The sequence below is a fragment of the Mycolicibacterium grossiae genome, from assembly GCF_008329645.1.
GTDB lineage: Bacteria > Actinomycetota > Actinomycetes > Mycobacteriales > Mycobacteriaceae > Mycobacterium > Mycobacterium grossiae.
Genome location: NZ_CP043474.1, coordinates 2,232,447 through 2,290,117 on the forward strand (window position 1 = coordinate 2,232,447; position 57,671 = coordinate 2,290,117).

Annotated in this window: 51 protein-coding genes and 2 pseudogenes (2 of these 53 cut by a window edge); 24 read left to right on the plus strand and 29 right to left on the minus strand. The window is 68.1% G+C overall.

Annotated features, from left to right (window positions below):
- Together FZ046_RS10650 and FZ046_RS10655 are read right to left on the minus strand one after the other, a co-directional pair.
- A protein-coding gene (locus FZ046_RS10650) for a protein NO VEIN domain-containing protein (protein WP_125939650.1) crosses the window boundary here: on the minus strand, positions 1-408 show its 5' portion. The gene continues 84 nt to the left of window position 1, outside the view; the window shows 408 of its 492 coding nt (coding positions 1-408); its start codon is at positions 406-408; the stop codon falls past the left edge of the window.
- 597 nt (positions 409-1,005) lie between these two features.
- A complete protein-coding gene (locus FZ046_RS10655; protein ID WP_149484245.1) occupies positions 1,006-3,348 on the minus strand; it encodes a helicase-related protein in 2,343 nt (780 codons plus the stop codon).
- A gap of 154 nt (positions 3,349-3,502) precedes the next feature.
- Here FZ046_RS10655 and FZ046_RS27390 point away from each other — a divergent pair, with 154 nt between their 5' ends.
- Positions 3,503-4,429: a hypothetical protein gene (locus FZ046_RS27390; protein WP_170292422.1), complete on the plus strand. Its 927-nt coding sequence runs from the start codon at positions 3,503-3,505 to the stop codon at positions 4,427-4,429.
- On the plus strand, positions 4,426-7,527 hold the full coding sequence (locus tag FZ046_RS10665; protein WP_083297955.1) for an ATP-binding protein: 3,102 nt from the start codon (positions 4,426-4,428) through the stop codon (positions 7,525-7,527). The genes FZ046_RS27390 and FZ046_RS10665 overlap by 4 nt, the downstream gene beginning before the upstream one ends.
- A 183-nt stretch (positions 7,528-7,710) precedes the next feature.
- On the opposite strand, the gene FZ046_RS10670 is transcribed toward FZ046_RS10665, so the two are convergent.
- The gene (locus FZ046_RS10670) at positions 7,711-7,944 is read right to left on the minus strand and encodes a hypothetical protein (protein WP_070351280.1); all 234 of its coding nucleotides are present in this window, start codon (positions 7,942-7,944) and stop codon (positions 7,711-7,713) included.
- A gap of 77 nt (positions 7,945-8,021) precedes the next feature.
- On the opposite strand from FZ046_RS10670, the pseudogene FZ046_RS10675 reads away from it, so the two are divergent.
- Positions 8,022-9,243 (plus strand): annotated as a pseudogene (locus FZ046_RS10675) (DUF222 domain-containing protein); the annotation flags it as partial.
- 51 nt (positions 9,244-9,294) lie between these two features.
- Here the strand turns inward: FZ046_RS10675 and FZ046_RS10680 are convergent.
- Positions 9,295-10,899 (minus strand): MFS transporter, encoded by a 1,605-nt coding sequence (locus FZ046_RS10680; protein WP_070351282.1) that lies wholly within the window; start codon positions 10,897-10,899, stop codon positions 9,295-9,297.
- Positions 10,900-11,165: 266 nt separating this feature from the next.
- Positions 11,166-12,527 carry an acetamidase/formamidase family protein gene (locus FZ046_RS10685; protein WP_070351283.1) on the minus strand — a complete coding sequence of 454 codons (1,362 nt, stop codon included), beginning with the start codon at positions 12,525-12,527 and terminating at the stop codon, positions 11,166-11,168.
- Between the two features lie 202 nt (positions 12,528-12,729).
- Here FZ046_RS10685 and FZ046_RS10690 point away from each other — a divergent pair, with 202 nt between their 5' ends.
- Complete coding sequence (locus FZ046_RS10690; RefSeq protein WP_070351284.1) at positions 12,730-13,341, plus strand: dihydrofolate reductase family protein; 612 nt, start codon at positions 12,730-12,732, stop codon at positions 13,339-13,341.
- Between the two features lie 8 nt (positions 13,342-13,349).
- On the opposite strand, the gene FZ046_RS10695 is transcribed toward FZ046_RS10690, so the two are convergent.
- From FZ046_RS10695 to FZ046_RS10705, 3 genes are all read right to left on the minus strand, one after another.
- Positions 13,350-14,060 carry a PH domain-containing protein gene (locus tag FZ046_RS10695; RefSeq protein WP_125939651.1) on the minus strand — a complete coding sequence of 237 codons (711 nt, stop codon included), beginning with the start codon at positions 14,058-14,060 and terminating at the stop codon, positions 13,350-13,352.
- A 59-nt stretch (positions 14,061-14,119) separates the two neighbouring features.
- A complete protein-coding gene (locus tag FZ046_RS10700) occupies positions 14,120-15,361 on the minus strand; it encodes a hypothetical protein (protein WP_083297956.1) in 1,242 nt (413 codons plus the stop codon).
- Positions 15,362-15,492: 131 nt separating this feature from the next.
- On the minus strand, positions 15,493-15,777 hold the full coding sequence (locus tag FZ046_RS10705; RefSeq protein WP_083297957.1) for a type VII secretion target: 285 nt from the start codon (positions 15,775-15,777) through the stop codon (positions 15,493-15,495).
- A 436-nt stretch (positions 15,778-16,213) separates the two neighbouring features.
- On the opposite strand from FZ046_RS10705, the gene FZ046_RS10710 reads away from it, so the two are divergent.
- The 3 genes from FZ046_RS10710 to FZ046_RS10720 all read left to right on the plus strand — a co-directional run bounded on the left by FZ046_RS10710 (position 16,214) and on the right by FZ046_RS10720 (position 17,591).
- Positions 16,214-16,720 (plus strand): Imm61 family immunity protein, encoded by a 507-nt coding sequence (locus FZ046_RS10710; RefSeq protein WP_170292423.1) that lies wholly within the window; start codon positions 16,214-16,216, stop codon positions 16,718-16,720.
- On the plus strand, positions 16,717-16,980 hold the full coding sequence (locus FZ046_RS10715; protein ID WP_083297959.1) for a hypothetical protein: 264 nt from the start codon (positions 16,717-16,719) through the stop codon (positions 16,978-16,980). Before FZ046_RS10710 ends, FZ046_RS10715 begins: the two co-directional genes overlap by 4 nt.
- A 122-nt stretch (positions 16,981-17,102) precedes the next feature.
- Complete coding sequence (locus FZ046_RS10720; RefSeq protein WP_125939652.1) at positions 17,103-17,591, plus strand: Imm61 family immunity protein; 489 nt, start codon at positions 17,103-17,105, stop codon at positions 17,589-17,591.
- Between the two features lie 16 nt (positions 17,592-17,607).
- Here the strand turns inward: FZ046_RS10720 and FZ046_RS10725 are convergent, their stop codons facing one another.
- The 6 genes from FZ046_RS10725 to FZ046_RS10750 are packed head-to-tail and all read right to left on the minus strand — an operon-like array spanning position 17,608 to position 22,411.
- Positions 17,608-18,192 carry a TetR/AcrR family transcriptional regulator gene (locus tag FZ046_RS10725; RefSeq protein WP_070351286.1) on the minus strand — a complete coding sequence of 195 codons (585 nt, stop codon included), beginning with the start codon at positions 18,190-18,192 and terminating at the stop codon, positions 17,608-17,610.
- 6 nt (positions 18,193-18,198) lie between these two features.
- Positions 18,199-19,152 (minus strand): C-terminal binding protein, encoded by a 954-nt coding sequence (locus FZ046_RS10730; protein WP_070351287.1) that lies wholly within the window; start codon positions 19,150-19,152, stop codon positions 18,199-18,201.
- Positions 19,149-19,901 carry an HpcH/HpaI aldolase family protein gene (locus tag FZ046_RS10735; RefSeq protein ID WP_070351288.1) on the minus strand — a complete coding sequence of 251 codons (753 nt, stop codon included), beginning with the start codon at positions 19,899-19,901 and terminating at the stop codon, positions 19,149-19,151. Before FZ046_RS10735 ends, FZ046_RS10730 begins: the two co-directional genes overlap by 4 nt.
- Positions 19,898-20,944 (minus strand): phosphotriesterase family protein, encoded by a 1,047-nt coding sequence (locus tag FZ046_RS10740; RefSeq protein WP_070351289.1) that lies wholly within the window; start codon positions 20,942-20,944, stop codon positions 19,898-19,900. Before FZ046_RS10740 ends, FZ046_RS10735 begins: the two co-directional genes overlap by 4 nt.
- Before the next feature lies 1 nt (position 20,945).
- Positions 20,946-21,137: a ferredoxin gene (locus tag FZ046_RS10745; protein WP_070351290.1), complete on the minus strand. Its 192-nt coding sequence runs from the start codon at positions 21,135-21,137 to the stop codon at positions 20,946-20,948.
- On the minus strand, positions 21,134-22,411 hold the full coding sequence (locus FZ046_RS10750; RefSeq protein ID WP_070351291.1) for a cytochrome P450: 1,278 nt from the start codon (positions 22,409-22,411) through the stop codon (positions 21,134-21,136). The genes FZ046_RS10745 and FZ046_RS10750 overlap by 4 nt, the downstream gene beginning before the upstream one ends.
- A gap of 183 nt (positions 22,412-22,594) precedes the next feature.
- Here FZ046_RS10750 and FZ046_RS10755 point away from each other — a divergent pair, with 183 nt between their 5' ends.
- Positions 22,595-24,244: an ATP-binding domain-containing protein gene (locus FZ046_RS10755; protein ID WP_070351292.1), complete on the plus strand. Its 1,650-nt coding sequence runs from the start codon at positions 22,595-22,597 to the stop codon at positions 24,242-24,244.
- Between the two features lie 18 nt (positions 24,245-24,262).
- On the opposite strand, the gene FZ046_RS10760 is transcribed toward FZ046_RS10755, so the two are convergent.
- Positions 24,263-24,685 carry a hypothetical protein gene (locus FZ046_RS10760; RefSeq protein WP_125939653.1) on the minus strand — a complete coding sequence of 141 codons (423 nt, stop codon included), beginning with the start codon at positions 24,683-24,685 and terminating at the stop codon, positions 24,263-24,265.
- Between the two features lie 277 nt (positions 24,686-24,962).
- On the opposite strand from FZ046_RS10760, the gene FZ046_RS10765 reads away from it, so the two are divergent.
- Positions 24,963-26,213, plus strand: a complete 1,251-nt coding sequence (locus FZ046_RS10765; protein WP_070351294.1) for a KasA/KasB family beta-ketoacyl-ACP synthase — start codon at positions 24,963-24,965, stop codon at positions 26,211-26,213.
- A 10-nt stretch (positions 26,214-26,223) separates the two neighbouring features.
- Here FZ046_RS10765 and FZ046_RS10770 read toward each other — a convergent pair whose 3' ends face one another.
- Both FZ046_RS10770 and FZ046_RS10775 read right to left on the minus strand, forming a co-directional pair.
- Positions 26,224-27,117, minus strand: coding sequence for a cyclopropane mycolic acid synthase family methyltransferase (locus FZ046_RS10770; protein ID WP_070351295.1), 894 nt, complete (start codon positions 27,115-27,117; stop codon positions 26,224-26,226).
- Between the two features lie 85 nt (positions 27,118-27,202).
- Positions 27,203-28,150 (minus strand): cyclopropane mycolic acid synthase family methyltransferase, encoded by a 948-nt coding sequence (locus FZ046_RS10775; protein ID WP_070351296.1) that lies wholly within the window; start codon positions 28,148-28,150, stop codon positions 27,203-27,205.
- Between the two features lie 199 nt (positions 28,151-28,349).
- Between FZ046_RS10775 and FZ046_RS10780 the strand changes: the two genes are divergently transcribed.
- Positions 28,350-29,129, plus strand: coding sequence for a glutaminyl-peptide cyclotransferase (locus FZ046_RS10780; protein WP_070351297.1), 780 nt, complete (start codon positions 28,350-28,352; stop codon positions 29,127-29,129).
- Here the strand turns inward: FZ046_RS10780 and FZ046_RS10785 are convergent.
- From FZ046_RS10785 to FZ046_RS10800, 4 genes are all read right to left on the minus strand, one after another.
- Complete coding sequence (locus tag FZ046_RS10785) at positions 29,126-30,583, minus strand: aldehyde dehydrogenase family protein (RefSeq protein WP_070351298.1); 1,458 nt, start codon at positions 30,581-30,583, stop codon at positions 29,126-29,128. The genes FZ046_RS10780 and FZ046_RS10785 overlap by 4 nt on opposite strands.
- On the minus strand, positions 30,580-31,488 hold the full coding sequence (locus FZ046_RS10790; protein WP_070351299.1) for a quinone oxidoreductase family protein: 909 nt from the start codon (positions 31,486-31,488) through the stop codon (positions 30,580-30,582). Before FZ046_RS10790 ends, FZ046_RS10785 begins: the two co-directional genes overlap by 4 nt.
- 61 nt (positions 31,489-31,549) lie before the next feature.
- Positions 31,550-32,686, minus strand: a complete 1,137-nt coding sequence (locus FZ046_RS10795; RefSeq protein ID WP_070351300.1) for a DNA cytosine methyltransferase — start codon at positions 32,684-32,686, stop codon at positions 31,550-31,552.
- Entirely contained in the window at positions 32,674-33,945 is a 1,272-nt protein-coding gene (locus FZ046_RS10800; protein ID WP_070351301.1) for a DNA cytosine methyltransferase, read from the minus strand. Before FZ046_RS10800 ends, FZ046_RS10795 begins: the two co-directional genes overlap by 13 nt.
- A gap of 116 nt (positions 33,946-34,061) precedes the next feature.
- Here FZ046_RS10800 and FZ046_RS10805 point away from each other — a divergent pair, with 116 nt between their 5' ends.
- Entirely contained in the window at positions 34,062-34,439 is a 378-nt protein-coding gene (locus tag FZ046_RS10805; RefSeq protein ID WP_070351302.1) for a very short patch repair endonuclease, read from the plus strand.
- Positions 34,440-34,465: 26 nt separating this feature from the next.
- A complete protein-coding gene (locus FZ046_RS10810) occupies positions 34,466-34,771 on the plus strand; it encodes a DUF732 domain-containing protein (protein ID WP_070351303.1) in 306 nt (101 codons plus the stop codon).
- Positions 34,772-34,786: 15 nt separating this feature from the next.
- On the opposite strand, the gene FZ046_RS10815 is transcribed toward FZ046_RS10810, so the two are convergent.
- Entirely contained in the window at positions 34,787-35,686 is a 900-nt protein-coding gene (locus FZ046_RS10815) for an NYN domain-containing protein (protein ID WP_070351304.1), read from the minus strand.
- Positions 35,687-35,785: 99 nt separating this feature from the next.
- On the minus strand, positions 35,786-36,031 hold the full coding sequence (locus FZ046_RS10820) for a hypothetical protein (RefSeq protein WP_070351305.1): 246 nt from the start codon (positions 36,029-36,031) through the stop codon (positions 35,786-35,788).
- A gap of 224 nt (positions 36,032-36,255) precedes the next feature.
- Here FZ046_RS10820 and FZ046_RS10825 point away from each other — a divergent pair, with 224 nt between their 5' ends.
- On the plus strand, positions 36,256-37,395 hold the full coding sequence (locus tag FZ046_RS10825; protein WP_070351306.1) for an FAD-dependent oxidoreductase: 1,140 nt from the start codon (positions 36,256-36,258) through the stop codon (positions 37,393-37,395).
- Here FZ046_RS10825 and FZ046_RS10830 read toward each other — a convergent pair.
- Entirely contained in the window at positions 37,392-39,026 is a 1,635-nt protein-coding gene (locus tag FZ046_RS10830; RefSeq protein ID WP_070351307.1) for a fatty acyl-AMP ligase, read from the minus strand. The genes FZ046_RS10825 and FZ046_RS10830 overlap by 4 nt on opposite strands.
- Positions 39,027-39,420: 394 nt before the next feature.
- Here FZ046_RS10830 and FZ046_RS27395 point away from each other — a divergent pair.
- From FZ046_RS27395 to usfY, 7 genes and pseudogenes are all read left to right on the plus strand, one after another.
- Positions 39,421-40,191, plus strand: a pseudogene (locus tag FZ046_RS27395) (GntR family transcriptional regulator); the annotation flags it as partial.
- Positions 40,192-40,199: 8 nt separating this feature from the next.
- Positions 40,200-40,427: a 4Fe-4S dicluster domain-containing protein gene (locus FZ046_RS10845; RefSeq protein ID WP_070351309.1), complete on the plus strand. Its 228-nt coding sequence runs from the start codon at positions 40,200-40,202 to the stop codon at positions 40,425-40,427.
- A gap of 13 nt (positions 40,428-40,440) precedes the next feature.
- Positions 40,441-41,862 (plus strand): ABC transporter substrate-binding protein, encoded by a 1,422-nt coding sequence (locus tag FZ046_RS10850; RefSeq protein WP_070351310.1) that lies wholly within the window; start codon positions 40,441-40,443, stop codon positions 41,860-41,862.
- Positions 41,863-41,954: 92 nt separating this feature from the next.
- On the plus strand, positions 41,955-42,713 hold the full coding sequence (locus FZ046_RS10855; protein WP_246183027.1) for an ABC transporter permease: 759 nt from the start codon (positions 41,955-41,957) through the stop codon (positions 42,711-42,713).
- Positions 42,710-43,453 (plus strand): ABC transporter ATP-binding protein, encoded by a 744-nt coding sequence (locus tag FZ046_RS10860; protein ID WP_070351311.1) that lies wholly within the window; start codon positions 42,710-42,712, stop codon positions 43,451-43,453. Before FZ046_RS10855 ends, FZ046_RS10860 begins: the two co-directional genes overlap by 4 nt.
- Entirely contained in the window at positions 43,453-46,125 is a 2,673-nt protein-coding gene (locus FZ046_RS10865) for a fumarate reductase/succinate dehydrogenase flavoprotein subunit (protein WP_070351312.1), read from the plus strand. The genes FZ046_RS10860 and FZ046_RS10865 overlap by 1 nt, the downstream gene beginning before the upstream one ends.
- A 73-nt stretch (positions 46,126-46,198) precedes the next feature.
- Entirely contained in the window at positions 46,199-46,495 is a 297-nt protein-coding gene (gene usfY / locus FZ046_RS10870) for a protein UsfY (RefSeq protein WP_070351374.1), read from the plus strand.
- Here usfY and FZ046_RS10875 read toward each other — a convergent pair.
- On the minus strand, positions 46,492-46,848 hold the full coding sequence (locus tag FZ046_RS10875) for a GNAT family N-acetyltransferase (protein ID WP_070351313.1): 357 nt from the start codon (positions 46,846-46,848) through the stop codon (positions 46,492-46,494). The two genes, usfY and FZ046_RS10875, sit on opposite strands and share 4 nt — an antisense overlap.
- 57 nt (positions 46,849-46,905) lie before the next feature.
- Between FZ046_RS10875 and FZ046_RS10880 the strand changes: the two genes are divergently transcribed.
- Positions 46,906-47,361: a carboxymuconolactone decarboxylase family protein gene (locus tag FZ046_RS10880; protein ID WP_070351314.1), complete on the plus strand. Its 456-nt coding sequence runs from the start codon at positions 46,906-46,908 to the stop codon at positions 47,359-47,361.
- Positions 47,362-47,366: 5 nt separating this feature from the next.
- On the opposite strand, the gene FZ046_RS10885 is transcribed toward FZ046_RS10880, so the two are convergent.
- Both FZ046_RS10885 and FZ046_RS10890 read right to left on the minus strand, forming a co-directional pair.
- On the minus strand, positions 47,367-48,062 hold the full coding sequence (locus FZ046_RS10885; protein ID WP_246182963.1) for a TetR/AcrR family transcriptional regulator: 696 nt from the start codon (positions 48,060-48,062) through the stop codon (positions 47,367-47,369).
- 103 nt (positions 48,063-48,165) lie between these two features.
- Complete coding sequence (locus FZ046_RS10890) at positions 48,166-53,703, minus strand: beta strand repeat-containing protein (protein ID WP_149484246.1); 5,538 nt, start codon at positions 53,701-53,703, stop codon at positions 48,166-48,168.
- A 100-nt stretch (positions 53,704-53,803) separates the two neighbouring features.
- Between FZ046_RS10890 and FZ046_RS10895 the strand changes: the two genes are divergently transcribed.
- Positions 53,804-54,253 carry a hypothetical protein gene (locus tag FZ046_RS10895; protein ID WP_125939655.1) on the plus strand — a complete coding sequence of 150 codons (450 nt, stop codon included), beginning with the start codon at positions 53,804-53,806 and terminating at the stop codon, positions 54,251-54,253.
- 587 nt (positions 54,254-54,840) lie between these two features.
- On the opposite strand, the gene FZ046_RS10900 is transcribed toward FZ046_RS10895, so the two are convergent.
- Entirely contained in the window at positions 54,841-55,500 is a 660-nt protein-coding gene (locus FZ046_RS10900; protein WP_070351318.1) for an SOUL family heme-binding protein, read from the minus strand.
- 152 nt (positions 55,501-55,652) lie between these two features.
- Here FZ046_RS10900 and FZ046_RS10910 point away from each other — a divergent pair, with 152 nt between their 5' ends.
- Both FZ046_RS10910 and FZ046_RS10915 read left to right on the plus strand, forming a co-directional pair.
- A complete protein-coding gene (locus tag FZ046_RS10910) occupies positions 55,653-56,642 on the plus strand; it encodes an NAD-dependent epimerase/dehydratase family protein (protein WP_070351319.1) in 990 nt (329 codons plus the stop codon).
- Positions 56,643-56,833: 191 nt separating this feature from the next.
- Entirely contained in the window at positions 56,834-57,559 is a 726-nt protein-coding gene (locus FZ046_RS10915; protein WP_070351320.1) for a Crp/Fnr family transcriptional regulator, read from the plus strand.
- Positions 57,560-57,572: 13 nt separating this feature from the next.
- On the opposite strand, the gene recD is transcribed toward FZ046_RS10915, so the two are convergent.
- Positions 57,573-57,671, minus strand: the 3' portion of a protein-coding gene (recD, locus tag FZ046_RS10920; protein ID WP_070351321.1) for an exodeoxyribonuclease V subunit alpha. It continues 1,635 nt past the right edge of the window; 99 of the gene's 1,734 nt are visible here — the last part of the coding sequence; its start codon lies off the right edge, out of view; the stop codon is at positions 57,573-57,575.

A 57,671-nucleotide genomic window follows, 5' to 3' on the forward strand; every position in this document is an offset into this window, starting at 1 on the left:
TTCTGCACCGGCGAAGACATCGCCGATGTAGCGCACCTCATCGAAGTGGGCTCCGTCGGGATGGACGGAAACAAGTGCAAGGCGGTGGTTGGGGGCGGCGTTCAATGCCAGCAGCACCTCAGTACGGGTGATGGTAAACGTATCTGAACCCGCGATCCTAGCCTTCACCTCGATCCGCAGATTTGTTTCGCCCTGGCGTTGGGACAGAATGTCGAATCCAGGGTTGTTGGAGGCCTGCTCTAGCGGGCTATGTCCCAGCGCTCGTTCCGCCGCCAGCACGGCATCAACGCCCCTGCGCTCGACAGCTTTTCGCGCATCAACGTCAACTGTGGGGGAGTGTTCTGAATCACCTCCCGATGCGGGTACGACGAGGGCGGCTGAGATAATTCGAGGTGGCAGCGGGCTCATGCGGAGCTGCTTCTGGATCAGTTGCTGCCGCAACTCTAGGCGTGCTACCAAGTCTTCAGCCCGCCGGCGTAGCGAGTCGCCCGATGTGCGAACGCTTCTTCCCGCCGCTGCTCGGGAATCGGTGTTGGATGCGACTGTGTGCAGGCGATCAATCTCGCCCCTGAGTCGTTCTCTTACCGCAGCGCCCAGTCGTTCATACTCGGCCGTCCTACGTGGTACGACTTGTTCGATGAACGTGGGCAATTGGTGCCTGATTACCCAGGCCGTTGCCGCATCCTCACTGTCAACAAGCCAAGGGAGTTCCTGGCGCTGCAATTGCTTGCTAGGGCTTCGGTAGTCGAGGTACGGCGCAGGACCGGCATCAACGACTGATCCGTGGGAGTTTGCAAGCGTGTAACCGAAGCGCTGCGCGATTGTGGCCCCAGTCGCGTCCTGCACCTCATTGAGCACCCCGACCAATAACAGCGTTTCCTGTAGACCGTCTGCCTCGAGAACCGTTCCGTGCTCGAGAACGTCGCGCAGTCGATCGACAGTGAGTCGCAGTACTGCATCGTGGAGTGCGTGGCCGGGTGCCAACAGCTCGGCGCGGTCGTCACCCTAACGGTCGAGCTTCGCTAAGTCGAACGTTACCCGGTGATATCGGCGTGCGATCGGGTTTCTGGTCGACTCTCGCACTCGTGGTGGGACATGGGTGATCTCGAAGCGGTCGTTCTCTCGGGGTTCGATTCGACCGCCGAGTTGACGAAAGGCCTCTGTGAACGCGTCGCGGATGAAGTGCGGCTGCAAGCGTCGTGCACGAGCATCTTCCATCTCTTCGCGCAGCTTCTCGAGGTCGTGTTGGGGCAACATGTCGTGAGCCAGTGCGTCGGTCATGAGTTCTTTAAGGCCATCGACCACTCCGGCATCGATGGTCTCTTGCATACGCAGACGGACGTCGTCCTGTTCGCCGTAACGAATGGCATCACGAAGCAAGTCGGCAAGCTTCACGTTGCCCATCGAAGTCCCAAGTACATCGAAGACTTTGCCGCCGTACGCGGCTCGTTGCTCCTGTACCTTGTCGAGGAGGCGTCGAAACACTTCGCCCTCGCGTGTATCGCGTGCGACCATGTTCCACAATTCGCAAACGTCCGTCTGGCCGATGCGGTGGATACGGCCGAAGCGCTGCTCGATGCGATTCGGGTTCCACGGCAAATCATAGTTGACCATCAGATGGGCAGCCTGCAGGTTAAGTCCCTCTCCTGCAGCGTCAGTGGCGACCAGTATCTTTGTCGCCGGGTTGTGCGTGAACTCCTCCGTCACGCGCCGGCGATCTTGGCGGTTGACACCTCCGTGGATGACCACAACTGCGTCCGGACGGCCGACCAAACTGGCTATACGTCCTTCGAGATAGTCGAGCGTGTCGCGGTGCTCGGTGAAGACGATGAGCTTGTGCCGGGTGTCGTCTCCCTTCGCAAGTATCTCACTCTCCAGAACCGCTCGGAGTTGTACCCATTTACTGTCCTGCTGACTGAGCAGCACGCCCTCGGCGATGCGAGCGAGGTCTCGCAAGTCGGCGACTTCAGTTTCGAGTTCGGCTGCCGTGCGCGCTGCGCTGGCGCCGTCGAGGACTGTTTCCTCCATACTTTCGAGTTCTTCGGCGTCGTAGTCGTCCGGATCGATCTCGTCGCCGACATCGCCGATGAGGGTGTCCACCGACGCCCGCGCCATGCGTCCTGCCAGGATGTCGTCGCGGGTCTGCTGAAGTCGGTCTGCGCGTCGTCGCAGCGACTGGAAGATAGCGGCTGGGCTGGAGGCGAGCCGTCGTTGCAGAACGGTCAACGCGAAACCCAGAGTGAGCTTGCGTTTGCCCTCCAGGCGGTCAGCGAGATTCATTCCCTCACGCACGTATTCGCTGACTCGGTCGTAAAGGTGCATCTCGGACGGGGACAGCGCAAAGTCGACCGTTGTTGCGTGGCGCTCCGGGAAGAGCTTCTTTCCCTCGAAGGTTAGGAGATCCTCCTTGACCATCCGGCGCATGAAACCCTCTGCCGTATCGGCTTGGGCATGGCGTGGTCCACGCCCCGCGAATCGATCCTCGTCAAGGAGCGAGAGAAACGTCTGGAAATCCTCTTCTTTTCCATTGTGCGGAGTCGCGGTCATCAAGAGGAAATGGCGTGCACGCTCAGAGAGCACTCGGCCGAGTTGAAAACGTTTCGATTCCTTGAGTTCGCCGTTGAACCACTGGGCGCTCATCCGGTGAGCCTCGTCGATAACCACAAGATCGAACTCTGCTTCGTCTAACCGCGCGACGAGGTGCCCATTCCGCGCGAGTTGATCCATCCGTGCGATCAGCAGCCGCTTCGAATCGAAGACGTTCGCGCCTAAAACGACCTCCGACGAGCCGGGGGCCAGGATCTCGAAGTCCATTCCGAACTTCAGCCGCAGCTCGTCTTGCCACTGTTCCACAAGGCTCCCCGGCGCGACAATCAGGCATCGCTTGACGTCTTCACGCAGGATCAGCTCCTTGATGTACAAGCCCGCCATGATCGTCTTCCCGGCACCCGGGTCATCGGCTAGCAGGAAACGCAATGGAGTGCGGGGAAGCAGCTCACCGTAGACAGCGCGGATTTGATGGGGGAGCGGTTCAACGTCGCTTGTGGACACCGCGAGCATCGGGTCTGAGCGTCCCGCTAACCGGATGCGCTGAGCCTCGGCAGCCAGCCGAAACTCCTGCGGATCGGCGTCGAACGGACGGCCGCTGGGATGGTACACGTCGAGACCGATGCTGTCGGAGCGATAGAACACTCGCTCCTGAATCGAACCGTCGGGTGTACGGTAGATGATCTGCTTCGCGTCCTGCTCCGACGGGATGACTGCGATTATTTCGACGGGCGTGCCAGGAATGATCCCTGAAATTTGCATGCCATCGGCGATTGCGTCGAAAACTTCCCCTGCAGACATACATAATTCCTAGCAGGGATTGAGTTGGTGTTTGCCCACTCACACGATTGGGGGGACCTGCGTGCCGTCGCTGCTTGCGCTAACGGGCTTGAATATTGACCGTCCATATCCAGAACTGGGGGCGGGTGCTGCAGACCGGAGACGCTCCGTAGCGATGACCCTCCTGCTGGGTGCGATCAGCCAAGCGAAAGCGACCAACGCCAATGCGCTGGTGATTGTGGGTGGGCTGTTCGATGAACATTGCGCCAGCCCGTTGTCGCTGGTTACCACTTCGCAGATCCTGGACGCCTACCTCGGAGCGGTTCTTATCGCCCCGGGTGCGGATGCGGAGGGAATGTATGCGTCGACAAGCTGGGGGTCGCGGACCTTCGTGTGGTCGGCTAGAGACTTCACGGGAGCGCCAGGCCCCTTCAGCGTCGTCCATGGACGTACCGCAGAACGTGGATGGCACACGCCGCTGCCAGCGCTTTCAGACAATGACGAAGTCAAAATCCTTTTGGACGTGAACCTCGACCTTGAGACGAGCGCGGACTGGACTGGCGGATCCGGCAAGCGTCATGTCATCACCACGGGCACGGTAGAAGCGGCCCTAGACGGCGTCACGGTCCTGACTCCGGTCAACCCCGACATCGGGGCGAGCTGGGGGCGCGCAGCGTTGTTGACCTACGACGAGTCCGAAGTGGTGGGTGTGGACTGGTTACCTCTATCGGACAAACCGCCTGCTGAAACGGTGGAGGTTGACGTGTCAGACCTCCGGACCACGGACCAACTCTTGGCAGCGGTCGACCGCGCCATTGCAGTGGCTCCCGAGTGGTCAGTGATCAGATTGGCGGGCGAATTGTCACAGGGCGTCATGCTGCCGACAACCGCGGAACATGTGCCCCCGCGGGCCGATGTCGCTATCCACACCGACGATGTGCATTTCGGCTTCGCGGCGCCGGACAAGAGCGACCACACCGCGCTCGCCGAGTTCGTGCGCTCTTTGAGTGACGCAGACGTGGCCCCACGGACACGCCACCAAGCGATCGCGCTCGGTATCGCTGCGCTCGACCCGACCTACGCGCTGGTGAACGAATCATGAGGCTCGAAAGTGTCAGCGGCACAGCCTTTGGTGCGTTGCGGGGACAGCGGCTCCAGTTCGACCCCGGGATGACGGTTGTTCACGGACCCAACGAAGCGGGCAAGTCGACGTGGTTCGCCGCGTTGTACGCCGGGCTGGTCGGGCGCAAGGCCTCGCGTGGCCGTCAGTCAGCCCCGCAGAGGGAATTCCGGCGGCGGCACAAGCCGTGGACGGGCTCGGCCTGGAAGGTAGAGCTGACACTTGCGCTCGATTCCGGACGCCGGCTCAAACTCAAGCAGAACCTCATGGACGGATCTGTGGAAGTCACCGACGCTTCGACCGACGAGTACATCAGCATCGCCGCCCTCGAGGCTGAGACTGGGATGTCCCTGGACGGGGACGGGTCTTTTGACGGAGCTTGCCTGGTGGGCCTCGACCGAGACTCGGTGAGGTCCACGCTCTTCGTCGGGCAGGCGGACATACTCGCAGTACTCCGTAATGCGGACGAGCTGCAAAGTCACTTGCAGCGGGCCGCAGCGTCCACACACGTCGACACGACAGCAGAACAAGCGCTGCAACGGATCAAGGAGCAGCGGAGTACGAGGGTCGGGTCGCCGCACATCGGCAATCGACCGCTGCGGGCACTGACCGCTGCGGTGAAAGAAGCCGGCCGCGAGGCCGACGACGCTTTGGAAATCCGGCATCGGTTATTGACCGAACAAGCGACACTGATCGCGAGAGTTGCCGAAGCAACGCGAGCCGGTTCCAGGCTCGCAGAGCTTGAAGCTGTTGCAGTGTGGGTTGAGATCGATCAACTCGCCAACCGTGCTTCAGCGGCCCGGGAGCTGCAGAAGAAGCTGGCAGCAGAACATGTGGCCATGCCTGCGAATGAAGCATCAACTCGGCAGGTGGCTGGGATCATTGAACGGTTCATTAATCGCGGCGAGCGTCCTGTAGCACCGACAGGACCCACTGCGGCTGAGCTGCAGGCCGAGATAGATGGACTTCCAGCATTTCCCAATGGGCCTCGTGAACCGGAGCCCGATGTGCTGCAGCTGGAGCGCGAGTTGATGACGGCTGTGACGACGCTCGAAACGCTGCACGCAGAGCCGGTGCCACGGCCGGACGCAGTAGCGATTGACGCCACACCAGACGAACTTCGCAGCATTGCCGACCGCCTTGGCGGCGAGCCACCGATGTTGCGTGACGGGGTGCGTGAAGAAATCGCGTCTTTGCGTGCGGATCTCGAGGCTGCACGAGTTCGCCATAAACGAGAAATCGCCGAGTATAAGGCGGTTGCCTCGCGTTATAGAGATGCCCAGGAACTTTATATTCAGCATCTGCGAAGCTTTGAAAGTGCGCGTACGCAGTTCGACGCGGCCGAAGCGGAATTTCAGGCCCAGCTTGAGGCGCACAACGCCGCACGACGCCGCCGAGATTCTGCTCGGGCCGACCATGAGCGTGTCGTCAACGATGCTCGGGCCAATGCTGGTCGCCAACAATCCGTGGGCGGATTCACGATTGGTCTCGGGGCACTTCTCGGTGTCGCTGCGGTACTGATCGGGATTCTCGGGCCGGTTGCCGTTGCGGTGGTGCTCGGGGTCGTGGCGGTTCCGCTGATTGTTGGGGGCGTGGTCGTGTTGACTCGTCGATCTGCAGCTCGGGTAGTCCCAGAGTTTCGTGAAGAACCACTGCCCGAGGTTCGCGATCGCCCACAACCTCCCGTCCCCCCGCAACCGCCGGCGCCGCTCACGCTGACGCACCCGGGTGAACAGCCGGCGCCCAGTGCCGAACTGATTGAACTGGAACGGGAGATGGCCTCCTGGCGAGCGCGCAGCGAGCAGCACTCCGAGAGAGTCGCTTCCGCATTGGCGACTGCCAATCATCTCAAGATTGGTGTCGATCCGGCGCAGTTGCGGATCCTCGCACGAACCATCGAAGACCACGGTGCTGCTACTGCACGTTATGCGCAGTACGTGAGTCGACTCAAGGCTGGCGACGAGTCTGTCCGTGCCGCAATTGATGCTGTACTTGAAAGACTGAGCAGCCCATCGGCGGCAGCATCGAACGAAGAACTTATCGAAGAGGTGTCCTCGGCCCTGCGTAACTACAAGCAGGCATGTCAGTTCCGTGATGGACAAGCCCGGGCAGCAGAACGCAAGCCCGACCTTCTTCTTGCACTCGATCAGCGCAATCAACGTGACGTCGAATATCAGACTGCACTGACGGCTTACGAAGCTGTGGCAGCAGATCTGGTGAGCGCCGCATCGAAGTTGGGACGTGAGGATCTGAGTGAAGATGAAGCACTTAAGGCACTCGATGACTGGCTCAGTGTGCAACGTGATCTGGCAGAGGCGCAGGCCAACGCGAATCTCGATGTCGGGAAGCTGGAACAACTGCTTGCGGGCGCAACCGTCGAAGAATTAGAGGCTGAGGCCGAAGCGCGACGCCAGACGGCTCCGGGCCGCCCGATCCATGTCGACTCCGATGACTTGGCACAGCTTGAGATCGCGCGTTATGCGAAATCAACTGCAGACGGCAACGTTCAAGAAACGCGTCGCGCCATTAAAGACCTCCAGGAGATCGCGAAGCCGATCGCCGCGGCGGTCGAGCACGAAACCCGGCTGGCTCAGCGGCTAGAAGATGTGCAACAGCTCGACCGCTACCTCGCTTTGGCCGAGGAGCATCTGCAGGTGGCGAAGGAGCGTGCACACGCGGACATTGCGCCCGCGCTCGCGGACACAATGAGGCCATGGGTGCCGAGGGTGACCGCTGGACGGTACCTCGACCTGATTGTGGAACCAGAAGATCTGCAGCTGTTCGCATTTGATGCCAACGGCCGCAAGGTCGAAGCAGACATCCTGTCGCACGGGACCACCGAACAGCTGTTTTTGCTTCTCCGGATAGCACTTGCAAAGCATCTGTCGAGAGCCGACGAGTCGGTCCCGCTGGTGTTGGACGACGTAACGGTGCAGGCTGACCCACAGCGCACTCTGGCGATCCTTGAACTACTGCTTGCACTCAGCGCTGAGCAACAGGTGGTGTTGTTCACCCAAGAGCCTGAAGTCGTTCAGTGGGCAACAGAAAAGCTCTCCCCGAATGGGGTTGTGGCGCTGTAATCAGCGTGGGCACCAATGTGTGGCACAAAGACACTCCCAACTGCTTTTGCAGCTCACTCGTCAGCGGCGTCAGCAGCCGGTACGTCACCACCATCGGTTCCGAGCCCTCCGAGCGGAGGGGAACCACCCGTCCCACGTACGTGAACGGATCCGCGCTGACTCGGCGCATCCCCATCTTCAGCGCTACACCGGTTTCCAAGGATTCCAGTATTTTGGGTTCTTCTTGCCCGTCGGCTTCGTCGAGAGCTGTGAACTCCACACGAAGACGTCAGGACCCTCGAAATGCTCCACGTACTGCGTCCGGTCCGCGCGCTTCTCAAGCGTCACGAACAGGATGGCGTGCTTCTCGAGCGACACGTGGCCTTGGCGCCAGTTGCCGGGGTTGGACACCTCGACGTATAACGGCGGCACGTCCATGCGCTTGATATGCTCGCCGATCCGATCAGCGAGCGGATTGATCGCTCGCTGATCCAGCGAGCTGCGAGAATGGTGTCATGAATACCGCCACAGCAGGATTGGCTCCCACGCCGGGCCCGAATGAGCGGATCGACGAGTGTTGAATCGGCTGGCGGAACTGACGGGGCAGCGCAATGCGATCGACGGGCGCATCGTGGACCTCGTCGCCGAAATCGACCGCGACGGCCTGTAGGCGCTACCGGTGCCCGCTCGGTGGAGGCACTAGTGGCTTGGCGCACCGGGGTCTCGCCGCGCACTGCCGACACCATCGTCGCCGTCGCCGGCCGCAGCGAGCAGTTCCTGCGCTGCACGGCAGGCCTGCGTGAGGGCAGCGTCGCCCTGGATCAGGTCGGCGTGATCGCCGATTGGGCCGTCGACGGCTCCGACGACCACTACGCCGACTTGGTGAAGGTGGCCACAGTCACCGAAGGCCGAGCCGAAGCTGTCGATTACCAAGAAGGACGACGGGGAGTGCACGACGTGGCGGATCACGCTGCCACGGGTGGAGGCGGCGAAGTTCGACGCGGCGTTAACGTCGCATCAGGACAAAGTGGTCGCCGAGTGGAAACGCGACCACGGCGATCAGGCCGACGGTGACGAGCGGACCGCTGGGCCCACCCCGATGGTCATGGTGTCTAGACCCCACCGTTTCCGAATGCGGCCGACGGGTTCATGAGCCTGGTGAAGCCGCTTGGGACAGCGACGTGGCACGACGGCCGCACGGGCAGCACACCACGGTGGTGGTGCACGTCGACGTCGACAAGCCCGCCGCCCTCAACCTGGGGCCGGTGCTCACCGAAGCAGATCGCTGATATCTGCTCTGCGATGCCACGTGTGAGGTGTGGTTCGAACGCCAGGCCGGCCTATCGGAGCGGGGCGCAGCACCCGCCAGATCAGTCGCCGATTGCGTCGGGCGCTTCGAGCATCGGGACCGCTGTTGCGTGGTCCCCGGGTGCGAGGCGACCCGTAGGCTGCATGCGCACCACATTCGGCACTGGGAGGACGGCGGGGCCACCGAACTGAACAAACTGGTCTTGTTTGTGTCTCTATCACCATCGGTTGCATCATCGCGGCGGCATCACCATCACGGGACCAGCGGACAGGCTCATCATCGCCGACGCGGCGGGGCGACGACTGCACGGTGGGTCACAAGCCCGGCCATTCACCAAACGGCCACCCAAGGTCCGGCCGTGCACTGGGCCGCTGGGCGAACGCGCCCAGTGGTGGTACGCGCCTTTCGAACCGAAAATCCCCACCGCCGTCGACCAACTGACGTCACAACGCCGGGACAGCCGGCTTGCCCCGGGTGAACTAGCGCGCGTCGTGCACTGCCAAGTAATGCTCCGACACCGCGTCCCCGTCGGTGTACTTCTCGACCGTCTCTTCGATGATCCGGTCCTGCCCAGTGAGGCGGGTGTAGTGCTGGTGCATGTGCTCGCCCCAGGACCGCACGACGAACGTCTCGATGAAGGTGTGTTCGTGTTCGACGCTGCGAAAGAGTCGCCACTGTGAGGCGCCGGTGCGTTGGCGGGACCGGCCGAGCACGGCCATCGCCGCCAGGAACGGCTCCTCGTTCTCGGTGGTGACGCGGTAGGACGTCAGCACCAGCACGGGGCCGTCGAGCGGTTCGGGCTCGAAGACCAGCGTCGGCTCCGGCCAGTGCGAGGACGGCGTCAGGTCCAGGTTGCTGGTGTTGGCGTGCAGCGGCCACCACAGCGCCGACAGCGCACACACGACGAGCAGTCCGGCGCTGACCAGCAGGCTCGTCGACGTCGTCGTCGCGCCGGCGACCACGCCCCACAGCACTGACCCGAGCGCCTGGCCGCCCATGAAGATCAGCTGGTACACCGACAGCCCGCGGGCGCGCACCCACGCCGGCAGGCTCAGCTGCATCGACGCGTTGAGCGTCGACAGCGACAGCAGCCACGATGCCCCGCCAATCACCAGCGCCACCATGACGACGCCGAAGATCGGCACCACGGCCAGCACCACCGTCGCGACGGCGAACCCCACGGCGCCGACGGTCAGCAGGACGTTCTGCCCGAACCGGGCGCGCAGCCGCCCGAGAAGGAACGCCCCGGACACCGCGCCAACGCCGAGCGCCCCGAGCAGCAGGCCGTATCCCGCCGACGACAACCCGAGGTGGTTCGCCGCGACCACGGCGAGCAGACCCCACAGTGCACTGGCCGGCGCGATGAACAGCGCCGCCCGCAGGAGGATGCGCCGCACGATCGGCGAGCTACGGATGAACCGTCCGCCGGCGCTCAGCGCCTCGAGTGCACGCTCGGGCGGGTAGTCGCTGGTGGTGGCCGGCCGGCGCCAGGAGACCAGGACGAAGACGATCCCGACGAACGACACCGCGTTGAGCGCGAACACCAGCGTGGGCCCCGACAGGGACACCAGCACCCCGGCGATCGCCGGGCCGATCGCCCGGGCGCCGTTCATGCTCATGCTGCCCAACGCGGCCGCGGCCGGGATCTGGTGCGCCGGGACGAGGTCGGGTTGGATCGCCTGCCATGCCGGCGCGGTCAACGCCTGCCCGCAGCCGATGAGGAACAGCAGCATCAACAACACGGCCGGGGTCGTCAGCCCGAAGCCGGTCAGCGTGGCGAGCAGTCCCACGCCTGCGGCCATCGCACCCTGGGTGGCGATCAGCAGCCGGCGGCGGTCAATGAGGTCCGCCAGCACACCCGACGGCAGCGCCAGCAGCATCACCGGCAGGGTGGTGGCGGTCTGCACCAGCGGCACCAGCACCGCCGCCCGCGGATCGCCGACGAGCATCCACTGCGCGCCGACGGTCTGCATCCACGTGCCGAGGTTGGACACCAGCTGCGCGATCCACAGCGCGCGGTAGATCGGCGAGCGCAGCGGTGCCCACGTCGAGGTGGACCGCGATGCGTCGCTCGTCGTCGTCATCCGCCGCTCCCGTGTGTGGCCGTCTGGTCACTGTAGGGCCGTGACCGCATCTTGCGTCTGACCGTTCGACGCGGCCTGAAACGTCGGGGCGGCGTCGTGAAGCCGGGCACGGTGGGCTGATGGCCCACGGCCCGTGCCGACGGTCACCTCGACGAGCGCCGAGCAGTGCATGCAGGAAGGGCGTCATCGGCGACAACGGTCCCCGGCCTGACGGCCGGCCGCGATTCGGTCGCCGGATGGGTGCTCGCCGCGCGGCTGCGACAGCCCTAGGAGAAGTGGTCCTTCGAGATCTGGGCGTGCACGCCGACGGTCTTGTCGACCACCTGGCTGATGGTGAAGTTCGCGGCCGCGGAGAGATAGGCATAGGCGGTGGCGCGGTCCATGCCGCGGTCGTCTTCGAGGAAGTTCAGGGCATTGACGACGGCGCGTCGCATCGCGGCGTTCAGGTCGCTGCCCTGACCGTTGACTGCTCCGTCGGGATCCGACAGGCCAATCGGTATCCATGAGTCCTGGTCCTCGGCGAACGGATACATGAAGGCAACCGACGGTGCGTCGCCGCTGCCCTTCTTGCAGACCGTCAACCGGAACGTGCCGCGCAACGACCCTTCCATGGCCGTGAGCGCGACCTCGCCGTCGCCCATCGCCATGTGCGGATCGCCGACGTAGAACAATGCGCCATGTGCGAACACCGGCAGGTAGAGCGTCGACCCCGGCCCGAGCAGGCCGATGTCGATGTTGCCTCCGCCCAAGGTGGGCGGGATCGAGTTGGCGTTGGGTGACGTCAGGCCGGGCGCGCTCGCGTACGCCACGCCCATCATTCCCATGAACGGCCGCAGCGGAAATTGAACGGCCGCGTTGCCGAATGGCATGACACCGTGTCCATCCTCGACGGCGGTGAAGACGGAGACGTTGCCGTACCGGGCCGGGTCCTTGGTGGCTCGGCCGTCCGTCGCTCGCGGCGGCATCACTTCGTCCAGACCGATCCCCGCCGGCGGTTCGCCCTGGGCGGTCACTCCGAGCGCACCCTTGCCGTGGCGGCTGGACACCACGCCGTAGGGGACGCGCGGGGTGGCTTCGAGCGTCTCGATCTTCAGGACGTCGCCGGGTCGGGCTCCTTCGACGAAGATTGGTCCGGTGACGATGTGCGGTCCGTCCACGTCGAAATTGCGTGACGTGCGGTCGTATCCCGAGGCGATGTCCACCGCGTCCTGCAACACGTCCGATTCGGGGACGCCGTGAGAGCCGAAGTACTCCCGGGGGTTTCGCCCCTGGTCCTCGAGGATTCCCTCGTGGGACACCGCGTCGATGGTGACGGTCTGCCCCGAGGTCATCTGCAACACCGACTGCGATTCGACCGTCGGTACGTAGCCCCACAGCACCTTGTCGGGCTCGGAACTCAGATAGTGATCCCCGGACCTTTCGCCGGTGCCCGGCTGAAGGATCGGTCCGGCGCCCGGAGTGGGAGTGCCTGACGACGACGTGGCCCCGCCGCCACCTCCCGCGGACGAGCACGCCGCGGTCCCGGCGATTCCGAGGCCGACCACTCCCGCCACTGCCTGAGCGAACCCCCTGCGTCCGATGCCGCGGGCAAGGGTCGAAGCGGCATGTTCGGCCAGCGGTTGTGACATGGTGCTCCTTGTGCGTTCAGAGATGAGACGTTGCGCCAACCCCAACGGGATTGCCGGAACGCGTTTCTGAAAGATTGCTGTGACGTAAAGCTTGCCGAAGGGAGGCGCGGCCCGACGTCTTGGAGCACTAGGGGGACGATGAGTTCTGCGCACCGCGCGGGTCTGCCTTGAGTCATCACCCGCGTCTGCGAACGGAGCCCGCGTGCCACGCACCAACCTCTCGATGTCGATCTCGGCCGACGGCTACGTCGCCGGCCCGAACCAGAGCGAGGAAGACCCGCTCGGCGTCGGCGGACAGCTGCTGCACGGCTGGCACATGGGCCCGGCCGCACATTACCCGGTGAATCGACAGGTGGTCGCCGAGATGCTCGACGGTATCGGCGCCACGATCATGGGTCGCAACATGTTCGGGCCGGTGCGTGGTGATTGGGGTGACTCGGACTGGGCCGGCTGGTGGGGTGACGAACCGCCTTACCAATGCCCGGTTTTCGTCCTGACCCACTACGCCCACGACCCCATCGCGCTCGAGGGGACGACGTTTCACTTCGTCACCGACGGCATCGAGGCGGCCTACGCGCGCGCCGTCGAGGCGGCAGGCGATCGACCGATCAGCATCGCCGGCGGCGCGTCCTGCGCCCGCCAGGCCATCCGGGCCGGCCTGGTGGACGAGATCGACCTGCAGGTGAACCCGGTCATCCTCGGGTCGGGGGAGCGGCTGTTCGACGGCTTCGACGCGGGCACCCCGCAACTCGATCTCGAACGCGTCCTCGAGGCGCCGGGCGTGGCGCATCTGCGCTACCGCGTGCTGCGCTGAGGCCTACGTCAGACCGGCTTGAAGTCGCCCTCGCGCAGACGCTCGAGCGCCCGCCCATCAACGAGTTCGCCTCGGTCGGCGGGATGCCGCCAGTAGTGACGGGCCAACCAGTAGACCGCTGCACCGCCGGAGCCATACCGGTCGGCATTCGACACGACGATCGGCTTTCCGTTCCGGACCGTGAACACGACGGGATTTCGCACGCGTCGGCCAGCCTCGTCGGTGACGCTTTCCACCTCGGACCAGGACGCCGTCCGGGTGCGGAGGATGTCGACGTGCGTGATGCCGTCGACGTCGATACGCAGACGCCCCGGTTCCCGCGTTCGAAGAAGGGCGATCAACCCCCCGGCGGACAGCACGAGCAACGCTGCCATGAGGAAGCGGGCGACGCCGCCGTTTCCGGCTGCGGCCAGAGGCAATCGACCGCTATCACCCCACCATGACAGAACGAGGTAGCACGCGGATCCGACCAGGCCGCCGAGCAGGGCGACGCCGTAGCACCATGCGATCGACGGATTGACGCGAAGCGTCGTTCCGCCGTCGTCCCACCGGGTGTCTCGATCGCTGGTGACGAAGAGTGTGCAGGCGAGGGCACACACCATCGCACTGAAGAACACCGTCAGTCCGGCAGTTGCGATGGCCGCGAGCGGCGAGCTTCGCTGGATGGCCACCACCATTTGGGTTGCGCTGTAGACGGCTCCGCCGACGATGACCAACAAGCCGAACGCCGCGGGCGCGGGGAAGCCGGACGTCCAGTGAGACGGTGCCGGCGAGTTCGTTACGCGCCGCACAGCACCGCACCCACCTTCGTGCCCACCGACTTCATCCACTCACCGGCGGCGTATCCGCCACCGACGGCCAACACCGGTACTGCGCCCGGAACGGGAACGAAACCGCCGACGAAGGCACCGCCCGCTCCGCCGGCAGCATTGCCAACGAGACCGAAGCTTCCCGCGAATACCGATACGCACTTGTCCGCTGGTGTGGGAGCGGCGAGGAAGTCGTACATCGACGACATGACCCCCAGTGCAGGGCCCGCGTATTTGGCGCCGACCCCAACCTTCTCTACGGCGTCCATCGACAGCATGGGTATCTTGCCGCCGTCACTGATGTGGCTTTCCAGTCCTGTCATGACATCGCCGATCCGATCTGGCACCGTCGTGACGAGGAGCGGGCTGTCGGGCGGGAGGACGCCGTAGTGGCCGTCATGAAGCGTGAAACTGCCTGTTCGGACGCCCTCTGGCGATTCGTCGACGACGTACTGTGTGCCGTCTGCCCAGTTCATGAAAGTCTTCTTCCAGCCGCCCGACTTGCTAATCGAATCGGTCCAGGAAATGAGGGCGCCCTTGGCGTCGAAATGTTCCTCGGTGACGGTCGTGTCGAATACGCGGTTGTGTGGATCGGGTGCGCGCTCAGTGATGACGTGCTTGCTCCCGTCCTGCATGATCAGCGTCTTCTCGAAGTGGCCTTCTTCATCGAGGCGTGAGCTGGTTTCCCGCACCGTCGTCGCCATGTCCTCGCCGCGAACCGTAGCCTGCTGCATCAGGCCCAGAGGACTGCGCGGATCGGGTACGTCGTCGGCCGGGCGCGATCCACCGGGCACCATGATGCCGGCCAAGCCGCCTTGAGGTGGCGGCAAGATCCCGCTGCGTCGTGCGGCGGCGATGATTTCGTCCGCCGTGTCGCTGTCCGCGCGTTCCACCGCTTCCAGCAGGCCGTTGACTGCGGTCTGCTCCGCCGCCACCAGTCTCATCAACTCGGCGATCTGCTCGGCGGATTGCGATCCTGCCTTGATCAACACGACCCACCCTTCCGAGACGCTGAGTGGCCCGCGATCGATCTGGTCGGCCTTATCGAGAAGCGCAGTCCGGGCCGCACCTATCCGGTCCGCGCCAACGTGGAGCGCACTTGCGAGAGCGGCCATGTCATCGCCGAAAGCGAGCGCCGCCTGGTGAGCCCGGTCGAACATGTCGACGGCGGCCTTGTGAGCTGGGCCATCCCACGCCCTCGTCTCGGGCATGATTCTCGCTTGAACGCTGATGCGGTCGACTGCGCGAGTAACTCCTCGTCCCGCAGAGTTGACACTCTGCCCTGTATAGGTCATCGAGTCGGGGTGCCACGACTCGAGGCGGGAGCGGCTCGGAAACATGCTCAGAAGATGTTCTTCAGGCTCAAGGCCAATTCCGAATCGGTGACTTCGTAGGCATTGCTTGCACCGCGAACCGCCGCGCCGATTCTCACGACGTTCGAAGAAAGGGCTTGTGCGTGTTCTGCGACGTGGGCGCCGACGAGGCGCGCCGCCCACTGCGTGGTGGAGCCGGGGAGACCGTCAGCCGAGACCGACGCTTTATCGCCCGCATCTGCTTCGACAATCATCGATGATGCAACGTCGGTCTGGGTGGCGAGAGCGCGCAGTAGTTCTGGGTCGACCAACATGACTACTGAGTTTAAGTCGGGTTAACGGTGGCGGGTGACACCAATTCATTGTGGTTTCAAAGCGTCCGCCCTCGGTGTGGACGAGCCGCGAGGCAGATTCCCCACCAGCGGCCCTCGCCGCAACAAACCCATCGACCGCGCCATGGTCGCGTGCATGCGCGCCCCGTCCCGGACGTGCGCGTGCGCTGGCACGGCCATCGCGAAAACGCCGTATTACGCCTGCTCGATACTAAAGCGTTGGCGACGCTGACCCGCAACGACGCGCAAGATCCGTCGCAGTCGCGACCGCAGCGGACAGCTATTAGCGAGGCTTACCCAAGCTTGGTCGTTCTCAGTTGGCATTCGGCGTGCGACTGATGACGAGGGAATTTGCGAACGTCCAGCGGAAGCACTCCTGCGAGGATCTACTGAAGAATAGGACCTTAGAATCATGGCCGTGAGCCTTGGGCCAGATGTGATTGCGTGGGCTCGCCGCGCCAATTACTCACTGACGCAGCATGGTGACGGTGAGACGCTCGAGTTGTGGTCCGATCCCGGCGGGGAGCAACGCTTCTACGTCCGGCAACAGGAGGGCGGATGGTGGGCATTGTCGTCGACGGACCGTGGCTCCGCCGAGCGGCTCGAGCTGACTGGATCGAGCTTGATGGTCGTAGAGAAGTACTTGCTCGCCCTATTGGGCGACGCGATTCGCGAACGCGAAGGCCTTCGCGATCTTTGGATTCCAAATGGAATCGACTCGCTACCAAATGGCTACTCGGTGGATGATCCCGACGTCGATGGGTTCCGAAGGTTGAAGGAGCGGTCTTCCGTCGTCGCAAATGCCCGAGGAAGACTCATCGGAAAGTCCACGCTGGTGAAGACGGCGCACCTGCTGGCGCTACCCGTCCGAACCATTCAAGATTCGTACGTGGCCGAGGATGGCGCTTTCCTCGGTGCCCGATGAAGATGAATCTGACGGAACTCGCGAAGGCCCTTGAACTCATCAACATGCCATCTCGCGTGGTGGCCTTGGGAGGGCAGGCCAAGAACTGTTGGTGCATTCAACAAGAAGACGGCGGGACGTGGGAGGTCTTCTGGATGGAGCGCGGGAACGAGCTCAACCTCGTTCGCCTCGACGCCGAGTCCGATGCCTGCTTTCAGCTATTGGGGCGGCTTGCGTACACCCAGCTCGCGACCAAGGCCATCGGACGGTTGGAAAACTGAGCACATATCTCGCCCGGGGCATCAGGAATAATGGGGTATTGACTCGAGGGTCGGCCGGGTACTGAGGACCGGAGTGCGCGTTGTACATCGACCGTTTGGCTGCCCATGTGCGAGGAGGCAGCATGAGCAGTGCCAGCTTTGACCATCTCGTCGAACAGTGGGCCAAGTGGTCTACCTTGGCGGGGCTAGGCGACGTTTCTGTCGAGAGGCATGGATTCCCTTCCCGCGTCACGTTCCGATCCTCGGCGGCGGGGACGTTTGCAGTGCGTGCGGATGGCGATGGGTGGTCGGTCGACGAGTCCGATGACCGAGGTCACCGATATCTCGCTCAAATGCGATGTTCAACAATCGACTTGGCGACGAAGTACCTCATCTGGACTTGGGCGGCGACGGCAAGGTCAGTCGTCGGCGCACCTCAGCTCGGCAGGCGATACCAGATGCTCGGTCCGAACGCTGGTGTCAACGTCAGCGAGGGTGGCCATCCCAACGTGGTCAAGCTGACGACGTTCGATGGTTGGGCCCTCATGCCGGCCTCGAAGTCCGTCGTCCTGAGTCACGTCCTGGCCCTCTCGTTCGAGGAGCTCGACGACGTGCTCAGCGCGGGGCTATGAGGAATCGACCGGCAGCCTAATCACCGCTACCCGCCCCTCGCCGCAACAACCCCATCGACCGGCCCATGGTCCCGCGCGTCCGGGTCTCGTCCCCGACGTGCACGTGCTCGAGGACGGCCATCGCGAAGACGCCGTAATACGCCTGCTCCAGCGCGACGGCGTCGGACGCGTCGGCCAGCGACCCGTCATCCAAGGCTCCCCTCAGGATCCGCCGCAGCCGCGACCGCAGCTCGACCACTTCCGGGAAGCGCGTCGTCGGATACCGCAGCAGCAGACCGTAATACGCGCCGATGTTGTCGACGTCGGCGAAGAACATCGTCAGGCAGTCGTCATAGAACGCCTCGACGCGACGCAGCGGCGGCTCGCCCTCGGACGCCGCCAGGAAGGCGTCCCACCGCGCGGCCAGCCGCTCGCCGAACACCTGTAGCAGCAGCTCGTCCTTGTTCGACGCGTACAGGAAGATCGTGCCGAGCGCGACGCCCGCCCGCTCGGCCACCTGCCGCAGCGTCACCGCGGAGAAGCCATGCGCCTCGACCAGCTCCCACGTCGCGGCGAACACCGCCTCCCGCCGACGCAGGCTCTCCTCCTTGCGGACGGCCACCGTCGGCTACACCCGGTTGACCGGATACCGCGGCGCCTCGCCGCGCAGCACGCGCGCCACCTCAGCGAAGCTCTTCACCATCGTCTCGCCAAGCGACTCCTTGCTCCAGTGCGCGGCGTGCGGCGAGAGCAAGATCCCGTCGACCCCGAACAGCGGGCTGTCAGCGGGCAGCGGCTCGGTCTCGAACGTGTCGAGCGCCGCACCGCCGAGGTGCTTCGACGCGACCGCCTCGGCCAGCGCCGCCTCGTCGATCAGCCCGCCCCGCGACACGTTCACCACGAACGCGCCGCGCTTCATCCGACCGAGCGCTGCCGCGTCGAGCAGGTGGCGCGTGCCGTCAGTGAGCGGAACATGCAGCGAAACAACGTCAGCCGCCGCGATCACCTCGTCGGCGTCGGCCAGCGTGACATCCAGCGCTGCGGCGTCCTCGGCGGAGACCGCCGGGTCGTACGCGACCACGTTGAACCCGATCGCCCGCGCGGCGACCGCCACCCGTCGTCCGATTCGGCCTAGTCCGATTAGCCCGACCGTCTGCACGTCGGGTCGGTGCAGTGACATGCCGAGCCTGCCGTCGCCGAACCGGCCCGCACGCACACCGGCGTCCCACGCGACGAGTCGGCGAGTCAGCGCCATGATGAACGCCATCGCGTGCGCGGCAACCTCGTGAAAGTTCGCGTCCGGAACGTTCGTCACCTGGATGCCGGCTGCAGTGGCCGCCTCGACGTCGACCATGTCGACGCCGATGCCGCAGCGGTGAATGACCTTGCAGCGGCTCAATTCGGCGATGAGCGGCGCGCGGATCGGTTCGACGGCGACGATGAGCGCGTCTGCGTCGCGTGCGGCGTCCAGCAGCGATTCGGCCGATCCGTCGGTGACGTTGACGATGTCGGCGATCTCGCGCAGCGGAGCGGTGACCGCGTCCGGCGGCGTCATCGTCGGACTGGTGATGAGCGCCTTCACTTCTCGGCCTCCGCGGTGAGTTCGTCGGTGAGCGTGCGGGCGGCCTTCGCGCCGGCGGCGAGCCACTGCCCGTCGGAGCCATAGACCTGCAGTCGGACCCCGGCGCGGGTCATCGCACGGGCGTGGTCGGGGGTGAAGACGGCACCGGACAGGATCTTGTCGTGCGCGCGTGCCGCGGCGGCGATGGTGTCGACCGCGGCGAGCGTGGCATCCGCGCCGATGCCCTTGAGCACCTTGCCGTCGGGGACGGCGCCGATGCCAAGTGCCAGGTCGATGGGTCCGATGAACAGCCCGTCGACGCCCGGGGTGGCGGCGATGGCGTCGACGTCCGCCAAGCCTCTTGCGGTCTCGATCATGACGAGCAGCAGGGGTCCGTCGCCGGGTGTGATGCCGGCGCCGGGGGAGGGCCGGATAGGCCCGTAGGAGCGCTCGCCGTGCGGCGGGTACAGCATCGCCGACGCGGCCGTTGCGGCTTCGGCCGCGGTGTTGACCATCGGGACGATGACGCCGGCCGCGCCTAGGTCGAGCGCACGCATGATCTGCCACGGCTCGTTGGCGGGCACCCGGATGAGCACGGGCATGCCGTGCAGAGCGGCGGCGCGCAGCATCGGCAGCACGGTGCCGAGGTCGGCGGTCCCGTGCTGGCAGTCGATGACGAGGTGGTCGAGGTCGAGCTTCGCCAGCGCCTCGACGGCGTGCGGGTCGCTGAACGTGACCCACGGCCCGGTGGTGACGGCGCGTTCAGTCAACGCCCGCCGAACGGGTGACTTCGGCTGCGAGAGTTCGGGATCGGTGATGGTCGGTCTCCTGAATAGAGGCGGGCGAGCAGGCGGGCCGGATTGTCGACGAGGATGCGGCGCAGGTCGGTATCGGAGACGCCGGCGTCGCGCAGCATGGGGACGACGCGGGTGGGGACGAAGGTGGGGTCCCAGTCGGGGAAGTCGGCGGTGTAACCGTCGTCGAGCCAGTCGGTGTGCAGCATGGCGTCGTGGGAGACGACGATCCGGTCGCCGTAGCCCTGGCGGCACAGGTCGGCGATGACGTCGACGCGCTGCTGCGTCGTCGCGGCGCCGGGGAGGTCGTAGCCGAAGCGGTCCGACGCCATCGTGGCGCCGGTGTCCATGAGGGCTTTGAGGTAGTCGGTGTCGGTGGTATCGCCGCTGTGACCGATGATGACGCGGGTCAGGTCGACGCCCTCCGCGGCGAAGAGGTCGAGCTGTTCGAGCCCACCGCGGGTGTGTGGGTCGGAGTGGGTGGTGATCGGGACGCCGGTGTCGCGGGCGGTGATCGCCGCGGCGCGCAGCAGTCCCTTTGAGCCGCGCGTCAGACCGTCGGAACCCGTCACGCACTTGATGATTCCGGCGTGGACGCCGGTGTCGCCGATGCCGTCGACGATGTCGGCGGTGAAGACGTCGACGAAGAAGTTGCCGCCGCGCTGCCGGGCGAGCGCCTGGCGGATCTCGAAGGTCTTCGACGGCAAGTCTTCGGTGTAGAAGCCGGTGGCGACGACGATGTTGAGGTCGACGCGCGCGTTGATCTCCATGAGGGTGGGGACGTCGCGGTCGTGGCCGAAGACGGTGACTTCGACGATCGTGTCGATGCCGGCGTCCTTGACGCGCTGCAACCGGGCGACGGCATCGTCGATCGCCGCTTGCTTGCCGTGGGGGAACGCGATCTCGGGCCGGTCGTTGGCGAGCGCCGCGGACACCGCGATCACGTGTTCGTGCATCAGCGTGCGGCCGAGGTCGGCGGTGGACCGCTGGCCCCGGACGGTGCTAACCGCTCCCGTCACGTCAGTCCTGCAGTTCGAGTGCGCGTTTGGGACAGTTGCGGACGGCCGCCTCGACCGGCTCGCGCTGGTCCTCGGACGGTTCTTCCTGCAGGACCAGGAGGTTGTCGTCATCGTCGAGGTCGAAAACGTCCGGGGCGTCGGCGACGCAGATGCCGTTGCCTTCGCACAGATGCCAGTGGACCTTGACCTTCACGGTGCTCCTTCGGTCGGCGCGCTGGAGGCTGGTGCGCGCAGCGAGTGGATGCGGACGGGCAGGTAGTCCCAGCCCTTTTGGAAGCTAGAGGCGCTGCGGACGGCGGCGGCGTCGTCGAAGTCGAATTCGTTGACGGCGGAGAGGAACTCCTGCAGGATGACGCGGCCCTCGAGCTTGGCGAGGTGCATCCCCATGCAGAAGTGACCGCCATGGCCGAAGGACAGCGTGCGCTTCATCGGGCGGTCCCAGCGGAAGGTGTCCGGGTCGTCGAATTCGCGAGGATCACGTTGGGCGGATTGGATGAGGAAGATGATCCGCTGGCCGGGCGTCAGGTGCTCGCCGAGGATGTCGACCGGCGCCGTGACGGTGCGCGAGAACCATTGCGCGGGTCCGCAGTAGCGGGCCATTTCGTCGAACGCCTTGGGAGTGGTGGCGGCGAGATCAGCGCGGACCGCGGCGAGCTGGTCGGGGTTCTTGGTGAGTTCCCACAAGCCGTGCGAGGTCACCTTGGGGACGGTCTCGACGCCGCCGATGAGCGGCACCAGGAGCTGGGCGGCGACCTCGCGGTCGGTGAGTGAGCGTCCTTCGAAGACCGCAATGATGGCGCCGTCGACGAACGGGTGGCTGCCGTCGGCGCCGGCATCGCGGCGGGTGGTGACGGCGAGGTGCGCGGCGCGGTTGATCCGCTTGAGGCCGTCGAGCGGGTTCAGGCCGAGCGCCTCGTTGCCGATGGCGGCGGAGGATTCGTTGATGGCGTCGCGGAGGTCGGCGGCCATGTCGAGCGGCAGGCCGGCGAGGTGGCACATGGTGCGGGCGGTCCACAGCCCGAAGAGCGCGGGCAGGTTGAACTCGCCCTGGGCGAGCGCGGCGGGCAGGTCGGCGCGGACCATGTCGCGGAACCAGTCCTCGAGCCGTGCCACGGGTCGGGGCCGGAACGGGTGGTTGACGAAGCCGCGCAGCTGACCCTGGTGGGGCTGGTCGATGCGGGTGAAGCCGCCGACGGGGTCGAGCGGCAGGGGCGGCACGGGCCCGTCGTTGCGGGCGAGCATCTCGGCGCGCGTGGGGACGGTGCCCTCGCGGCCCTCGAATGGCAGGTCGGGGTCGCCGAGCATGTCGTAGACGTCCTGGAAGCGGGAGACGACCCACATGTCGTAGTCCGGTACGTAATAGAGCGGGTGCTCGTCGCGCAGCCACGCGTAGTACGGGTACGGGTCCTCGAGGCATTCGGCGGAGAACGGGTCGTACTGCGTGATCACCGCATCGCCTGCCCGCATCGACCGCCGCCTCCGTTTCACTGAACGTGTTCAGTGAGTGTGCGCGGGCGAGTGGCGTGGCGTCAACCCTCGGCCGAGCCGCGAGTCGGCCTCGATCGGCCCCGATTCGTCGGATAGGCGCGCTAACGTCCTTGCCGAGTCAACTTCACCGGGGGAGAAGATGCTGACGATCGTGGGGCGCGCGTGACCATCACCGTGACGGAGACACCGCGTCTCAACAGCTCGGAGCGCAGCACGTGGCAGGCGCTCGTCGACCAGCTCGAGCCCAACGACCTCCTCGTTCCCGGCCAGCGCGTGACCGACCACCTGAAGGACCACGAGGTGGACTTCGTCGTCGGCATCGAGGGCGCTGGCATCATTTGCCTCGAGGTGAAGGGCGGCGAGGTCTGGCACGACGGCGAGGGCTGGTGGCAGAAGCGCGGCGGCCGCGACAAGAAGATCGAGCCGGTCCGCCAGGCGCGCGAGGCCTGCTACGCGCTGCGCGACTACGTCGAGAAGGACCCGCGCTGGACGCAGCGTCGCCAGCGCTGGGACCACGTCGTCGTCCTGCCGCACACCGAACTGCCCGCTGACTTCGACCTGCCGGACGCGCCGCGCTGGAAGGTCATCGACCGCACCGACCTGCCCAACCTCGTCGACCGCCTGCGCGAGATCCTCGTGCGGCAGGAGCAAGACCGCCCGCTGCTCGCACGTGAAGGCGTGGAGCAGCTCGCAACGGCGTTGAGTGGCAGGGGACTACCGCAGCGCGACGTCGTCGCCCGCGCGCTGGCGAATAACGACGCCGCCGACGCATTGACCGAGCACCAGGCCGTCATCCTCGATGCCATCCGGTTGCTCAACCGCGTCGAGGTACGCGGGGGTGCGGGGTCTGGAAAGACGTTCCTCGCGATGGAACAGGCCCGTCGGCTGGCCGTTCGCGGGCAGCGGGTGGCGCTGGTCTGCTATTCACACGGGCTAGCGTCCTACCTCGAGCGGATCACCGCGGCCTGGCCGCGCACCCACCAACCGGCATACGTCGGCGAGTTCCACGACCTCGGCAAGACGTGGGGCGCGCCCGCGGGCCCGGACGAGGCGCTGCGCACCGATGAGACGGTGCAGTTCTGGGAGCACGACCTGCCGCTGCAGATGGCCGACCTCGCCGCGCAGCTGCCGCCAGGGCAGCGCTTCGACTCGATCGTGGTCGACGAGGCGCAGGACTTCGCCGACGCGTGGTGGGATCCGCTGCTTGCCGCGCTGAAGGACTCCGTCGACGGCGGTCTGTTCGTCTTCAGCGACGAGGGCCAGCGGGTGTTCAACCGCCATGGCTCGCCACCGGTTCCGTTGGTGCCGCTGATCCTCGACCACAACGTGCGCAACACCCGGCAGATCGCCAATGCGTTCCAGCCGTTGGTCGACCATCCGATGCGCTTCCTCGGCGGCGAAGGCCCTGCGGTCACCTTCGTGGCGTGTAGCCGCGAAGATGCGATGGACGCCGGCGACGACGAGGTCGAGTCGCTGCTCGACCAGGGCTGGCGCCGCGAGGACGTCGCGCTGCTGACGACCGGCAGCCGCCACCCCGAGCAGACCGAACGCCAGCGCGACGGGCACAAGGCCTACTGGGACACGTTCTGGGACGCCGAGCAGGTGTTCTACGGCCACGTGCTCGGCTTCAAGGGCCTCGAGCGGCGCGCCGTCGTCCTGGTGGTCAACGACGCGGCGAAGTTCGAGCGGGCCCGCGAGCGGCTGTACGTCGGATTGTCCCGCGCGCGAGATCAACTCGTCGTCTGCGGGGATCCGGACTTCATCCGCGAGGTCGGCGGGCCTGATCTCGCGCGGCGGCTGGGCATCGTCTGACAGCCGGCGTCGCGACCCTCAGCGCCGCGGACTCAACCTCCGCAGCGCCGACACCTCAGACTCCAACTCCGCAAGCTCCCCACCGAGCCCGGTGACCGCCTCCTGCCGGGACGGGTCCGTCCCGGCGCCGATGGCGATGAGCCGGCTGTCGAGTTCGGCGATCCGGTTCTCGGCGGCAACCTTTCGCTCGAGTGCGGCGTCGTCGGTCAGCGGCAGGACCATCACCGCGCGCGCCAGATCGACGAGGCGGCGGTGCATGCGCGCTTCCGGCGTCTCCTCGTGCGCCCACTCGATCGGCGCACCGGTCGGCATGCCCGGCAGCACCTCCAGCTGCGCGGCGAGCTGAGTCTTGCTCCGCCGGGCGAGCACCACGACCAGCAGCACGCCGACCACGATCAGCACCAGGACGGCCAGCAGCACGCTCATCGTCAGAAGGGACACGCGCAGAGCATATGTGGCGCGCCCGGGCGGCTGGCGGACGGCGGGACCGACGTGGATGTGCCCACCTCTGAGCGACACGTCGCGACAGGGCCGTGGATTGTCGCGAGTTGTCGCTCAGAGGCGGGCAATCCGATTTGACTCTCCTGGCGGCGGCTCACCCCCAAGGCCGGCGAACCCCCACGCCGAACACGCCCCAGGAACGCCACTGTTCACCCTGCCGTCACCCAAAGCCGTGTGATACCTCTAGGACGCGCACGAGCGCGCACGGGGAAGAGGCATGGCAGCGCTGACAACTGGGGATGGACTCAACGACGTCGTGGTCACGGCCGTGACGTCGACGACGTCGCTCGCGCCCGACGCCGAACAGACGTGGAAGCACCTGCTGGACAAGCGCAGCGGCATCCGCACCCTCGACCGCCCGCTCATCCACGAGTTCCACCCGCCGGTCCGCATCGGCGGCGCACTGACCGAGGACTTCGACGAACACCTCAACCGCGTCGAACTCCGCCGCTTGTCCTATCTGCAAAAGATGGCGACCGTCCTCGGCCGCCGGCTCTGGGACCAGGCGGGCGCACCGGAGGTCGACACCAGCGGCCTCATGGTCTCCATCGGCCTCGCACTGGGCACGGCCGAAGAGATCGTCATCCAGTACGACATCTTCAAGGCCCGCGGCCTGCGCGCCGTCTCACCGCTCTCGGTGCAGATGTACATGCCGAATTCGCCGGCCGCCGCCGTCGGCCTGGAGCGCCAGGCCAAGGCCGGCATCGTCTGCCCGCTCATGGCCGACGCCTCCGGCGCGTCCGCGATCGCCGAGGCGTGGAAGCACATCGCCCTCGGTGAGGCCGACATGGCCATCTGCGGCGGCGTCGACACCTGGATCGGCCCGGTCACCCTCACCGCCTTCCACAAGCTGGGCCTGCTGTCCGCCGACAACGAGCACCCGGCCGCGGCTAGCCGCCCCTTCGACAAGCACCGCTCGGGCGCCGTCTTTGGGGAAGCGGGCGCGCTGCTGGTCCTGGAGAACGCCGACCACGCGCAGGCCCGCGGAGCCACGATCCTTGCCCGCCTGCTCGGCGCGGGCAGTACCTCCGACGGGTACGACGACGTGCTGCCCGAACCCAGCGGTGAATCCGCCGGCACCGCGATCACGCGCGCCATCGAGTCGGCGGGCCTGGGACCCGAGGACGTCGACGCCGTCATCGCCAGCGCCTGCGGCACCCAACCCGGCGACCAGGCCGAGGCCAACGCCCTCCGCCACGCACTCGGCGCGCACCGCCCGGCCGTCTACGCACCGAAGGCCGCGCTCGGGCACAGCTGGGGATCGGTCGGCGCCGTCGACGCCGTGCTGGCCGTGCAGGCCATCAGGGACGGCGTGCTGCCGCCGACGCTGAACTACGAGACGCCCGACCCGGACGTCGACCTCGACGTGGTGGCGCACGAGCCGCGCCGCGGCGAGTACCGCCACGCGCTGCTCAACAGCTTCGGCTTCGGCGGCTACAACGTCTCGCTGGTCTTCGGGGCGGCCTGACCGTCCGGAATCACTTGACCAGCGTGAACTGTCCCAGCTCGCTGATGCCGCGCTGGAAGAAGTCGCTGCAGCCGGTCAGGTACTTCATGTACCGCTGGTAGACCTCCTCGGACGTGGCGGTGACCGCCTCGTCGTGGTGCGCCTCCAGCGCCTCGGCCCAGGTGTCCAGCGTCCGGACGTAGTGCTCGTCGAGCAGTTGCTTCTGCTCCAGCGAGAAACCGGCCTCGGCAGACAGATTGATGATGTCCTCGTCGCACGGCACCGAACCGCCGGGGAAGATCTCCTTGGCGATGAACCGCATGAACCGCAGGTCGGTCATCGTCACGGGGATGCCCATCTCCGGCCACCGCTTCAGCGGGTGCCCGAGGATCGCCTGGATGACGAAGCGCCCGCCGGCCGGCAGCACCGAGTGGCACATCTTGAAGAACGGCGCGTACCGCTCCTGCGGGAATGCCTCGATGGCCTCGATGCTGACGATGCGGTCGACCGGCTCGTCGAACTGCTCCCAACCGCGCAGCAGGACGCGGCGCGAGCGGTCGGTGTCGAGCCCGTCGAGCAACTCCTGGGCGTACTTGCACTGGTTCTTGCTCAGCGTCAGCCCGATGACGTTGACGTCGTATTTCTCCACCGCGCGCCGCATCATCGAGCCCCAGCCGCACCCGATGTCGAGCAACGTCATGCCCGGCTGCAGGTCCAGCTTGCCCAGCGACAGATCGAGTTTCGCGAGCTGAGCCTCCGCGAGCGTCATGTCGTCACGCTCGTAGTAGGCGCAGCTGTACGTCCGCGACGCGTCCTGGAACAACCCGAAGAAGTCGTCGGAGAGGTCGTAATGCGCCTGCACTTCCGCGAAGTGCGGCGTCATCTCCTTCGTCGACTCCGGTGACTCCACCGTGCCCTTGGCCATCCCCGACCAACTCCCATCCGACTGTTTCGGACCCAGTTACCGTGCGCCCTGCGATATTTGGTTAGACCATTAAACTAACGAGACGTCAGGCCGGTGCCTTCTCGCAGGTGTACTGGCAGACGTCGGTGTAGCCCTCGCGGAACAGGTCGGCGCAGCCGGCGAGATACTTGTGGAAGCGTTCGTAGATCTCCTCGTTGGTGATCGCGATCGCCTCGTCCTTCTTCGCCTCGAGGTTCGCGGCCCACGTGTCGAGGGTCTTTACGTAGTGCGGCTGCAGGTGCTGCTCGCGCGTCACGGTGTAGCCCGCCTTGACGGCGTGCTCCTTGACCATCGAGCCGAGCGGCAGACGGCCGCCGGGGTAGATCTCGTCCATGATGAACTTGATGAACCGCACCCGAGACATGGTGAGCGGCAAGCCCTTTGCCTTGATCTCCTCGTCCTCGGGAATGATGATCGTGTGTAGCATCATCACGCCGTCGTCGGGCATCCAGCTGAAGGTCTTCTTGAAGTAGTCGTCGTACTTGTTGAAGCCGAAATGCTCGAAGGCGCCGATCGACACGATGCGGTCGACCTTCCCCTCGAACTCCTCCCACGGCTGCAGGCGCACTTCCATCTTCCGGTCGCTCTTGATGTTGGCGAACCGGTTCTCCTCGATGTGGCGCTTCTGGTTTTCACTCAGCGTGAGGCCGATGACGTTGACGTCGTACTTCTCCACCGCGCGCTGAATGGTCGAGCCCCAGCCGCACCCGATGTCCAGCAACGTCATTCCCGGCTGCAGGCCCAGCTTGCCCAGCGAGAGGTCGACCTTCGCGAGCTGTGCCTGCTCCAGCGTGTAGTCGTCCTTCTCGAAGTACGCGCAGCTGTAGGTCTGCGACGGGTCCTGCCACAGCCGGAAGAACTCGTTCGAGATGTCGTAGTGGAACTGGACTTCCTTCTTGTCCGATCCACGGGTCTGGGACGCGGATTTCGACAGCCAGGCCGACTCCGCCTTCTCGGTCTTCGTCGAGTCCTGCGTTCCACTTGAAGAAGTCATCGTCCACCCTGTTGGCGCTCGTGTACTCATTCGGACGTGCCAACCAGCCATTGCTTCGCCGGGCTAGCGATTCGTACCCTACCCCCGTCGACGGCCCATGTTGAGGTGGCTCCCCGGACGATTGGGCAGCACCTGACGGAACCCTCCGACCCGCGCGCCGCCCTGGCAAACTCACTGCGAAGCGGGTACCAACCATGTCATGGCCCTGCGCTCGATCAGCCTCGTCCTGACCGCTACCTGCCTGCTGGCCGGTGTCGCCGCGCCGCACGCGCTCGCCGAACCCGCGGCGGTGCCGGTCGTCCGCCCGGTCCTGGTGGCGCAGATCCCGCACGATCCGAACGCCTACACTGAGGGCCTCGAACTCGACGGCGGCACGCTCTACGAGGCGACCGGGTTGGCCGGCAAATCCGACCTGCGCGAGGTCGACCCGAACACCGGCGTCGTCCGCCGTTCGGTGCCGCTGCCCGGCAACTACTTCTCGGAGGGCATCACGGTCGTCGGCGACAGGATCTGGCAGCTGACGTACCAGAACGGCGTCGCGCTGGAATGGGACAAGGCGACGCTGACGCTGCTGCGCGAAGTATCGGTCCCGCCCGACTTCGGCTGGGGCATCTGCCCCGTCGGCGACCGGCTCGTCGTCAGCGACGGCACCGGCCGGCTGCGCTTCGTCGAGCCCGGCACGCTGGAGGAGGTCGGCAGCGTCGACGTCACCCGCGACGGCAACGCCGTCACCGGCCTGAACGAACTCGACTGTGTCGACGGCCAGGTGTGGGCGAGCCTGTGGCCGAGCGACGAGATCGCCCGCATCGACCCGACCACCGGCAAGATCAACCTCGTCGCCGACATGTCCGGCCTGTTCGCCGGCCAGGACCGCACGGTCGAGCAGGTGTTCAGCGGCATCGCGCACGTCGCCGGCGACGAATTCCTGGTCGACGCGAAGAAGTGGCCGTCGATGTACCGCGTGCGGATCGACGGTTAGATCGCGTACTGCCTCGGCTGGTGCTGCACCGACACCCAGTGGTCGGTGGTGAACTCGTCGATCGCCCACTGACCGCCGAAGCGGCCGATGCCGGACGCCTTCTCCCCGCCGAACGCGGTGTTGGCGTCGTCGTTCACCGGTGAGTCGTTGACGTGCGTCATACCGGCGTCGACGCGACGGGCGAAGCGGACCGCGCGGTCGACGTCGCGGCTGAACACCGCCGACGACAGCCCGTACTCGGTGTCGTTCGCGATCCGCAACGCCTCGTCCTCGCCGCTCGCGCGGATGACGGTGATGACCGGGCCGAAGACCTCCTCCTGCGCGGTCGCGACGTCGTTGCCGCCGGCCAGCACGTGCGGTGGTAGCGCGAGCCCCGCGGGCCCGAACGGCTCACCGCCGGTCAGCACCTCCGCGCCGGACTCCCGTGCGCGACGCACCTTGTCCTGGATGGTCTCGAGTTGCGAGGAGTTGATCACCGGCCCGAGGTGGGTCTCGGGCTTGCTCGGGTCACCGACCTCCAAGGCCTTCACCTTGTCGAGGAACAGCTGCAGGAACTCGTCGTGCACCGCTGCGTCGACGATGATGCGGTTGGCGATCATGCAGATCTGGCCCTGGTGGAAGAACGACCCGAACACCGCAGCGCTCGCGGCGAGTTCCAGGTCCGCGTCGTCGAGCACCACCAGCGGTCCGTTGCCGCCCAGTTCCAGCGCGAGGTGCTTGAGCGCCGCCTTCTCGGCGATGCCCTTGCCGACGGGCGAGGACCCGGTGAAGGACACGACGCGCGGCACGTCGTGCGCCACGATGGCGTCGCCGATGTCCGACCCCGAGCCCACCACGACCGACAGCAACCCCGGTGGCAGTCCGGCTTCCTCGAAGATGCGGGCGAGCAGCAGGCCGCCGGTCACCGGGGTGTCGCCGGCGGGCTTGAGCACGACGGCGTTGCCGACGGCGAGCGCCGGGGCGACCGAGCGGTTCGACAGCTGCATGGGGAAATTCCACGGTGAGATGACGGCGACGACGCCGACCGGCTCGCGGTAGACGCGGCTCTCCTTGCCGGGGATGTCCGACGGCATGATGCGGCCCTCGACGTGGTGCGGCATGGACGCCGCCTCCCACATCACCGACCGCACCAGGCTCCACTCGAGTTCGGCCTTCGCGACGGTGCCGCCGGTCTCGTGAATCAGCCAGTCGGTGATCTCGTCCTTGCGCCGGCCCATCACCTCGGCCGCCTCGCGCATGACGTTGGCGCGCTCCATCGGCGGTTGCGCGGCCCAATCGCGCTGCGCCTGCTGCGCGGCGTCGTAGGCCTGGTTCAGGTCGTCCTCGCCGGCCTGGGGGATCTCGACGAGGACGTCGCCGCTCCACGGGTCGGTGGACTCGCGCGTCTTGCCGGCCGTGCCGGCGCGCCACTCGGTGCCGATCGGCAGGGTGTCGAAGGTGGGATAACTGCTCACGGCGCGACTCCGATCTTCACGTGAGGCCCCTCGGCCTGCGCTTCCCAGGCGCGCTGCGCCTCGTCGAGGGTGAAGCGGGTGGTCTCGACGCGGATGCGTCCGGCGGCGGCATGGCCGGTCAGCTCCGCGTAGGCCGATCGCAGCACGTCGGGAGGCATGTGGTCGTTCAGGTGTCCGACGTGGGTGCGGCCCATGATCTTCTGGAACGGGATCTCCGGAGCGCCGCCGGCGCCTTGGCCGACGGTGATCAGCGTCGCGCCGACGGCGGTGGCGTCGAGCGCGGCGAGGAACGGGTCGCCGTAGACGAGGTCGAGGACGACGTCGAAGCCGTCGCCCGCCTCGGCGGCCAGCGCCTTGGCGTCGTCGTCGCCGCCGAGCTGCACCAGCACGTCGGCGCCGAGGTCGCGCGTCTTCTCCAGCGCGTCGCGGTTGCGGCCGGCGGCGACGATCTGGCCGGCGCCGAGGATCTTCGCGGCCTGTACGCCGATCGTCCCGACCACGCCCGTCGCGCCCAGGATCAGCACCGACCGGCCCTCCACCTGCGAGTGCACGGTCAGCGGCAGCCACGCGGCGAGCCCGGCGATGCCCATCGCCACGGCGACGTCGTCGTCGAGACCGTCGGGCACGGGGTAGGTCTTGTCCGCGTCGACCAGCGTGCGCTGCGCCCACGATCCGTAGGGCGCCGGGGGCGAGTCGAAGTAGACCCGTGAGCCGTCGGCGCGCACGCCGACGCCCTCCTTGCCGACGATCGTCGGGACCTCGCACTCCCCGAACGCGCCGGAGGCGATGGCCAGGTCGACGGGATTCAGACCGGCGAGACGCACCTCGACCACGTCGCCCTCGGGGTCGTCGAAGTCGCGGACGACGGGTGTCTGCCCAATCTCCTCCAGTACTGCGGCGCGCATCGCTCTCCTTTTCGTCGGGTGCGTCCGGCGGCTACCCGGTGAGGAGGGGGCGAAACGAGCGTCAGGCGCCCGTGGCGTAGGTCTCCAGCTCGGCGAGGAAGCCGGGCGGGAAGCGCAGCGAGCCCTTGCGGGTGCGGCTGAGGAACCCGTGGGCGGCGCGCGCCGACAGCGGCTTGCCGGGGTGGTCGAGGAACTCGGTGAGCGACGGCCGCGGCCGCCAGACCGGCCACGGCCCGACGTCGGCGCCGTGCACGACGCCGTCGTGGTCGGCCCATGCGGCGCGGCGGGGCCACTTGCCCCCGATGTGCGGCGCATCGTCGTCGCGGCAGTAGTCGCCCGGCGCCGCGAGCCGCGTACCGAGCCACGTGGCGACCGGCACGCTGACCGAATTGCCGACCATGCGCCAACGTTCGCCGCTGCGGGCGACCTCCTCGGCGGGGCGGGTCCAGTCCGGCGAAAAGCCCTGCAGCCGTTCGGCATCGCGGATGTCCGGGGTGACGTAGCGGCCGCTCGGCAAGCGGATCGCCGGCGGCGAGGCAACCCCCACCGACGAGCCGCACTTGATCGGCGGCACGGCGTCGACGGCCCAGCCGAACGACCGCATGCCCTCGGTCCAGTAGAACCCGCACGCCACGTCGGGGTAGGTGACGGCGTCGAGCGGCTTGGCGGTGTCGTCGGCGAGCAGCACGCCGCGCGGGTCGTGGTCGCGGCTGGCGACGAGGTACCAGCGGTTGCGGCGCTGCGGCAGGGCGAAGGCCTGGGTGTCGACGACGCGGTAGGCCCAGCGGTAGCCGAGTTCGGTGAGCGCCTCGGTGATGATCCGCAGCGCGGCCCCCTGTGCCAGCGACATCAGGAACGGCACGTTCTCGAGAATCAGCCACGGCACCCGCGACGTCCGTGCGAGCCGCAGGACCTCTCCAACGAGACTGCTTCGCGCACCGTCGATTCCGGCCTTGCGGCCAACGCTGCTGAGGTCCTGGCAGGGGAAGCCGGCGACGACGACGTCGGTGCCGCGGGGCAGGGCGTCGAGGTCGCGGACGTCGTCTTTGACGGCAGAGTCGGGGAACCGTCGGCGCAGGACGTGCTGGGCGGCGGGGGCGTTCTCGACGAGGAGAGCGGCGTGGTGTCCGGCGGCGGCCATGCCGAGTTCGAGCCCGCCGATGCCGGCGAACAGTCCGACGACGTTCACCGAAGCCATTCCAGCGCAACGGCGTAGCTCAGCCGTGAGGGGACCGCGTTGCCGATCATCCGCGCCAGCGCGGTGCGGCGGCGGACGTGGGCGAAGCTGAACCAATCGGGCAGGTACTGCAGGCGGGCGGCTTCGTGGGCGGTGATGGTGCGCCGTTGGCTCGGGTGCACGTTGCGGCCCATGCACATGCTGTAGAAGCCGGTGGTCACGGTCTGGGCGGGGCGGTCCCACGCGAGCCGCCCGTAGATCGACTTGTAGCTGTGGCCGCCGTTGGCGTGGCAGGCGGGGCGTTGGCTGTCCGGCAGGTCGAAGGCGCCGTGGGCGTACAGGTAGTCGATGCGTGCCCGGGTGGCCGGAGCGGACTGCGCGGGTGCGTCGAGCAGGGTCTCACTCGGCGGGTGTTCGAGGTCGTCGAATGCCCATGCCGTGGTGCGTCGTTCGCGGCGGTGGGCATCGAGCACCTGCGCGGCGGTGACGGCGTGGGTGAGGCTGGCCAGCAGGACGAGCCGCCGCCGGGTCTGCGGGACGCCGAGCGTGCTGAGGTCGATGACGGCGATGTCGACGTGGTAGCCGAGCCGCTCGAGTGCGTCGGCGGTGCGCTGCACGACGGCGCGCTTGTCGTTGAGTGCGCCGGGAACGTTCTCGATCAGAAGGTGTTGCGGCGCGAGCACTTCGGCGGCGCGCACCATGGTCTGGTACAGCTCGTTCTTGTCGTCGGCGTGCCGGGTGCGGTTGTTGAAGTCGCTGTGCCCCTGGCACGGTGGGCCGCCGACGAGGACGTCGACGTCGCGGTGGTGCTTGGCCAGCAGGCGCTCGGCCTGGGTGAGGCGGGCGCCGGGAGCGCCCGGGAGGATGTCGGCGACGTCGGCGCACCGGGCGGCCGCGGTCGGGAAGTTGGCGGCGTACGTGGCCGTCGCGGTGGCGTCGAGATCGACGGCGAGCACCGGTTCGAAGGGTCGGCCCAGCGCGCGGGCGGCTTCGGCGAGGCCGACGGACAGGCCACCGCAGCCGGCGAACAGGTCGACGGCGCGTAGTGGTGTGCCCGTCCCGCGCACCGGCGGGGTGGGATGGCGCAGCCATGCTCGTTCCGCCGTGTCGGCCGACGTCGGACCCGAACCGGTGTCTGCCGGGGCGAGCACCGTGGTGACCGTGGTGCCGTCGCGGCGGGTGAGGACGCGTTCGTAGTGGCCGCGGCGGACGCGGAATCGCTCAAACCCGGCCGCGGTGGAGGACCGCAGGCCGTCGACGGTGGGGGAGGGCTCGAGCATCGCCGTCGATCGTAAGCAGGCGCGCCGCCGGGGACGGGGCAGGTCAGGCGGCGTGGCGTGGTTAGCCTGGTGGGGTGGCCGAGTCGTGGGCGTCCTCCCCGGAGGCGCGGGCGCGCATGCAGTCGAACAAGAGTCGCGACACGAAACCCGAACTGGCGCTGCGCTCGGCGGTACACAAGCTGGGGCTGCGCTACCGCGTCGACACGCGACCGCTGACGACGATGCGGCGCCGCGCGGACCTGGTGTTCACCCGGGCGAAGGTGGCGGTGTTCCTCGACGGCTGCTTCTGGCACGGCTGCCCGGTGCACCACACGAAGGCTGCGGCGAATGCCACGTTCTGGGCCGACAAGGTGACGACGAACCGGGCCCGCGACCGCGACACCGACGCGCGGCTCGCCGAAGCGGGCTGGGTGAGTGTGCGCATCTGGGAGCACGAGGACCCGGCGGAGGCAGCCGCTCGGGTGCGCGACGTCGTCCGGGGCCGCGCCGACTGAGCGTGACTGTGGATACGCTGTGAGCCATGAAGGCTCTCCTCGTGGCGGCGCTGGCCGCAGCAGCGTTGGTCACGGCCGCCCCTGCCGCTGCCGAGGAGCCGGATGACTCGTTCCTCGAGGTCATCGAGATCATCGGCATTCCGGTCGACGATCCGGCGTCAGCGGTTGCGTCGGCCCGCGGGGCCTGCGCGGCGCTGGACGGCGGCACGTCCGTGCCCGTGGCGGTCGACCGCGTGGCATCGGCTACCGGTCTGACCGAGGATGAGGGGGCGTACTTCGTGGGCGTGGCGATCGGGGCGTACTGCCCGCAGCACGAGGACCTGCTGAGCTGAGGCGCTCCGTAGCCTCTACTTCAACTTCACCATGCGCGTGGTCGAACTCTCGTCGAGTTCGATGACGTCGGACCGGGAGCGCAGGAAGTCGCTGAAGGATCGGAAGCCGAGTGACTTCTCGCTGAAGGACGGGTCCATGCGCTTCATCTGAGCCTTGACCGCTGAGTTGTGCAGCCAGTCGGCGTCGTCCTTCTCCAGCCCGATCTGCAGCGCGCGGGTGAGCAGTGCGGTGGCGGCCACCTGGGGATCGGGCGGCTCCGGCTCGTCCTCGACGGTCTGCGGGCGGGTGGCACGACGCCGCGGCGCCCGCTTCTTCGGTGCGGGTTCGGCGTCTGCCTCCTCGGCGGTGGGCGGCTGGGGTGGCTCGAAGACGGGCACGCCGGGCAGCGCGTCGTAGATGACGAACTCGTCGCAGGCCGAGGCCAGCGCGCGGCTCGACGAGCCCGCCACCCCGATGCCGACGACGTAGCGGCCGAGCCGCTTGCAGCGCTGCGCCAGGGCGATGTAGTCGGAGTCCCCGGCGACGATCACGACGTGGGTGAGATCGGGCAGGCGGAACATGTCCTCGACCGCGTCGACGGCCAGCCGGATGTCGGCACCGTTCTTGCCGTACGCCGCGGCGGGGAAGAGCTGGACGAGGTCGACCGCGCGGCCGACGAGTTGGCCGCGGTAGTCGGCATTGACGTCGGCGGACCAGTCGGCGTACGCGCGGGTGAGTACCAGCGTGCCGAAGGACGAGGCGAAGTCGATGACGGCGCCGACGTCGACCCGCGCGCGGTCCAGCCGTTCCTGCGGCAGGCCCTTGGCCTTGTCCTTCTGGAACGAGTTGCGGCCGTTCACCTGGTCGTACCGCGAGATGACGATGTTGTCGAAGTCGAGGTAGACGGCGACGCGGGTGACGTCGAGATCGGTCATGGGGTCAGTCTCGCACCGACCGGCGCCTCGATGGCCACGACGCCACGGACGACGAGGCCCCTCCCCGGGGGCGCGGGGAGGGGTCTCGGGTTGGTGGGGTCAGATGAGGTCGGCGCCGGTGAGGTGGGCGACGTGGGCGGGACCGTGGTGTCCGTGCCAGCCGGGGGTGGCGTTGGGGGCCGGGGTGGCGTGGGTCTGCGGGGAGTAGCTGTAGCCGGGGCCGGTGGGGTCTTGGCCGCCGAGGCCGGTGGAGGCGTTGGCGACGCCGGTGGCGCCGACGGCGGCGGCGCCGGAGATGGCGAGGGCGAGGACGGGAAGGGTGAAGAAGCGGGCGGTGGTGGTCATGTCGATCCTTCTGTCTGACTGAGCCTTTCGGCTCGCTGTCCGGTGTGTTCCGGCGATGACATGACTATGTCGCGGATCCGGGCTCGGGTATGTCGGGCGACCGGGGGACGCGGGGGAGGAATGTGCGTGTCCACCGATCGGGGGACCAGCGCGCGTCGGACGGTGCGAGTACCGTCCTGCGACGGACCCTCGAGTCCAAGCCCACGAGCATTGGAGGACCGGCTGTGGCTCCCACGATCTCCATCTGCGGCGCCGGGTTGGGTGGTCTCGTGCTGGCGCGCGTCCTGCTGGTCAACGGGATCCGCGCGCACGTGTACGAGTCGGAGCACTCGGCCGGCGCACGCACCCAGGGCGGACAACTGGACCTGCACGAGGAGGACGGTCAGCGAGCGCTCGCCATGGCCGGTCTCACGGAGCAGTACCTCGGCATCATCCATCGCGGCGGCGGCGCTCGACGCGTGTACGACACCAGCGGTCGCGTGGTGGTCGACGTCCCGGACGACGGGTCGCTGACGCGCCCGGAAACGCTGCGCGGCGACATCCGGCGCATCCTGCTGGAGTCGCTGCCCGCGGACACGGTGCACTGGGGACGGAAACTCGAGACCGTGACACCCGTCGGTGCCGGCCGGCACGAACTCGAATTCTCGGACGGGTCGCGGGTGGTCACGGACGTGCTCGTCGGTGCCGACGGCGCCTGGTCGCGGGTGCGCGCCGTCCTGTCCTCCGCCGTGCCCGTCTACTCGGGGATGAGCTACGTGGACACCTACCTCGTCGACGTCGACGAGCGGCACCCCGAGGTCGCCGCCACCGTCGGCAACGGCGCGCTCTACTGCGTCATGCCGGGTACGGCACTACTGGCCCACCGCGAAGCGGGGAACGTCGTGCACACCTACGCGATCCTGCACCGCCCCGACGAATGGTTCGACGACATCGACTTCGCCGACACCGCATCGGCGCGGTCGCGCATCGCCGCGGAATTCGACGGCTGGTCCCTGAAACTCCGCGCGCTGATCACCGACGGCGACCAACCCCTCGTCCTGCGGAGGATCCACCAGCTTCCCGACCGCCACCGGTGGCCCCCGACTCCCGGCGTGACCCTCATCGGCGACGCCGCGCACGTCACCGTGCCGGGAGGCGACGGTGCCAACCTCGCGATGCTCGACGGCGCCCAGCTCGGCGAGGCACTCGCCGCGCATCCGGACGACGTCGACGTCGCGCTGCGGCAGTACGAGGATCTGATGTTCCCCCGCAGCGAGGCGGCCGCTATCGCCGCCCATCACACCATCGACACCATCTTCGGCAGTGGAGCGCCGAACGGGGTCGTCGACCTTTTTCGGGGCGTGCTCGCGCAGCAACAGTCCTAGGCGACGAGGGCGGTCGCGTGTCCGCGGCGGAGCTTGCCCGATGGCGTCTTGGGGATGGTGCCCGGCGCAAGCACGACGACCTTGCGCGGGCGCACCTCCACCTCGGCCACCACCTCGTGGGCGACCTGACGCTCGATGCGGCGCACCACGTCGGGGTCGGCGAAGTCGTTGGACTCGACGGCGACGGCGAAGCTCTCGCGCGAGTCGCCGGCGTCCATGCGCACGGCGACCGCGCAGCCGGGCCGCACACCGGCCACTCGGGAAGCCGCCCGCTCGATGTCGTTCGGGTAGACGTTGCGCCCGGCCATGATGATCACGTCCTTCACCCGCCCGCAGACCACGACGCTGTCGGTCTCGGTCAGGTAGCCCAGGTCGCCGGTGTCATACCAGCCCTGCCGGTCCTGCGCCGAGAGGAAGCCTCCGACGGTGGTGTATCCGTCGGTGACCGGCTCGCCCCGCACCTGCAGGACGCCCACGGCGCGCTGCGGCAGGATGGACCCGTCGTCGCCGATCACCCTGATCTCCAGGCCGTCGAGTGCTCGGCCCAACGTCACCAGGCGGCGGGTGTTGCCGCGCGACGAGGGCACCGCCCGGTGCAGCAGCGCCAGCAGGTCGGCGTCGACCTCGTCGATCACCATGCCGCCGCCCGACGGTGAGAACGACACGGCGACCGTGGTTTCCGCCATCCCGTATGCCGGCAGGATGGCCTCGGGGCGCAGGCCGAACGGCCGGCCCGCGTCGATGAGGTCCTCGACGTCGGCCGGCTCCACCTGCTCGGACCCCGACAACGCCCACCGCAGGCTCGAGAGGTCGAACTGCCCCGGCGTCGCCTGCCGGCGCAATCGCTTCGCGAGCAGCTTGTACGCGAAGTTCGGTGCGGCCGTCATCGTGCCCCGGTACTTGTCGATCAGCTTCGCCCACAGCAGCGTGTCGCGCAGGAAGTCCAGCGGCGTCACCTTCACCAACTCCGCCCCGAAGTACATCGGGACGGTCAGGTAGCCGGTCATGCCCATGTCGTGGAAGCACGGCAGCCAACTGATGATGACGTCGGTGTCGGCGTCGAACGCGGCGCCGACGAACATCGCCTCGGCGTTCGACACCACGTTGCGGTGCGTGATCCGTACGGCCTTCGGCGACCCCGTGGACCCCGACGTCAGCTGCAGCAGCGCGACGTCGTCGTCGACGGTGTCGACGGGGTCGATCGGCTCGGCCGCCAGTAGCTGCTCGACGGTCACGACGTTCAGCCCGAGTTCGATCAGCAGGGGCACGGCGACGAGGAACGGCTCCGACACCACGACGGCCGCGGCGTCGATCATCTCGATGACGGCGGTGGTGTCCTGCGCCCACCGCTGCAGATCGGTACGCGGGGTCGGCTGATGCAGCATCGTCAGCGACGCTCCACGCATCCAGATGGCCTGCGCCGTCGGCGCGATCTCGACGGGCGCGCCGGCCAGTACGGCCACCGCGTCGCCGTGCGACACCCCGGCCGCGGCTAGGCCGCCGGCGATGCGGCGCGCCCGCTGGTGCACCTGCGCCCAGGTGTGCCGCACCGGCGCATGGGGCTCACCCGTCACCATGCCGTGGGTACTCGCCCGGGCGTTCTCGAACATCGTGCGGGTAAAGGTGCTCACGTCGGTCCTTCGCTTGACTGCTCGGCATGCGCTCGCGCTGCGCGTCATGGGGGCGACGCAACACGCGTCGAAGGTCGACGTGGCGGCGGGTTCCTAGACCGTCTGCACGCGACGCTACGGCTCACCGCCGGCGAATCCGCTGGAATGTGCTGACGCGTCACGACACGGTTCGGTGTCGATCGCGCAACCGCTCGTCACTCGTCCGACGTTCGGCTCACCGCGATTGAAAACCGGCGGTGCCGGACGTAAGTGGCGCAATCGACGTAGGCGGCGGTCAAAGCGCAGGTGGCCGGGCACGAGGACCGGCGCAATCCGGTTGACCCGGAGCGCTGGTCGCTCGATCCGCCCGACGCCTGCGAGCAGCGCGGATACCGTTCCGCACCAGGTCAGTCACATGCCGAACAGCCCAGGGGAGGTGACCGTGGCCGCACCCGAGAGCGCCGGAGATCCGACGCCGATCCGCCGGCCCCGTGCCGACCAGGCGCGCCTCGTCGCCGACGTGCTCCGCCACCAGATCCACGCCGGTGGGTACGCCGACGGGCTGCCCACCGAGCAGGACCTCGCCGAAGAGTTCTTCGTCAGCCGCAACACCGTGCGCGAGGCGCTCGCGACGCTCAAGGACGAGGGTCTGATCGACCGCGGACCTCGGACGGGCACCCACGTCGCCGTCCGCAAGTACGACCACGGCCTCGACGCGCTCACCGGCCTAAAGGAGACCTTCAAGGGGTACGGCGAGATCCGCAACGAGGTCCGCGCCGCGATGACGGTCGCCGCCCCGCCGTCGGTGGCCACCAAGCTCCGGCTGCAGCCCGGCGAACAGGTCGTCTTCATCGAGCGGCTGCGCTACCTCGGCGACCTGCCGCTGAGCCTCGACATGACCTACCTCGCCCCCGACATCGGCCGCGACGTCCTCGACCACGACCTCGAGGGCAACGACGTCTTCGCCCTCATCGAGCACGTCACCGGCCAGCGTCTCGGCAACGCCAGCCTGGCCGTCGAAGCCGTTCCCGCCGAACCGCATTCGGCAGCCATCCTGCAGGTGCCCGACACCGCCAGCCTGCTGCTGCTGGAACGCCTCACCCACCTGGCCGACGGCCGACCCGTCGACCTCGAGTACATCCGCATGCGCGGCGACCGAATCACGCTGCGCGGCAACCTAGTCAGAGGAGAAAAATGGCCCAGGTCAACCAGCGCGTCGACGTCCCCGTCACCATCGACGAATCGCTCTGCATCGAGGGCTGCACCCTCTGCGTCGAGATTTGCCCGCTCGACTCCCTGGCCATCAACCCGGACAACGGCAAGGCGTACATGCACGTCGACGAGTGCTGGTACTGCGGCCCGTGCGCGGCCCGCTGTCCCACCGGCGCCGTCACCGTCAACATGCCCTACCTCATCCGCTAGCCCAGGAACGACCATGAAACGCACCCTCGCCGCACTGCTGACCGCCACGGCCGTCACCTCGCTGTCCGCCTGCTCACTCGACGAACAGACCCAGTCCGCCGACACCGTGAAGGTCGTCATCGGCTACCAGTCCAAGACCATCAACACCGTCACCGCCGGCACCCTGCTCAAGGCCAAGGGCTTCCTCGAGAAGCGCCTCGACGACCTCGGCAAGAGCACCGACAAGACCTATGACGTCGAGTGGCAGGACTACGACACCGGCGCCCCGATCACCGCTCAGATGGTGGCCGAGAAGATCGACATCGGTTCCATGGGCGACTACCCCATGCTCATCAACGGGTCCAAGACGCAGGCCAACGAGCGTGCCCGCACCGAACTCGTCTCCGCCACCGGCTACAGCCCGACCGGCGCGCTCAACATGGTGGTGGTCACCCCGGATTCGGCCGCTCGCAGCATCGCCGACCTCAAGGGGCAGAAGGTGTCCGCCAGCGTCGGCTCCGCCGGCCACGGCACGCTGGTCCGCGCGCTCGACAACGCCGGCATCGACCCCAAGACCGGCGTCGAGGTCCTCAACCAGCAGCCCCAGGTCGGGGCGTCGGCACTGGAATCCGGCCAGGCGCAGGCGCTCTCGCAGTTCGTCGCGTGGCCCGGCCTGCTGGTCTTCCAGAAGAAGGCCAAGCTGCTCTACGACGGCGCCGAGGGCGACTACCCGACGTGGCACGGCGTCGTCGTGCGTCGCGATTACGCCGGCCAGCACCCCGAGGTGCTCGACGCCTTCCTGCAGGCCCAACTCGACGCAACCGAGTTCCTCAACCAGCACCCGCTGGAATCGGCCAAGCTGGTCGCCGACGGCAGCGGCCTGCCGCAGGAGGTCGTCTACCTCTACAACGGCCCCGGCGGCACGAGTTTCGACACGACGCTCAAGCCCTCGTTGATCGATGCGCTCAAGGGCGACGTGCCCTACCTGAAGTCGATCGGTGACTTTGCCGACCTGAACGTCGACGGCTTCGTGAACAGCGATCCGTTGCAGAAGGCGTTCGCCGACAGGGGGCAGGACTACCAGGCCGCAGTGCAGAGCACCGCGAACCCGTCGGCATTGCGCGGCCAAGACCCCGTCTGCGGCACCGCCGTCACCGACGCGAAGCTCGCGGGCGAGCTATGGCTCGACGGGGCGAACACCACCCAGCCGGCCGCCACCCCGGACTGCCTGTTGCGCGCCATCCGCCAGGCGACCGCCGACGGCAAGACCGTCCGCGCGGCCTACGTGCCGGACACCGAATTCGGGACGCGCTGGTTCGCCGACGCGTCGGTCTGGGTGAAGGACGGGCAGCGCCATCTGCCGTTCGACACCGCCGCCGGTGCGCAGCGCTACACCGCCGCCCATCCCGGCGCCGCCATCGTCGACTACCAGCAGGCCCTGGCAGGTGCGGTGTGACTGCCGCCCCGGCAGTTCTGACCCCGGCCGAGCCGGCGGTCGCCGTCACCCCCGTCACCCGCGCCCGCCGCCGGAGCTGGCCAGCCTGGGCCGTGCGCGTGGCGTCGGTCGCCGCCGCGGTCGCACTCTGGCAGGTGTTGACCGTCAACGACGTTCGCTTCTGGTTGCGCTTCGACACGCTGCCGACCGTCACGGACATCGTGCACGCCTTTGGCGCCCGGCTCGGCACGCAGGACTACTGGCTCGACCTCGGCCAGTCGCTCATCCGAATCCTCACCGGGTTCGCGTTGGCGGCGGTCGCCGGCGTGGTCACCGGCATCCTGCTGGGGCGGTCACCCAGGTTCGCCAACGTGTTCGGGCCGCTGACCGAACTGGCGCGACCCATTCCAGCGATTGCGATCGTGCCCGTCGCGATCCTGCTGTTTCCCACCGACGAGGCGGGCATCGTGTTCATCACGTTCCTCGCCGCGTACTTCCCGATCATGGTCAGCACCCGGCACGCGGTCCGGGCGCTGCCGACGCTGTGGGAGGACTCCGTACGCACGCTCGGCGGCAGCCGGTGGGACGTCATCAGCCGGGTCGTGCTGCCGGGCATCCTGCCCGGCGTCTTCGGCGGCCTGAGCGTCGGCATCGGCGTGGCCTGGATCTGCGTCATCTCCGCCGAGATGATCTCCGGCCGCCTCGGCGTCGGCTACCGCACGTGGCAGGCCTACACCGTGCTGGCCTACCCCGACGTCTTCGTCGGCATCATCACCATCGGCGTCCTCGGGTTCGTCACCTCGGCGGCCGTCGAACTCCTCGGCCGCCGGGTGACGCGGTGGCTGCCGCGGGCCGAGGAGAATACGCGATGAGCGGCATGGCCCTTCGGCTGCACGACGTCACCCTGAGCTACGGCGGCGCGCCCGTCGTCGACGGGCTCGACCTCACCGTGGCGCCCGGCGAGATCCTGGTGCTCACCGGCCCGTCCGGCTGCGGCAAGTCCACGGTGCTGCGGGCGCTCGCCGGCCTACTGTCGCCCGATGGCGGCGACGTGCTCGCCGACGGGGTCCGCGTCACCGGCACGTCGCGCGACCGCGCCATGGTGTTCCAGGACAACGCGCTGCTGCCGTGGCGCACCGTGCGGTCGAACGTCGACCTCGCCCTGAAGTTGGCCGGCCGACCCCGCCAGGGTCGCCGCGAGGAAGCCCTGAAGTGGATCGCCGACGTGGGGTTGACCGGGTTCGAGGACTACCTGCCCAAGAGCCTGTCGGGCGGCATGCGTCAGCGCGTGCAGTTGGCCCGCGGACTCGCCGGGGCGCCGCGCGCGGTGATGATGGACGAGCCGTTCGGCGCGCTGGACACGCAGACCCGAACGACCATGCAGCGCCTGCTGATCGACACCTGGCGGGCGCACCCGACCACCGTCGTGTTCGTCACCCATGACGTCGACGAGGCGCTGCTCCTTGGCGACCGGATCGCCGTCCTTGGGCGGGCCGGGCAGCCACTGCGCGCCCTGCTCGACGTCCCCTCCCCGCGTGACGCGGCGACCAACCGCACCGCCCTGCGCGCCGACGTCATCGCCGCCCTCGACTATTCGGAGCTCGTTTCCTGATGCAGATCCCCTCCCTCGACGACGCCATCCGCCTGGACTGCGACGTCCTCGTCATCGGCGGCGGCACCGCCGGCACCATGGCCGCATTGACGGCCGCCGAGCACGGCGCCCGAGTGCTGCTGCTGGAGAAGGCCCACGTCCGGCACTCCGGCGCGCTGGCGATGGGCATGGACGGCGTGAACAACGCCGTCATTCCCGGCAAGGCAACGCCCGAGGACTACGTCGCCGAGATCACCCGCGCCAACGACGGAATCGTCAACCAGCGCACCGTCTATCAGACCGCGACCCGCGGCTTCGCCATGGTGCAGCGGCTCGAGCGCTACGGCGTCAAGTTCGAGAAGGACGAGCACGGTGAGTACGCGGTGCGCCGGGTGCACCGCTCCGGCTCGTACGTGCTGCCGATGCCCGAGGGCAAGGACGTCAAGAAGGCGCTGTACCGGGTGCTGCGGCAACGCGCGATGCGGGAGAAGATCCGCATCGAGAACCGGCTGGTGCCCGTCCGCGTGCTGACCGACCAGGGCCGGGCGGTCGGCGCAGCCGCACTGAACAGCCGCACCGGTGAATTCGTCGTCGTCGGCGCGAAGGCCGTGATCCTCGCGACCGGCCCGTGCGGGCGGCTCGGCCTACCCGCATCGGGCTACCTGTACGGCACCTACGAGAACCCGACGAACGCCGGCGACGGCTACTCGATGGCCTTTCACGCCGGCGCGGAACTCTCCGGCATCGAGTGCTTCCAGATCAACCCACTCATCAAGGACTACAACGGACCGGCCTGCGCCTACGTCGCCAACCCGTTCGGCGGCTACCAGGTCAACGCGCAAGGTGAGCGGTTCGTCGACTCGGACTACTGGTCCGGGCAGATGATGGCCGAGGTGAAGGAGGAGATCGAGTCCGCGCGCGGGCCCATCTACCTCAAGGTGAGCCACCTGCCGGACGAGACGCTGTCGACGCTCGAGGGGATCCTGCACACCACCGAGCGCCCGACGCGCGGCACCTTCCACGCCAACCGCGGACACGACTACCGCACGCACGACATCGAGATGCACATCTCCGAAATCGGTTTGTGCAGCGGTCATTCCGCGTCGGGGGTGTGGGTGGACGAGAACGCCCGCACCACCGTCCCCGGGCTGTACGCGGCGGGGGACCTGGCGTGCGTGCCGCACAACTACATGATCGGCGCCTTCGTGTACGGCGAGCTGGCCGGCGCGCACGCGGCGACCACACCCGCCGACGCGCCGGATGCGTTGCCCGCCGACCAGATCGCCGCGGCGCACGAGCTGATCTACCGGCCGCTGCGCCACCCGGACGGCCCGCCGCAGCCACAGGTCGAGTACAAGCTGCGACGGTTCGTCAACGACTACGTCGCGCCGCCGAAGACCGCCTCGAAGCTGTCCCTGGCCGTGGAGACGTTCGACCGGATGCGCGACGAGGTGGCCGGCATCGGGGCGCGGACGCCGCATGAGCTGATGCGCGCGGTCGAGGTGTCATTCATCCGGGACTGCGCCGAGATGGCCGCCCGGTCGAGCCTCACTCGGACCGAATCACGGTGGGGGCTCTACCACGACCGCAGTGACGTCCCCGAGCGCGACGACGTCGAGTGGCGCTACCACCTGAACCTCCGCAAGACCGCCGACGGGGACATGGAGTTCCTCAAGCGCCCCGTCGCCCCGTACTTCGTGCCGGTGCCCGGTCTCGACGACATCCCGAGCGCCGAGACCGAGCCCGTGGTCGTCGCGCAACCGGAGCTGGTCGGCGGGCAGGCGCCGTCGTCGGAGCGGTCGCGCATCGACAGCGGTCCGGTGCAGCCGCCGTCACCGCGCATCGCTGCGGTGCTGGCACTCGACGAGCCCACCATCGACGACCTGACGCCGTATCTAGGTGACGACGATCCGGGCGTGCGCCGCACCGCCGTCGACGTGCTCACCGAACACCTTTGCGACGGTTACGGTTCGGCGCTCGTCACGGCGCTGGGTGATCCGTCCGGCGAGGTGCGCCGCGTGGCTGCCGACGCGATCCGTGAACTGGTGGAGGTGCTGCCGGAGCCGGCCTCGGTGGCGCCGCTGCTGAACTCCGGCGACGCCATGGTCCGCGGTGCGGCGATCTACGTCCTCAGCTCGCGCCGCGCCGGTGACCCCGGCGGCTACCGGACGGCGCTGGCCGACGCCGATCACCGGGTCCGCATCGAGGCGGTACGCGCGCTGGTGTCGGTCGACGATGCCACCGGCGTCGCCGGGGCCCGCGACGACGCCAACCGCGAGGTTCGCATCGCCGTCGCCAACGGCCTGGGCACGCTGGGTACGGGCGTCGACACCGTTCGCGGTCTGGCCGACGACCCCGATCCGCTGGTGCGGGCCGCGGCGCTGGCGGCGTTGGGTGCGGTCGGATGGGACGACGCCGACGCCGCGACGGTCGAAGGGGCGCTCGCGGCTTCGGCGTGGCAGATCCGCCAGGGCGCAGCGCGCGCCCTGGCCGGCGCGCCGTCGCCGTCGGCCGCGGTACCGCCGCTGTCCCGGGCGCTCGCCGACCCGCACCTCGACGTCCGCAAGGCCGCCGTGTTGAGCCTCACGCGCTGGGCGGCGTCGGAGGATGCGGCGCGTGCCGCGTTGACCGGGGCGCTCGACGACGGTGACGCGGACGTCCGCGCCTACGCCCGGCAGGCGTTGGCGACGTAGCGTCACGATCGCGTCATGTGATGTGGATCACAACGAGCGTATCCTGAAGGCATCCTCGCGAAGGGAGATGCCCATGAAGGGTGCACATCGAGATCCCATCGACCATGCGCGGACCTGCCAACCGCGGGCGGGCGAATCGTTCATCGACACGCTCTGGCTGCCGGGCCTCATCCTGATCGGGCTCGGCACGGCGATGATCGCCGGCTTCGTCGCGGCGACCGCGTACGGACGGTTCGACCTGCAGCTGCCGCTCGGGCTGATCGCCGGTGCGCTGGTCACCGCCGGTGGAGTCCTCGTCGCGCTCGAACACCACCGCGTGGTGCGCGTCGAGCGGCAGTGGGAGGCCGACCACCCGCGCCGGGTGGCCTAGCGGAGGTCCGGCGCGCCGACGCGCTCGCGGAGCCACGCGAGGACCTCGCGCGTCGGACGGTCGACCACGTCGGCGTACTCGTCGTGCTTCTTCACGTACGCGGCGACCGTCGGGCACACCGGCACGATGCGCAGGCCGTCGCCGCGCGTGGCCGCCAACGCCTCGGCGATGACGATGGTCGCGAGGCCGCGTCCGCCGAACGCATCGTCGACCTCGGTGTGGTAGAAGATCCGCGCACCGTCGCGGTCAGCGAAGGCGGTGAGGCCTACCGGATTTCCGTCGACGAGGACGGCGTAGTCGCCCTCGCGGCGGACCACCTCGACGGGTGCACCGGTCTTGTCGGTCAACGGCATGATGCTCCTCGGGCCCACGTACGATCGCAGCCGATCGTATCGACCAGAAGGCGCGTGATGGACACCAAGCACGTCTACATCGACAAGCAGCATCCGTCGAACTACAAGTCGCTGGTCGGGGTGGCCACCAGCGTCGGCGACGCCGCCGCCGCGGCGGGCCTGACCCGGGACCTCGTCGAACTCCTCAACGTGCGGGTGTCACAGATCAACGGCTGCCCGACGTGTCTCGAGGTGCACATCCGCAAGGCGTCGGCCGCGGGGGTCAGCGTCGCCAAGCTCGCCACGCTCTCGGTGTGGCGTGACACCGACCTCTTCGACGACCGCGAGCAGGCGGCGCTGCGCCTGGCCGAGATCACCACCACGCTGCCCGACCACGACATCGCCGATCGCGAGTACGGCCGTGCCCGTCAGGTGCTGACCGACGACGAACTCTCCGCCGTCATCTGGGTGGCCACCGCGATGAACGCCTTCAACCGGGTCTCGATCCTCAGCCGGCACCCGGTCAAGCCCTGATCCTCTCAGAGGCGTGCGTCGGTCGCCCTCGCGACGCTGCGGTCCAGGTGGAGTCTCGCAGCCAGCGCGAGGATGGGTTCGTGCAGTGCCAGGACGCCCGCCACGTCGCCGTCGATGAGCGCTTGCGTCACGAGGGTGGAGGTGGTGGCCACCAATGACTGGCACGCGAAGACGTCCCGCTTGCTCCGTGCTGCGAAGACCGCCGCCACGCCATCGACGAACGCCCCTTGCATGCGCAATCGGCGTTGCATGGCCTCCGCTCCTGCCGCATACGTCTCGACGAGGTAGACGCGCGACGTCACGGGGTGTGCGGCGATTGCCGCGAGGTAGGCGCCGAGCATGACCTCGAAGCGTTCCATCGGTGTTCCGCCGCGGGGCGCCGCGACGACGGTGGCCACCATCCGTTCCTGCAGACGTGCGTATCCCGCCATGAAGCAGTCCTGCTTCGAGGAGAAGTACTCGTAGAACGTCGGCCGGGAGACGTGGGCACGGGTAATGATGTCGGACACGGTCGTGTTGGCGAAGCCCTTCTCCGCCATCACCGTTGCCATCGCCTCGAAGATCCTTCGCCGTTGATGTGCAGCGACCTCGTCGCGAGTCATGTGGTGGCGGCCGGCGGGAAGCCTCTCCATGACGTCGGCGTCGATCGTCCGCCGGTCCAGTGCAGGCCGGGCGGAGACGGACTTCGTCGCACGTGCCACCCGGCGATCATAGACCGGTCATCGTTGCAAAGCGTTGTGAGTGAACGTCTTTGCGTCGTCAACGACCGCGGCCAGCGCTGCAGCCACCGGAGCGGAACGCGCGTCAGACGGTCACGGAGCCGTTGGACGTCGGGCTGGCGAGGTCGACGAGGAAGACACCGGCGTCGGTCTGCTGGTAGGCGCCGGTCGCGTCGACCACCGTGGACACGGTGGCGGTACCGGGCACCGTGACCGTCCGTGACGTGCCATCGGCACGGACCACGGTGACCGTCGTCGTGCTGCCGCTCACCGACGTCGTGTAGTACGCATCGGATCCGGCGACGAGGGAGCCCACGGGTCGGCCCGGCAGCCCGATCACCGTCGCCGTTCCGTCCGGCTGGACGACCGTGACGCGGTAGTCGTTGCCGATGCGGTGCGCGATCACGAACGCGCCACTGGCCGGGTCCACGAAGGAATCACCGGGTAGACCGATCGCGGTGCTCACTGCGGTGTTAGCACCCACGACGGTGACCGCGACGTTGCCCGCGGCGTCCCGGCTGACGACGTAGACCGCGGTGGGCGCTGCGTCGAGATCCGGCCCGTCGACGACGACCCCGGGGAGTCCGACGACCCGCGCCGTACCATCCGGCGCGATGACGGTCACGGCATCGGTCGATCCCGTCCGTACCGTGAGATACGTTGCCCCGGAGACGGAGTCGACGACGACGCCGTTCCTGGGTGCGCCGCCGAGCAGCGTGTTCCGTACCGTCCCGTTCTCGTCGACCGTGCGATACACGTACGTCGAGGACGTCGGGTCGGCGACGACGAAGCCAACGCGGCGATTCGTCGCGTCGGTGGCGAGGTCCTCGGGTCGCAGACCGTCGGGAACGGCGACGGTGGGCAGCGTCGTGAGCGACGAATTCAGGACGGTCAGCCAACTGGTGCGGCCGGCGTCGCTGATCACGTAGGCGACACCCGACGATGCGACGACGGGCTGCCCGACGGGTGCACCCGGCAGGTCGGTGCTCAAGACCGTCAGGGATCGACCGCTCGACCCGATGATCGAGACACGGTACGTGCGCTCACCGGAAGTGCCAGGGAGGGTGGTGAACTGAATGATCGTGCCGGAGTCGTCGACGATCGGGGCGATGGACGCGCCCAGTCCGTCGATGGCCGATCCGCGTAGCGTCGCCTTCATGATCGTGCCGTCGCGGTACACGACGACCGCGGTCGCCGGGTTGCCGGCGGTGTCGGTGTAGCCGACGGTGATCACCGAACCGACCACCTGCATCGTCGAGCGATCGGGCGCGCCGGTGAAGGAGGTACGGGTGACGGTCGTCGACGGGTGGACGTTGCCCGTGGCCGCAAGCGTCGTCTTCTCGATGGCCACACTCCAGTCGGCGCTGAAGTCCGAGAACACGGTGGCCGAGTAGACGTCCAACGAGCCGTCGGGATTGCCGACGACGTCGCCGATGGGCGTGCCGCTGAAGGTGGTGACCCGCGAGGTGCCATCGGACTTCAGGGCCATCAGCGCTTGGGTGCCCGCCCCGGTGATGGTCCTGATCGCGAGCGTGTTGCGTTGCACCTCGGCCGCATCGACCAGCGAGCCACCCAGTCGCACCGTGCTGGTGGTTCCGTCGGTGCGGATGACGACGACGGAGGTGTAGCCGAATTGGCTGTTCGTGAACGCGAAGAGGCTGCCGTCATCGGTCTGTCGGAAGATCGGCGTCGATTCGGCCAGCTCGACGGTCGAAGCGCCCGCGAGGGACACGACGGTGACCGCGTGCGTCTCGGCGGTAGGAGCCGACACCACCAGGACCGTTCCGGTTGCCTGATCGACGAAGGTGTCGGTCGGCTCACCGGGCAGCACCGTCGAGATCGCGCCCGTGGGTCCGACCAGCGTCACGGCATGAGAGCCATCAGCCGAGCGCGTGTACTGGTAGAGGTTGTCGCCGGCCGATGACGGCTCGCCGATCGGCGTGCCCGGCAGTGCCACGGCGCGCGGTTGACCGCCGCGTTCGACGATGACGAGCGCGTAGGCTCCGGCGGCGTTGCGGACCGTGACGTAGGCGACGCCCGCATCGGCGTCGACGAAGGGGGTGCCGACGATGGTGGATCCGGTGGGCGTTCCGAAGATCGCCGCGACGGGTGCAGGGGACACCGATGGTGTCACCGTGACGGTTTGCGAGGACACGCCGTCGCTCACCCGAATGGTGAACACGTCGACGTCGTCGGCGGTGCCGACCGTCGCGAACGCCGCCAGCCTGTCGACGGGATCGGGTGTGTAGGTGAAGGTCCCGTCGGCGGCCAGTCGCACCGTGCCGTACGTGGGAGCCGATGCCACGGAGAACATCAGGCCCTGCCGGGTGGTGTTGATCGCGCCGTCGATGGCGGCGGATCCGGTGGTGGGCGAGCCGAGTGTCACGGGGGTGGCTGGGTCGACGATGACGGGCGGCGTGACGGTGATGGTCACCGTGCCGGTGTCGCTGGACGAGCCGTCGGACACCGTGAAGACGAACGAATCCTCGCCCACGAAACCGGATCGCGGTGTGTAGGTGAACGCACCATTCGATGAGACGACCACCGTTCCATTGGCGGTGGTGCCGGCGGCGCTGAAGAGGGGTTGCGGGCCGTCGGGGTCGGTCACGGTCAGCGTGCCCGACACGGCGGTGTCGCGCAGCGTCGTGAACGTTGCGTCGCCCGCCACCGGAGCGGCGTTCACGGCGACGACGACGATGGACGCCGAGCCCCTGACGGTGTTCGTGCCGTCCGACACGTCGTAGGCGATCACCGTCGTTCCCGCCGCGTTCGAGGTGAAGGTGAACGAGCCGTCGGTAGCCAAGGTCAACGTCCCGGAACCCTGCTGCCCGACGAACGCGTAGGTGAGGGTGTCCCCATTGGCATCGACGTCGTTGGTGGCGAGGCTCGCCTGCAGCGGCTTGCCGGCGTCGACGGTGAAGACGTCGCGGCCGAGGACCGGAGCCACGTTCACGGGCTTGATGGTCACCGTGACCGGGACGGTGATCGATCCGCCGTAGCCGTCGGATACTCCCACCGTGAAGGTGTCGGTGCGTGCCGTCGGGTCGGTGACCGCGGCGAGTTGCGCGGCCGGCGTCGGGCGGTACGTGAACGACCCGTCGGCGGCGACGGTGACCGAGCCGCGGGTCGGCGTACTCGCCACGAAGGTGAGCGGATCGCGGTCGGCGTCGGTGACGTTGAGGTTGCCGGTGACGAGACCATCGGCGGCGGGCGTGCCCGCGGTGGCGCCGGTCGACGTGGGGACTGCGTTGCGCTTGCCGACGGTGACGACGACGGTCACCGTGCGCGTGCCGCCGAGTCCGTCGGCGACCGTCACCGAGAACGAGTCGGTCGACGTCGACGACGGTGCGCCCACGGCGGCGGCAGCGTGGCGGGCGGCGTCGGTGGGGCGGTAGGTGAAGGTGCCGTCGGCGCCGACGGTGAAGGTGCCCTTGGTGGTGCTGCCGCTGGTCGGGGTGTAGCTCAGGACGTTGCCGTCGGGGTCGGTCACTCCGAGCGTGCCCGTCACGACGCCCGTCGTGACGTTCGGGGTCGACACCGTGGGCGGGCGGACGCCGATTGGTGCCGCGTTCACGTTCGCGGACACCACCTTCAGCACCGACACGGACCCGACGGTGAAGTTCGACGTGAAGGCCGTGCCGTCGGGGGTAAACGCCACGTACTGGGGAGTCTGGCCGACCTGCACCGGCGCGCCGATGGTCGCGCCCGTCGCCGTGTCCACCACCGCGACCTGACCGTTGGTGAGCGTCACGTACGCAACGGACCCGTCCGGACTCACCCGGACGCCGCGGGATGCCGCACCGAGGGCCACCTCCCGTTGGGTTCCGCTCACCGTGTCGACGATGGTCAGCGTGGTCCCACTGTTGTTCGTCACGAAGACGTGACGACCGTCGGCGCTGACGTCGAGGCCGGTCGGATTGGTGCCGAGTGCTCGCTCGTCGACGACGGTGTTCGTGGCGGTGTCGATGACGGCGAGGCCGGCGCCGCCGGTGTTGCGCGTGACGTAGACGTAGCGGCCGTCCGGGCTTGCGGCGATGTTGTTCGGCCCGACCGTTCCCGGGAGGTCGACGTACCGCACGTTCGTGACGTCGGTCGGGTCGATGATGGCCACGCGGTTGGCGTTGGTGCCGCGGGTGGTCACGTAGACGAGGCGTTCACCGCTCGGCAGCGTGACCTCGAGGAGGTCGCGCGCCGTGCCGCCGACCCGGACCGGCGTCTGCGTGCCGGTAGTGGTGTCGACGATGACCACCGTCCCGTTGCCGCCGTTGCCCGCGGACACGTAGACGCGGCCGTCGCTGCCTGCGTCGAGGTACTCCGTCTCCGTGACGCCGGTGATCTGCAGTGTGCCCACGACGGTGTTGGTGGTGGGATCGATCGTCTTGAGCACGCCGTCACGGCCGATGACGTACACCCGCGTGGCGGTGGCGTCGACGTCGATGATGCTCGAGCCCGTCGGGATGCTGTCGACGACCACGAGGCGCGCCGGGTCGATCTCGGCGGTGATGGTGATCGGTGTGCTGGCCGCACCGTCGGAGGCAGTAATGGTGAAGGTGCGCGAATCGGCGCCCGGCGTGAGGTTGGCCTGCAGGCGGTCGGCCACGGTCGGGGTGAAGACGTACCGACCGGTGACCGCGTCGAAGGTGACGCGACCCGACGACGGCTGCGTCACGGTGTAGGTCAGGGTCGGGCTGTCGACGTCGGTGAAACCGACGGTGCCCGTGACGCTTCCGGTGGCGTAATCCACGGACTGCGGGCCGGGCGCGGCCACCGGCGCATCGTTGACGGCCCGGACGGTGATCGTCGCCGTGGCCGTCGCGGTGGCGCCGGCACGATCGCTGAAGGAGTAGGTGAAGGAGTCGGTGCCGAAGAAGTTCCCCGACGGGGTGTAGTCGAAGGTGCCGTCGGGGCGAAGGACGAGGGATCCCTGAGTGGTGGAGCTGACGACGCCGTAGCTGCGGGTGTCGCCCTGGTTGGGGTCGGCGTCGTTGAGCGAGACGTCACCCGTCAAGGGAGTGTCCTCGTCGACGGAGAAGGCATCGTCGCGAGCGATGGGGTTCTGGTTGATCGGCGTGACGGCGACGGTGATCACTCGACGCGTCGCAGGTGGTGTGGTGAGGGCGAGGAGCGCCCCGACGAGGTCGAGGCGTGCCAGCGCCGCTCCGACGTCCTGGAGGTGCAGTCCCGTTCCGGCGCTGGTGGCGGTCAGCGTGAACGAGTCGACGCCTCCGGTGCGGGCCAGTTCGACGGTCGGGGTGTAGGTGAAGGTGCCGTCGGGCCGTACGACGACGCTGCCGCCGTTGACCGGCGTCGACGTCGACACCGTCACCGGGTCGCCGTCCCGATCGGTGATCACGACGCGTCCCGAGACGGCTCCGTTGACGTCCTGGCTGTTGCCCGTCGCGGTGTAGGCGACCGTCGGGGCGGAGTTGAAGAAATTGCGGTCGATCTCGCGGCGCACCCAGGCCAGGACGGCGAACAGGGTGGGCGGCGGCGCCGGCGCCGCCGGACCGGGGGCGAGCAGGGGCGACAGCGCCACGGCGAGTAGTCCGGCCGCGGCGTTCAGGAAGGTGCCGGGCAGTCGCACAAGGGCTTGCAGCGGGTCGACGGGCGCAGCGGCGGGCACGACCGTGAAGGTCGCCGTCTGAGCCATTGCAGTGGACGCGCCCGCCGCGGGGCTCGCCGTCACCGTCTGCGCCGCAACGGAATCGCGAGCGGTGGCTGCGGTGTCCGGACGGACGGCCACTGGGGCCGTCGCGGCGGCGGTCGCGCGTGCCGGGGAATCGCCGCGAGTCAGGGGTGACGGTGCGCTGCGAGGTGCGCTCTCGCTCGACGGGATCGTGGACGTCGGCGAGGTGGTCGGCGCTGCTTCCTCGGAGGTCGGTGTCGGGGCGACGCCGTCAGCTGGAGCCGGGGCCGGCGGTGACGGCGTGGCCGACTCCGTGCCGTCGGCGGCGCCGGACGTCGGGTCCGTCGGTTCGGGCGAGGTCGACGGCGCAGATGGTTCGGCGTCGTCGGCCTTCTCGCCGGTGACGCGCTCGGACGTCAACGCACCACCGGAGCTGCTCACCGAGGACGTCGGCGACGTGCTTCCGGAGGTGGATGTGGTGCTCGACGTTCCGGCTGCGGACGTCGTGGTCGTGCCTCCGGTGGCGGCGGCGCTCGACGTCGTCTGACCGGTCGTGGTCGAGGAGGTGGCAGAACTCGCCGTGGACGGGCCGTCCGCGGATTCCGTCGATCCGGTGGAGTTCGGGCCGGAGGACGTGTCCGCGGCCGGCTCGGCGACGGCGACCGGGACGCCGTGTGTCGTCGCCCATCCCACTCCCAGTGCGACTGCGAGAGCGCCGACGCGACCGACGTACCTGCTGTGACCCATGACTTCCCCCGTGGCCGAATGCTTTCAAAGCACACAGCAGGGTGTCGCTGCATGGTTTGCTCGCGCATATACAAACATGCATGTTTGTCGTGGTCAAGGGTCGGGTACGGCGCGGGCCGAGGTGGTTAGCCAACCTCACGAAGAGCGTCCCGCGGCGCGCGGCCTCGGCGGGCGGTGCCGGTCAAACGTGCAGGCGACGAGCCAACTTCGCTGAAGTCACCGATGTGGAGCACCGCCGACGCCGCCGTCAGCCCACGGTCGACGGCTCACCAGGGCAAGGCACGCGGAGAACGCCTCGACGATGAATGCGGGGTGGTGAAATTTGCCGCGCATGATCCCGCACGAGCGGGTGCCGCGTAGCGGAATGCGGAGATCGCCCCAGAGTGGTCAGGCTTTGACCGGCACTGCGATCTCGTTGCGCCGTAGGAACGGCACCGTCCACGGCGGGTCGTAGAACCATGCGGCGGGCTCGCCGTCGGTCTCGAAGCCGTACTGGCGCAGCACGTCCATCAGCTCGGCGGTCTTCGCCGCCACGGTCTTGGGGCCGCGGTCACCGCTGAAGCGCAGTACCGCGTACGCCTGGGGCGGCACCTCGACCAGCCGGACGCGGTCGTCGATGGGCGTGGGCAGCGTGTCCAGCGTCCACGCCGACGGCATGAAGAAGCGGATCACCCACCCGACGCCCACCTCGACGTCCTGCGCGGCCTGCGCGACCGGGGCGGTCATCGCGATCTTCGTTCCCGTTGTCGACTGCGCCACCGGTGCCGTCATCGCGACCCGGTTCGAGCGGCCGTCCGCGGAGGTGTTGCGCCCGAAGATGTAGCCGGCAAGTCGGCGGAAGCCCTCGCTGCGTGCCTCGTTCTCGTCGGCCTCCCCGGCGGCAACGGTGGTCTCCGCAGCGATCCGCGCGTCGTAGCGCCGCAATTCGACGCTTCCCGCGATGCGCTCGCTGCTATGTGCCGGCTCCTCGGTGCCGACCCGGATGCCGACGATCGTCAGCACCGACTCGGCGGTCTGCTCGATCAGCGACGTGATGCGATTGAGCACGGTTCCTCCCTGCTGAACTCCGGTTGTCAGGTATCCACGACGTCGACATCTCATGCGCGCCGCGGGTGACGAATTCCTGACGGGCTCGTCGCGCGGGTGCGCTACGGTTCGGACGGTCTCGCCGGAACGCCGGCGCCGGCGTGGGAGGTCGTATGCGGGTACTGGTCACCGGAGGCACCGGCTTCGTCGGCGCGTGGACGGCCAAGTCCGCCCAGGACGCCGGCCACCAGGTCCGATTCCTGGTGCGCAACCCCGACCGACTGCGGACGAGTGCGGCGAAGATCGGCGTGGACATCGGTGACCACATCGTCGGCGACATCGCCGATCGCGCATCGACCGACTCCGCGCTGGACGGCTGCGACGCCGTGATCCATTGCGCGGCAATGGTGTCGACCGATCCGAGCCGTGCGGACGAGATGCTGCACACCAACCTCGAAGGCGCGCGCAACGTACTGGGCGGCGCGGTTGCCGCCGGCATCGACCCCATCGTGCACGTCTCGAGCTTCACGGCGTTGTTCCGCCCGGGGCTCGAGGTTTTGACCGCCGAGCTACCCGTCGTCGGCGGGTCCGACGGCTATGGCAAGTCCAAGGCGGTCGTCGAGGCGTACGCCCGCGGTCTACAGGACGCCGGTGCCCCGGTGAGCATCACCTACCCGGGGATGGTGCTCGGGCCCGGCGCCGGTGACCAGTTCGGCGAAGCGGCCGAGGGCGTCGAGGCGGCGATCAAGATGCGGGGCGTGCCGGGCCGCGGCGCCGCGTGGATCGTGATCGACGTGCGCGACCTCGCCGCCCTGCACGTCGCGCTCCTCGAACCGGGCAAGGGGCCGCGGAAGTACATGGCGGGCGGGCGGCGCGTCCCGGTCGACGAACTCGCCGCGCTGCTGGGCCAGGCCGCCGACCGCAGTCTGCTGGTGCTGCCGGTCCCCGACGTGGGATTGCGTGCGCTCGGCCAACTCTTCGACGTCGTCGGAAGCCGGCTGCCCTTCGACACCCCGATCGATTCGGCGGCCATGCAGTACTACACCCAGATGCCGGCCTCGGACGACGGGCCCGCCGCACGTGAACTCGGGATCGTCCAGCGCGACTGCGCGGAGACCATCGCCGACACGGTGGCCGGCTTGCGGAGCGTCGGCCGCCTCTAGACGGGCGCACACGCACCGGCTCCCTCGTCCGGTGGCGTCTCGACGCGGTACTGTTGGCCACATCGTTCAGAAGTGGCCTAGGAGTCCAATGGAGTCGATGAGAGTCTGCCCGTCCGGATCACGCGAGCCATGACGACGCTCGTGCTGACGCCGGGATCGTCGCGCTGAGCGTCGCGTAGGGGAGCGCTGCGGTGACCGACGGCCGGGACGATCCGGTGACGCGTGCGGCGATCTTCCATGGTCTTGCGCCGACCGTCGTCTCCCGTGTCCTGGCCGCCGCCGAACCGGTGGCGTTTCCGCGGGGGCACACCATCCTGCGCGAAGGCGACGCGGGGGACTTGCTCTACGTCATCGGGGTCGGGCACGTGAAGGTGCAGTGCGGTGGCGCCACCGGTCGCCGGACGTTGATCGCGCTTCTCGGACCATCCGACGTCTTCGGGGAACTCGCCGTGCTCGATCCCGGGCCGCGTTCGGCGACGGTGCGAGCGCACACCGATGTCCGGGCGTCGGCCATCCGTCGCGCCGCGCTCGAGGCGGCCATGTACGCGCATCCCGAACTCGCCGAGCGTCTCTCGTGCCTGCTGGCCCAACGCATCCGCCGCACGGCGGCGAAGGTGAGCGAGACCGTCGACAACGACATCGTCGGGAGGGTCGCTGCGACGCTGCTCGAACTGGCCCGCGTGATGGGCCGGCCCGAGGCGGGCGTCGTGGTCGTGGATCACGGTCTGACGCAGGAAGAACTCAGTCAGTTGGTCGGCTCGCGGCGCGAGAGCGTCAACCAGGCCCTGAAGGCACTGGCCCGACGCGGCTGGATCGTCTCGGCGGCGGGGACGGTGACGATAGTGCAGGGAGCCCGCCTCGCGAAGCGTGGCCGCGTCGCCACCGCCTGCCGACCGCCGTCATCGACGACGCGATGACGAGGCGAGCGGATCACGCACGCAGCCGCGCCGCGAGCCCCGTCGCCCGGACCGCTCGGCGGCCGATCGCGGCGCGCACCTCGTCCGCCGACCCGACGACCCGCACCTTGGT

Coding starts and splice junctions, on each gene's coding strand:
- FZ046_RS10655 (WP_149484245.1), bottom strand. CDS start 3,348: ATGTCTGCAGGGGAAGTTTTCGACGCAATCGCCGATGGCATGCAAATT.
- FZ046_RS27390 (WP_170292422.1), top strand. CDS start 3,503: ATGACCCTCCTGCTGGGTGCGATCAGCCAAGCGAAAGCGACCAACGCC.
- FZ046_RS10665 (WP_083297955.1), top strand. CDS start 4,426: ATGAGGCTCGAAAGTGTCAGCGGCACAGCCTTTGGTGCGTTGCGGGGA.
- FZ046_RS10670 (WP_070351280.1), bottom strand. CDS start 7,944: ATGGACGTGCCGCCGTTATACGTCGAGGTGTCCAACCCCGGCAACTGG.
- FZ046_RS10680 (WP_070351282.1), bottom strand. CDS start 10,899: ATGACGACGACGAGCGACGCATCGCGGTCCACCTCGACGTGGGCACCG.
- FZ046_RS10685 (WP_070351283.1), bottom strand. CDS start 12,527: ATGTCACAACCGCTGGCCGAACATGCCGCTTCGACCCTTGCCCGCGGC.
- FZ046_RS10700 (WP_083297956.1), bottom strand. CDS start 15,361: ATGCCCGAGACGAGGGCGTGGGATGGCCCAGCTCACAAGGCCGCCGTC.
- FZ046_RS10705 (WP_083297957.1), bottom strand. CDS start 15,777: ATGTTGGTCGACCCAGAACTACTGCGCGCTCTCGCCACCCAGACCGAC.
- FZ046_RS10715 (WP_083297959.1), top strand. CDS start 16,717: ATGAAGATGAATCTGACGGAACTCGCGAAGGCCCTTGAACTCATCAAC.
- FZ046_RS10720 (WP_125939652.1), top strand. CDS start 17,103: ATGAGCAGTGCCAGCTTTGACCATCTCGTCGAACAGTGGGCCAAGTGG.
- FZ046_RS10750 (WP_070351291.1), bottom strand. CDS start 22,411: ATGCGGGCAGGCGATGCGGTGATCACGCAGTACGACCCGTTCTCCGCC.
- FZ046_RS10765 (WP_070351294.1), top strand. CDS start 24,963: ATGGCAGCGCTGACAACTGGGGATGGACTCAACGACGTCGTGGTCACG.
- FZ046_RS10770 (WP_070351295.1), bottom strand. CDS start 27,117: ATGGCCAAGGGCACGGTGGAGTCACCGGAGTCGACGAAGGAGATGACG.
- FZ046_RS10775 (WP_070351296.1), bottom strand. CDS start 28,150: ATGACTTCTTCAAGTGGAACGCAGGACTCGACGAAGACCGAGAAGGCG.
- FZ046_RS10780 (WP_070351297.1), top strand. CDS start 28,350: ATGGCCCTGCGCTCGATCAGCCTCGTCCTGACCGCTACCTGCCTGCTG.
- FZ046_RS10790 (WP_070351299.1), bottom strand. CDS start 31,488: ATGCGCGCCGCAGTACTGGAGGAGATTGGGCAGACACCCGTCGTCCGC.
- FZ046_RS10795 (WP_070351300.1), bottom strand. CDS start 32,686: ATGGCTTCGGTGAACGTCGTCGGACTGTTCGCCGGCATCGGCGGGCTC.
- FZ046_RS10800 (WP_070351301.1), bottom strand. CDS start 33,945: ATGCTCGAGCCCTCCCCCACCGTCGACGGCCTGCGGTCCTCCACCGCG.
- FZ046_RS10805 (WP_070351302.1), top strand. CDS start 34,062: ATGCAGTCGAACAAGAGTCGCGACACGAAACCCGAACTGGCGCTGCGC.
- FZ046_RS10810 (WP_070351303.1), top strand. CDS start 34,466: ATGAAGGCTCTCCTCGTGGCGGCGCTGGCCGCAGCAGCGTTGGTCACG.
- FZ046_RS10815 (WP_070351304.1), bottom strand. CDS start 35,686: ATGACCGATCTCGACGTCACCCGCGTCGCCGTCTACCTCGACTTCGAC.
- FZ046_RS10820 (WP_070351305.1), bottom strand. CDS start 36,031: ATGACCACCACCGCCCGCTTCTTCACCCTTCCCGTCCTCGCCCTCGCC.
- FZ046_RS10845 (WP_070351309.1), top strand. CDS start 40,200: ATGGCCCAGGTCAACCAGCGCGTCGACGTCCCCGTCACCATCGACGAA.
- FZ046_RS10850 (WP_070351310.1), top strand. CDS start 40,441: ATGAAACGCACCCTCGCCGCACTGCTGACCGCCACGGCCGTCACCTCG.
- FZ046_RS10860 (WP_070351311.1), top strand. CDS start 42,710: ATGAGCGGCATGGCCCTTCGGCTGCACGACGTCACCCTGAGCTACGGC.
- FZ046_RS10865 (WP_070351312.1), top strand. CDS start 43,453: ATGCAGATCCCCTCCCTCGACGACGCCATCCGCCTGGACTGCGACGTC.
- usfY (WP_070351374.1), top strand. CDS start 46,199: ATGAAGGGTGCACATCGAGATCCCATCGACCATGCGCGGACCTGCCAA.
- FZ046_RS10875 (WP_070351313.1), bottom strand. CDS start 46,848: ATGCCGTTGACCGACAAGACCGGTGCACCCGTCGAGGTGGTCCGCCGC.
- FZ046_RS10880 (WP_070351314.1), top strand. CDS start 46,906: ATGGACACCAAGCACGTCTACATCGACAAGCAGCATCCGTCGAACTAC.
- FZ046_RS10910 (WP_070351319.1), top strand. CDS start 55,653: ATGCGGGTACTGGTCACCGGAGGCACCGGCTTCGTCGGCGCGTGGACG.